This is a genomic window from Actinoplanes sp. NPDC021490, from assembly GCF_055562135.1.
In genome coordinates this window covers 111,574-169,244 of the sequence record NZ_JBVHFW010000023.1, presented here as the reverse complement: position 1 = coordinate 169,244, position 57,671 = coordinate 111,574, and the positions used below count along the sequence as shown (strand labels likewise).

Sequence of the window (57,671 nt, the reverse complement as noted above, 5' to 3'; positions counted from 1 at the left end):
CCAGCACGCCCAGGCGGTCGGTGCCGTTGACGATCGGAACCCACCACCGGTCATCGGCGCGAAGCATCTCGACCTGGACGAACGCGCGGCCCGCGGGCGAGGCGTCCATCGGCAGGGGATCCGGGGCCGGCCGATCCGCCCGGGGCGTCGGACGCAGGACGAGCTGCTCGTAGTCGACCAGCCAGATCGTGGCCCGCAGACCCAGGCGGGTCAGTGCGGCGTCGACTCCGGCACCGAGATCGCGCGGCTGCCACAGGTGCGCACCACCCAGCACCTCCCGCAGCGCCGCGAACCACCCCAGCTCAGCCGATTGATCCATAAGCTCAGCCTAGGCCCGCCCGCTCAGGGTTGCCCCTTTGATCGGGGCTCAGCGCACCTGCTTGGCGCTGAACTGCATGCGCGGGGTGGCGTAGAACTCCTGGGCCTGCACCAGCTGGAGCTCGCGCTGACCGGACCGATAGGTGGTCTCGATCAGGTCGAAGACGCTGGACGCCGTACGCTCCAGGGCCACCGACGCGTCCCCGGTGGCCACGTAATGGGCGGTGAACAGGGCCGCCGTGACGTCGCCGGACCCGTTCGCCTTGAACGGCAGGTGCGGGGTGGTCACGAGCCAGGCGCCGGCGTTGGCCACGGCCAGCATCTCGATCGTGCCCTCCGGGCGATCCGGGCGTTCCACGCTCGTGACCAGCACGGTCGACGGCCCCATGGCCCGGGCGAGGTCGGCCGACTCGAGGGTCGACTCGATGCTCGCCGGCTCGGTGCCGGTCAGGAACCCCAGCTCGAACTGGTTGGGCGTGATGATGTCGGCCACCGGCACCACCCTGTCCCGCAGCAGCTCGGGGATCTCGGGGGCCACGAAGCACCCGGACCGGGCGTTGCCCATGACCGGATCGCACGCGTAGACCGCCGCCGGGTTCGCGGCCTTGACCCGGCGTACGGCGTCGATGATGACATCGCCGATGCCCACGCCGCCCTGATAGCCGGAGAGCACCGCGTCGATCTGCGGGAAGACGCCGCGCTCCTCCACCCCGAGGAGAACGTCGGCCACGTCAGCCGGCGGGATGAGCGGCCCCCGCCAGGCGCCGTAGCCCGTGTGGTTGGAGAAGTTGACCGTGAGAACCGGGACGACCTCGACACCGATGCGCTGCAGCGGGAACACGGCGGCCGAGTTGCCGACGTGGCCGTGCGCGACCGCCGACTGGATGGACAAAACCTTCATGAGCCCAGCTTAGGGCCTGTTCTGCCGATCATGAGGGGCTGCGGCGTTGCCGGACTGCATGGCCCTAACGATCCTCTTCTGTGGACCGATCCGCTCCGGCCATCGGCTTACCGGCGGTTCAGCCGGGGCCCCGGGTGCGTCATCGTGTGACCATGGCTGACTTCATCGGTCGTGCCGCCGAGATGACGATGCTGACCCGGTGCCTCACCGAGGTGCGGCAGGGCACGGCCAGAACGGTACTGGTCGGCGGGGACGCCGGCATCGGCAAGAGCCGGCTGCTGAGCCGGTTCGCCGCCGCGGCCCGCGAGTCGGGGGCGCGCGTGCTGGCCGGCGCGTGCGAGGAGCATTTCGGCGACCCGATGCCGTACGGTCCGCTGCTGGAAATCCTGGAGGTCTTCGGTCAGGAGTTCGGGGCCGAGAACGAGTCCTACCGGCGCCTGAACGACTTCTTCGAGCGCCGCGGCGACCACATCAGCGGCCCGCAACAGGTGTTCGTCCACGTCCGGCGGATGCTGCAGCAGGTCGAGGCCCCGCTCGTGCTGATCGTCGAGGATCTGCACTGGGCCGACCCGTCCACCCTCGATCTCGTACGGCATCTCGCCCAGGCCCGGGCCGAGGGGCGCCGCCTGCTGCTGGTGTGCAGCTACCGGTCACACGGTCTCGGCCGCACCGACCCGCTGTGGCAGCTGCTGGCCAGCGCCCACTTCACCCGCCGGGCCGAGCGGGCCGAGCTGGCCCCGTTCACCCGGGCCGAGCTGGAGGAACTGCTCGACGGCGGGCCCGGCGAGCTCGAGCCGGCCCTGGTCGAGCGGTGTCTCGCCTGGTCGGAGGGCAACCCCTTCTATGCCGAGCAGTTGATGGCGGCGGGCGCGCTGGACAGCCCGGAGAACGTGCGGTTGTCGGCCGACCTGGAGTCGGTGCTGCTGGCCCGGCTCAGCGGGCTCGGCGACGACGCGCTCAAGGTGCTGCGGGCAGCCGCGGTGGCCGGACGGGCGGTCAGCCGGCGCCTGCTGCGCCTGGTCAGCGGTCTGCCGCCGGACGGCCTGGGCGCGTCCGTGCAGGAGTGTTTCGACCGGCAGATGCTGGTCAGCGGGCGCGACGAGGACACCTACCGGTTCCGGCACGCGCTCGTGCGGGAGGCGGTGTACCACGCGACCGTCCGGGACACCCGGGTCGACCTGCACAGCGCGATGGCCCGCGCGCTGTCGGCCGACCCGAGCCTGAGCCTGGCCGAGGGTTCCGCGACGGCCGAGCTGGCCAGCCACTGGTATCAGGCGGGCAGCTGGCCGGAGGCGTTCGCGTCGGCCGTGCGGGCCGGTGAGCAGGCGATGCGCACGTTCGCGTTCAAGTCGGCCGAGGTCCAGTTCGGCCGGGCGCTCAAGCTGTGGCCGCGGGTCGCCGGCCCGGAGCAGCTGGCCGGTCTCTCCCGGGTGCGGCTGCGGGTCGAGGCGGCCGAGGCCGCGCGCTGGTCGGGCAACGCCGAGCGGGCCCTGGACCACCTCACCACGGCCATCGCCGAGGCCGGGCCGGACCGTCCCGACCTCAAGGAACGGCACGCCAACTATCTGTGGGAGACGGGCCATCGGAACGAGGCGGGCCAGGTCTACCGCGAGGCGGCCGAGATGCTCGACGGGCAGCCGTCGTCGGCCGTGAAGGCCCGGGTCCTCGCGGCCATCGCGCTCGCCCGCCTGCATGCCGGACGGTACGCCGAGGGCAAAGACGTGGCCGACGCTGCCCTGCAGGTGGCGACCGAGGCAGGGGCGCGGGCCGAACAGGGGCGGGCGCTCAACGTCTCCGGGCTCGCCCGCGGAATGCTCGGGGATGTCGAGGGTGGCGCCGAGCGTCTGCGCCGGGCCATCGCGATCGCCGAGTCGGAGAACCACATCGAGGACCTGCTGCGGGCGTACGCGAACCTGGGTCTGATCCTGGAGAACGCCGGGGAGCTGCGCCAGGCCGCCGACGCGTCGATGACCGGTCTGGCCGAGGCCCGCAAGCTCGACCTCGGGACCACCACCCAGGCCATGATCCTGGCCAACAACGCCAGCGTGGCCCTGGTCATGCTGGGCGAGTGGGACGACGCCGAGCAGATCATCACCGAGGTGCTGCTGGACCGTCCCCCGGCCGAGAGCATCTATCCGCGGCTGACCCTGGCCGAGGTCAGGACCGCCCGCGGCGACTTCGGCCAGGCCCGTGAGCTGCTCGGCTCGATCGACGGGGTGGAGCTGAACGGCGATCCCCGGTTCCTCGGACCGCTGCACACGATCCGGGCCCGGCTGGCGCTCGGCGCCGGCGATCTGCCCGAGGCGGGACGGGAGGTCGCGCGCGGGGTGGCCGCCCTGCGCGACGGGGAGAACAGCCTGGAACGGTTGCGGCTGTGCGCGGTCGGTCTGCGCTGTGCGGCCGATCTGGCCGCCACCGACCGCGCGCTCGCCATGACCATCGGAGATGAGCTGGCCCGGGCCGGATTCGAGGCCCGGCCGGCCGAGTCCACCGACGAGACCGACCAGCTCGTCCGGCTGTGCCAGGCCGAACGGCAACGGCTGCAGGGAGCCGGCACCGCGATGATGTGGGGCCGGGTCGCCGAGGGCTGGAACCGGCTCGGGCGGCCCTACGAGGCGGCCTACGCGCGATGGCGGCAGGCCGAGGCCGGCCGGGATCGCGAGCCGCTGCTGGAGGCGCACCGGGAGGCCCAGCGGCTCGGAGCCGGGCCGCTGCTGGCCGACGTGACCCGGCTGGCCCGGCGGGTCGGGCTCGATCTGGCCGACCGGCCGTACGGGCTGACCGAAGCCGAGTTCGAGACGTTACGGCTGCTGTGCCAGGGCCTGGACGCCTCCCGGATCGCCGCCACCCGGCAGGTGGTGCCCCGCACCGCGCAGACGCAGATCCACCGGGTCTATCAGAAAATGGGCGTACACACCCAGGCGGAGGCGATGGCCAAGGCGCGGGCGGACGACGTTTTCCCGTAGCCGTCCGTCAGAGGCAGGCATGACGCGAAAAGCCCTCCTGATCGGTTCTCAGACGAACGGCCTGATCGGTGTGCTCAACGACGTCGAGGCGATGGCGGCCGCCCTGGAACCGCGGGGGTTCCAGGTCGTACGCCTCGTCACGCCGTCCGCCACTCGCGAGGCCGTCCTCGACGCGTACGAGAAGCTCATCGTGGACGCGCGGCCGGACGACGCGTTCGTCCTCTACTACAGCGGGCACGGCGGACGGGCCCAGGCCGCGGACGGGCCCGATCTGCAGTTCATCGTGCCCGACGACTACAACGACTCACGCCCGGACGACTTCCGCGGCATCACCGGCGTCGAGTTGTCCGTCCGTCTCGCCCGGCTGACCGGCGTCGCCCTCAACACCACGGTCATCATCGACTGCTGCCATGCCGCGCACATGTCCCGTCAGACCGGGATGCGGGTCAAGGCGCTGCTGCGACCCCCGGGCGTGGAGCTGACCTACGACACGATCCGGCGGCACAACGCCCGGATGGTCGAGGGCGGCCTGCCGATCGACCAGCGCTCGCTGATCAGCAACCCGCACGCCGTCCGGGTGGTGGCCTGCTCCCCGTCCGAGTCGGCCTGGGAGGGGACCAACCGCGACGGAGTGGAAATGGGGCTGCTCACCGACGCGCTGTCCCGGGCGCTGCGGGACAACCAGGGTCTGCGGGTCAACTGGTCGACCCTGATCGACGCCGTACGCCGGGACGTGCAGGACTTGCAGCCGGTGCAGCGGCCCGAGGCGGAGGGCCCGTCGGCCCGGGCGCCGTTCGAGACGACCGACCTCGACCCGCTGAGCTCGTTGCCGGTGGTGGCGGTCGGCCCGGATCAGATCCAGCTGCTCGGCGCGCCGCTGCTCGGGGTCGAGCCGGGCGACGAGTTCACCATCATGCCCGCCACCGCCGCGGGACCACAGGACGGGCCACCGATCGGCACCGCGGTCGTCAGCCGTCTCCAGCCGAGTTCGGCGACAGCGCGACTGCAGCTCGCCGCGCCCGAGCCGGGCGTTCCGGCCGACGCCCGCGCGTATCGCACCCGGGCGGCCGCCTCCGCCCTGCCCGTACGGCTTCCGCCCGGCCATCCGGCGGCGGCCGAGCTCACCAGGGCCATCGGACTGCGACCGCTCCTGCGACCCGACCCGGACGCCACCGTCGCGGTGGTCGCCGACGAGCAGGGCCGCCTGGTGGTGCACGACGACACCGGCCCGCTGCACCAGCCCTATCCGGCCACCTCGCTCGGCATCGGCTCGATCATGGCCAACCTGCAGAGGATCGCCCAGGCCACCGCCCTGCGAAGACTCACCGGTGACCCGCAACGGCCGTTGACGCACGACGTCAAGGTCGCATGGGGGCGGGTGCGGGACGGCCGGGAGGAGCCGTTGCCGCTCGGCGGGGCGCTGCTCTTCGCGGACGACGACGAGCGCATCTACATCCGGGTCCGCAACGAGGGCGACCGGGCCATGTTCGTCTCGCTGATCGACATCGGCATCGCGTCGCGGCTCGAACCGCTGACCGCGGCCGATCCCGGTGGCATCCGACTCGCTCCGGGCGCGGCCTATACGTACGGCTGGAACGAGGATCGGCAGCGGCTCACCGGCGTCACCGTGACCTGGCCCGAGGGCATCGGGACCGCGGCGGCCCGGCTCGAGACGGTGCTCGCGCTGATCAGCGACGGGCCGGTCGACGTCGGTGTGCTGCGCCAGCAGGGGGTGCGCTCGGCCACCGAGCACGAGTCACCACTGGAACGCCTCCTCGGCCAGATCGCGACCGGGGCGAGCCGGGAGGTCGGCGACGCGCCGCCGTCGAGCGTCCGCTACGACGTCGTCCCGATCGACTTCGTGGTCAGCCCGACCGCGCCGCCGGAGGCCGAGACGGCGTCGTTCCTCGTCGACGACCGGCCCGAGCAGCCGGTACGCCTGCTGTCGGCGCGCGGCGCCACCCCGGGCCGGGTCGCCGTCCGCATCGCCGAGCTGATCGTCCATCGCAACCGGGCCCTGGGCAGCGCCGACATCCGGGTCGACGCGATGGTCCTGACCAACGGCTCGGGCGGGGTGCCGGCCTACCACGCCGAGACGATGCGGTTCAGCAACGTCCACGACGACGAGCGGCTCCCCCTCGATAACGCGCTGATCTATCACGGTCCGGCGGTCGACTTCCTCGACATCGCCGTGTGGGTCTCGCGTGACACGACCGGCAGCCTCGCCCTCGGTGCGCTGCTGGAGCAGAAGCTCAACAGCCCCGAGATCCAGGCGGCCGGTGCGCAGATCGCCGTGGCCGCCCCGCAGGTCGCGGTGGCGGTCGCGCTCGCCGGGGCCGCGGCGACGCTGGTCAACACCGCGTACGAACTGCTGACCGGGGTCGTGGGCCACAGCGTCGGCCTCTATCGCACCTCGATGCTGGCCCAGGAGCAGTTCGGTCTCGGGCGCCACCAGCGGCACCCCCAGGATTTCTCGTTCACGTTCTCGATCGAAGGAGTAGAAGCATGACCAAGAAGCTCATCATCGGCGCGCAGGAGTGGGGCATCGCCGACGCGGACGCCGAGGGCGTCGCCCGGCTGGTCCGGGACGCGATGACCAACGGCACGCCGGTCGAGTTGACGCTCTACGACGCCGACGAGAACGCGGTCACCGTGTTCCTCAACGGCGCGGTCACGCCGACCGTGGTGCTCGACCTCAATTCGGGGCCCCGGCCCAGCCAGATGTCCTGAGCCGGGCCCTCGTACGTATGCGGCGGGCGCCCTGTCCGCCGCATACGTATTCCGGCGTACGGACTCCCCGATGTCCCCGTTTGATCTCTGCCGATCTCCAGGATCAGGGCAAACGCCGACATCGAAGGAGTTGCCGTGGCCGTTTCGAGGCCGTCCGCCGCGGCGGACGAGGTGCGCAGCCTGGCCCGCGAGGGCCTTCTCGCGGAGGACTTCCGGACCGCCGGCCCCGACCGGCGGCAGCACCTGTGGGAGGGCGCCGTCGCGATTGCCGGTCCGCTGCTCTTCCGGCGGATGACCCGGCCGCTCGAGCGGCGGCGGGGCCACCACCGGTGCGCCGCCGGGCTGAACGGGCTGGACGCCGAATGCCTGGACCGCTATCACGACGACCTGGAGGCGGTGGTCGATCACTTCCTCAAGCGGGCCGGCACCCCCATCGGCAACCTCGAAGGGTGGCTAACCGTGCGCCTGCACCCGGCCACGGTGGACGGCCACCGCAAGCGCCGCAGCGAGCGTGGCGCCCCGCAGCGTCCGCGCGTGCCCACCTGGCTGGCCGCGGAGCTGGCCCACGACAGCTGGCACCTGAGGCTGGCCGTCGCGATCGTCGAATGGTCGGGCAACGACGCCACGGCCGGGTCGTCGCTGTGGCCGCTCACCGCCTGGGCCGAGCGGCGCGACGCGCACCTCGGCGGCCGGCCGGCGACCGGCGCCGTGATCGCGCGGGACGTCGAGATCGTGCTGAGCGCCATGCGCCGCCGGCCCACCTGGTACGAGAAGAACGTGGAGCGCCCGCTCGGCCGCAAGCAGGCGCCGGTCTGGAGCCCGTCCCGCCGGGCCGACGGAACGCACGCCGAACCGGAACCGGTGGTCGCCGCACCGCACGAGCGCGCCGACGCCCTGCTCCGCGAGCTCGCCGCGCGCGCCGTCGAGCTCATCGGCCTCCGGATCGGACGGGGCGAGGAACCGCGTGTGGTCGTTTCCGAGGTGCTGCACGCCGTGTTCGGCGGGGTGCCCGCCTCCGACGGCCTGGACCAGACGCCGGGTTCGGGTGAGACCGGTCCGGAACAGGTGCTCCATCTGATCAGGGATCGCGCGCGGCTGGACCGCGTCGTCGCCGCCGTACTGGCCCCGCCCGAGCCCGGTCGCCACCTGAAGATGAGGAGCGCGGCCTGAGCTGTCCGTCAGAGAGAGAGGGACGAATCTCAGGAGGCGGGCGCGGGGTGCTGTTCGAGCAGATCTTCGGCGACGACGAGGAGCCGGACGAGATCGACTTCGTCATCGACACCCATCGGCGCCGGTTCGTGGGCCTGCTGATCGACACGTCGCGGTCGATGGCGCTCGCCCAGACCGGGGGGATGCCGGCGATCGACGCGCTCAACCATCACCTGGCCCAGTGGCTGCCCAAGGTGCGCGCCGAGGGCCGGGGGCAGCTGCGCGACGTCGAGTTCGTCGTGATCACCTTTGGCGCGGGCGGTGTGACGGTCGCGTCCGGCAACCGGCAGCCCTCGGCCCAGGACGACGGCGCGTTCGTGCCCGCCGCCCGGCTGCAGCTCGGGCCGCTCGAGGCCGGCGGGGCCACTCCGATGGTCGAGGCCGTCGACCTGGCCCTCGACCTGGTCGAGCAGCGCCGCCGGCACGTGCAGGAGGTGCACGGCCAGCAGTGCGGCGGGCCCCGGCTGATCCTGATCACCGACGGCGAGCCCACCGACTTCGAGGGCAACCCGACCGACGAGTGGCGGCGGCTGGCGGTCCGGCTGCAGCAGTCCCGCGAGACCGGCCGGCTGATGCTGTTCGCGTTCGGGGTGCCCGGCGTGAACGACGACGTCATGCGCGGGCTGGCCACCGAGGAGGGCTACTTCCGGCTGCAGGACCTGGATCTCAAACGGGTGCTCGATCTGGCGCTGGTCGCGACCGCGGAACACGTCGGCTATCAGCGCGTGGCCGACAAGTTCGAGGACGGTTTCGGATGATGTCCGACTGGTCGGTGCTGGCCGGCAGCGCGGCGGGCGGGGCCCACGCGCGGGCCGCGGCGGGCACTCAGGACGCCTACGCGGTGCGGGAGCTGAACGGCACGCTGGTGGTGGCGGTGGCCGACGGCGCGAGCAGCGCGGGTTGCGGGGCGGTCGGCGCGACGCTCGTCGCCGCGCTGGCCGTGCGCACCTTCGGCGCCCTGCTCGGCCACGGGCCGCCGGGTCACGCCGACGGGTGGACGACGCTGATCTCGACCGGCGCCGACCGGTTGATCCGCCACTTCGCGCGCGCGGCGGCCGCCCTGACCCGGGCCGAGCGGGACCTGCGATCGGCCGATCTGGCCACGACGGTCACCGTGGTGCTGGCGACCGGCCCGTGGGTGGCGGTCTTCGCGGTGGGCGACGGGTTCGTGGTGTCCCGTGACCGCAGCGGCGAGCTGGACCTGGTGCTGCCCCCGCCGGACGCCACCGGGCGCGAGCCCGGACGCACCGACCTGCTGCCGGCCGCCCGCGGTGGCGGCCGTCGCCTGGTGGCCAACCTGCCCGGCCTGACCGGGCTGGCGGTCGGCACGGACGGCTTGGACAGCATGCTGATCGAATACGTGCGGTCCCGGCCCGTACGCGCGGGCGCGGCCGCGTTCGACCGGCTGTTCGCCATGACCGGCGGCGACGACGCGCTCGCGCTCGACCGGCTGCTGGCCGGCCGTCAGGTCGCCGGGCTGACCGACGACGACCGGACGCTCGTTTTGGCGGTTCCCCGGTGAACCGCGACGTCTGGCTGGTCGGCGCGGACGGCACTCGTGCCCCGGACCGCCTCGGCGAGCCCGTCGGGTCGGTCGGTTCGCAGGGCGAGGTGCGGGAGCTCGACGGCGATCCGCGGCGGATCGCCAAGATCGTCCATCACACCGGGGACCTGCCCAACCGCGTACGCCTGATGCTGCGGACCCGCCCCGGCTGGGTCCACCGGGACGGCCGCCCGGTGGTCGCCTGGCCCGACGCGGCGGTGCACCGGCGTGACGACGGCCGGCTGATCGGCTACGCCGCGCCCAAGCTCGCCCCGCCCCGCTTCGTTCCGCTGCCGCTGCTGTTCAACCCGGCCGTCCGGGCCCGGTTGCTGCCCGGCGCGACCTGGACGTGGTGGCTGAGCGTGGCCGAGGATCTGGCCCGGACAGTGCACGCCGCGCATCAGCGCGACCACGTGATCGGCGACCTGGCCCCGGCCAACATCTTCGTGTCGGCCGACGGCACGGCCTGCCTGATCGACGTGGACGGCTGGCAGCTGCGCGACGAGGCGACCGGCGCCGATCTGCTCTGCGCCTTCTCCCGTCCCGAATACACCGCGCCCGAGGAGCTCGGCCGGCCCGCCCGCCCGCGCGACCCGGCCAGTGACCGCTGGGCGCTGGCGGTGCTGATCGCCCAGCTGCTGTCGCTGGGGTTCCATCCGTACGGCGGGGTGCCGCGCGACGCCGGCGGCCCGGTCGAGGAGGCCGACAACGTGCGCGCGCGCCGGTGCCGCCTGCTCGGCGCCGACGTCCGGGTGCCCCGCGGCGCCGTGCCGGCCGACGTCCTGCCGCCGGTGCTGCGGCGCCGCCTGGCCGAGGCGCTGGACGACGGGTACGACCGTCCCGGGGCGCGTCCCGACGCGATGGCGTGGGCGGCCGCCCTGGCCTACTCGCGCCGCCGCCTGACCACCTGCGACCGGTCGGCCCGGCACGTCCATCCCGTCGAACGGGCGCGCTGCCCGTGGTGCTCGATGGTGGCGGCCGGCGGCCGTGACCCCTTCTGAGAGGACCCTTGATGTCCGGTAGCCCCAAATACACGACCGTCGTCTTCGAACACGAGCGCCAGGCCCAGTTCGAGGCGGCCCGCCAGGCCCGCGAGGCGCAGCGGCGCCACCAGGAGGAGCTGGCCCGGCGGCAACGGTTCGAAGCCGGCCTGCGCGCCGCCCGCGACCGGGCCGCGACGATGACCGCGCGGTCCGGCGACGTGGCGCGGGTCGCGGCCGGTCTTCCCCAGCAGGCCGACGCCGAACGGCAGCGGGTCGCGGTCGACGGCGTCGCCGCCGGGCTGGCCGGGATCACCGACGAGGCGGGGCTGGCCGCGTGGAACGACCGGGCGGCAGAGGCCGAACGGCGGTCGGATCGCCTGCACGGCGCGGTCGCGGCCGAGCTGACCACCCGGGAGCACGACGCGGCGCTGGGCATGACGGTGGCCCAGCTCGACGGCGAACCCGATCGGGCCCGCCTCGATCCGCCCGGCGCCGAGCGGGTGACCGGCCTGACCGCCGAGGCCCGCGCCCAGCTGGGCGGGCCCGGGTTTCCGCCGGCGCACGCCCGGCTCGGGGCGGCGGCCGCCGACCACCTGGACCGGGTCGCCGACCAGCGGGCGCTGCTGCGACGACTCGCCGGCGAGTCGGCCGAGGCGGAGTCGCGGCTGACCGCCGCGCTGGCCGAGGCGGGCGAGGCCGCCGTCGAGCTGCTGGACGCCGAGGCCGCGCACCGGGTGCTGGCCGACCTGAAGGCCGAGCACGGCGAGGTGCGGCCGCGCCGGTGGGAGCACCTGCTCGACGAGGCCCGGCGGCGGACCATCGGCGTGACCGCGGCCGTCGAGGCCCGTCTGGATCAGCTGGAACGCATGGCGATCATCGTGGAGGCGGCCGGGGCGGCGCTCCCGCAGGCCGGCCTGCGGGTCGTCGCGGACAGCCTGGTCGAACGGGACGACGCGATGATCTTCCGGGCCCAGCGCAGCGACGGCACCGACATCGAGCTGACCGTGCACGCCGGCGACGGCCGGGGCAGCCGTCTGGAATACCGCAGCGAAGGCGCCGACATGATCGTGGAACAGTCGGCCGACGGACCGGTCGCGCGCTGCGACCTGACCGAGGAGATCCTCGAACGGCTGCACACCGAGCTCGGGCGGCAGGGCGTACGGGCCGACGGGCTGCACTGGGAGGGCAAACCGGAACGGCCCGAGCAGGACACCGCCGTGGAGCTGGAGCGGCCCGCCTCGGGCGCCCGGAGCGAGGGATGAGCGCGCCCGAGGAACCCCGGCCCACCGCCCGGCCCGCGGCCGCCTGGCTCGAGCGGCTGACCGCCGAGATCGCCCGGGGCCGGCACGTCATCCTGCACGGCAACGTCCGCGACCTGGTGCGCTGGGACCGCTCGTTCCGGCCGGTGCGGATGGCGGTGACCGAGCTGTTCTCGACGTTCGGCTATCAGATCGTCGGCTACTACGACCTGGTCGACGGTTTGAGCTTCGCCGCGCCCGAGCAGGAGCGCGAGTTCCATCGGCTGACCGCCGGGGCGCCGCCCGAGACCGCGCCCGGAGCCCCCGCGGCGGGGCGGGCCGGGGCCGCGCGGGACCGGATGGCGACGGCCCTGAACAACTCGGCGCCGCCGGTGCTGACCACCCCGTACGACGCCATGGCGGCGATGCGCACGGTCCTGCGGCAGGGCTCGATCCCGGCCGCCTTCCTGGTCGACCTGGCCGATCTCGCCCTGCCCGCGCCGGAACGGGCCGGCGACAACGACAAGCGGCTGCTGGGCACGGTGGCCAAGACCATGATCGAGGCGGCCCAGACCGCCGGACTGCGCAACCTGCTGGTCCTGATCGCCGACGATCTGGGCACGTTGCCGGCCTGGCTCTACCGGGACCGGTCGTACGTGCAACTGGTCGAGGCGGCCAAGCCCACCTTCGACGAGCGGCTGGTGTATCTCGAGCGGCAGGCCGGCACCTTCTACGGCACCCCGGGGCGGCCCGCCGGGCTGGGCGATCTGCGGGTGCTGGCCAACCTGAGCTCCGGGATGGCGGTCACCGAGCTCGACGGCCTGGCCCGGATGAGCAAGCTGCACCGGATTCCGCTGTCCCAGCCCCGTACGCTGATCAAACGCACCCTGTTCGGTCCGCGGCAGGACCCGTGGCAGCAGATCCGCGGGCGGATGGACGACTACGACAAGCTGCTCGACCGGCGTCTCATCGGCCAGCCGGTCGCGGTCGGCAAGGTCCGCCAGGCCCTGCGCGCGGCCACCGTCGGCATCGACTTCGTGGCCGACCCCGACAGCGCCGAGTCCCGGCCCAAGGGCATCTTCCTGTTCGTCGGCCCGACCGGCGTCGGCAAGACGGAACTGGCCCGCAGCCTCAGCGAGTTCGTCTTCGACGACGCGACCGCGATGGCCCGCTTCGACATGTCGACCTTCGCCGAGGCGCACGCCGCGGAACGGCTCACCGGCGCGCCACCCGGTTACGTCGGCCACGAACGCGGCGGCGAGCTGACCAACCGGGTCACCCAGCGCCCGTTCAGCGTGCTGCTCTTCGACGAGATCGAGAAGGCCCATCCGTCCGTGTTCGACAAGTTTTTGCAGGTGCTCGACGACGGCCGGTTGACCGACGCGCTCGGCAACACCGCCTACTTCTCCGAGACGATCATCATCTTCACGTCCAACCTGGGCGCCGCCGAGACGTACGGCTGGCTGTCCGGCGACGAGCTGCCGGACTACGCCAAGGTCGCCGCGCATTTCGAATCGGCGGTGCGGGACCACTTCACCAAGACCCTGGGCCGCCCGGAACTGCTGGGCCGGCTGGGCGGCGGGATCACCGTCTTCGACATCCTCCGGCCCGAGCATGTAGGCCGGATCGCCCGCAAGATGCTGGCGCAGCTGGTGGCCAGCGCCGCGCGCCGGGGGCTGCGCCTGACCGTCGACGAGCCGTCGGTGACCGACCGGGTGCGGTCCCTGATGCGCCGTCCGGAGGAACTGCGATTGGGCGTACGGGGAATCCACGCCATCCTCGAGCAGATCGTCCGCGAGCCGCTGGTCGACTTCGTGTTCGCCCACGAGAACGCGACCACCGCCCACGTGCGGATCACCGCGGGCGGCACCGAGGTGCGCGCCTGACCTCAGGGTTTCCTGGTGGCGCTCTTGTGCGGCTTCGGCTTGGGCTTGGCCTTCTTCTTCGGCTTGGGCTTGACCGACGGCGACGGGCTCGGGGCCGGCTGCAGAGGTTCGGCCCAGCCACCGCCGTGCAGCAGAGGCTTCCACAGGTACGAGGTGACCTGTCCGACGCCGTCGCCGGCCCATCGCACCGCGGCGGCCGCGCCCGACGAGAACCCGGCGAACAGCGTCACCGCGACGACGACCACGAGCACCAGGCCGCGGAAGGCCCGGTGGGCGGGCGGCATGCGGTGGTCCGGATCAGTCAAGGCTCATCCACTCCTTCGACAGCACCCAGCGCAGCGGCGCGGGCGCGGCATCCGGTCCGGGGTCGCGCCCGCAGACCAGGAAGAACTCGACCTCGCCGAAGTCGCGCTCGACGGCCATCAGCAGGTTGCCCAGGCCGATCGAGCCGAGCCAGTCCCGCAGGTCGCCGCCGTGCGGGCCGGCCCCGAGCTTGTCCAGCAGGTCGGCCTTGGTCACGACGAACGCCAGGCGCTGCCGGTCCGTCCGCACGCCGAAGTCGCGCAGCCGGGTCACGGTGGCGTTGTACGAGCGCTCCGGGTCGTGCCGGGCCGGATTGGCCGCGGCGAAGACATCGGGGGCCAGACCACCGAACTCGTCGGCGATCCGCCGGACCGAGAACGGGTCCATGACGAAGATCAGCGAGCGGGCGTAGTCGAGGTACGACAGCCGGGAGTTCTGCTCGGGATCGAGAAGGCTCTCGCCGGCGGCGTCGAACACGTGCAGCAGGGCTGGACGTGACCCCTTGTCCAGGCGCACCGTGAGAGCGACCGGCGGGCCCGAGGCGTCGGTCTGCGCCGGGTCCGCGCCCCGGCGCACCAGGTCGGCGTACTGGCCGAAGGTTCGCCGGCTCCGCTCGTCGGGCAGCCGCCACCCGGCGCCCCCGGCCGCCGCCGTCCGTTCCAGGCCGACCAGCGCGGCCATGATCAGTTGGGTCTTGCCGGCCGAGGCCGCGCCGAACACCGGGATGCGTACGTCGGTGACGACACCGGCCCCCCTGAACAGCGCCTCGCCGCAGCTGGGACAGCAGGGTTGCAACCGGCGGCTGAAGGCGGCCCGGAGCACCATCGTGGGCAGCCGGCTGCCGCACGCGCAGCGCCGCCACAGGACGCCCAGACGCCCCGGACGGATGTCGCGGTGCAGGTCGTCGCCGGACAGCCGGTCGCCGTGCTCGTGCGGGCCGCGGCACCGGTAGGCCGGGACGGCGGTCAGCTCGAAGCACTTCGGGCAGCTGGCCCGGGCGCTGCGAACGCGCTGCCAGGCCACGTCGACGCCGCGCAGCAGATAGACCACGGGCACACCGACCAGCCAGGCCGCCCCGGTCACCACGGCCAGCAGGGCCGCCGTGGCCAGCACCGCCAGCGCGCCGCCGGCCGTGACGGCCCCCTGCCCACCGGCCAGCGGGACGATGAGCGGCCACCACGCCAGCAGTTGCTTGTCGCGCAACCAGGGCAGCGGGCCGGCCCACATCCGGTCGTGCAACCGCCGCGCCCGTCGCACGATCGCCTCGTAGTCGAGCCGGAACTGCACCGCGAAATACTGCGGCCAGGCCCGGTCACGGCGTACGAAAGCCGCCTCGATCCGGCCGGGCAGCTGACCCGCACGGACCAGCTCGGGCGTGCGCAGCACCGCCGTGCCCTCGCCGCCGGCCAGCACCGTGCCCGCCAGCACCACCACGGCCAGCGCCCCGGCGACCAGGCCGACACCCAGGCTGAGCAGCAGCAGCGGGAACGAGACGAAGATCAGGCAGGCCAGGCAGACGACCGCGTAGATCGCCGTCCCGATCCACCAGCCGGGCCCGCGCCCGCTCATCGCCCACCGCCGAAGGGGTGCGCGAGCCGATACCGCCGCCGTCGCCCGGACACCGAGCCGACCCGGTCCTTCCAGAACTCCTGCCACTTCTTGCCCGACTTGCCGACGTCCTGACCGGCCAGATCGATGTTGCGCTCGGGGGCGCGGATCAGCCACTCGTCCCAGGCCTCGAGGATCGGAGTCTGCCGGTCGGGATCCTCGGCCAGCATGACCCCGCCGAGGAAGCAGGCGGCCACCGCGCAGCGGATCCCGACGCCGGCCCGCAACCGCTCGGCCAGCCGTCGCAGGTACGGGTCGAGCAGGTCGGGATGCCGCTTGAGCAGGCGCTCGACGTCGTCGACATCCTCCACCCACAACAGAGCGGAGGCGACCGCCGCGGCGCGCATGGCGATCAGCCGGGCCGGTGTGCGCTTCAGGCAGGCCAGCAGCGCGGCGGCCTCCTCCCCCGACGGCGCCGTGGGACCGCCCACCTTCGCCAGCGCCCCGGTGAGCGACTCGTCGGCCGCCAGCAACGCCTCCACGCGGGCGTTCAGCGGCATCAGCCGGCGGGTCAGCAGGAGCAGGCACAGTTTCAGCTCGTTGGTCGCCAGCGGGCCGGTGCCGGTGACGTTCGCGACCAGCGGCTGCCAGAGCCGGGGCGGCAAGGTGACGCCGTCCGGCGCGATGGTGGCCACCAGTTCGAGTTCCGCCTGCGTCGGGCGGCTCTGGCTCCACAGGGCGGCGGCCGTCGTCGCGAACCCGGATGGGTCGCTCTTGGCCTCGTACAGGTGCCGCTCGACCAGATCCCACCGGCCGTCGCCGTGGCGGACGCTCGCCCCGAGCACGGCGGTCCGCAGGTCGGCCTCCAGTCCGTCCAGCCGGGGCAGCAACCACTTGCGCCACCCGTCTCCCACGATCGCCGCCTGCTCCGCGCCCTGCCGCACCCGCCGGGTCAGCTCATCGGTGAGCCGGGACAGTTGAACCTCGAACTGGGGCCAGGCCGCGGCCTTGTAGACGCCCGGGTGGTCGGCCCAGTGCCGGACGAAGGCCGCGCCCTGTTCGCCCACATGATCCGGGTGGATCGGCACCTCGAACCGCTTGGCCACCCGCAGCAGCGCCTCGAACGACTTTGGCGGCACCTCCGCGGTGAGCTCCTCGACGAGCAGGCGGAACAGGTGGTTGGCGTGGTGCTCGGTCCATTCGCCGTCCGGCAGACGCCCGACCGGCTCGGAGAACACTTCACCGTGATCGCGCGCGGCGATGATCTCGCTGATCGCGAGCGCGGTGCGGACGTCGGCGGCCTTGCCGGGCAGCAACCCGTCGCAGCCCACCGCGTCGAGCCGCACCAGCACCGGCCGGGACCAGCGTTCGGGCAGGTCGGCGAAGAGGTCGGCGACGTCGAAGGCGTACGCGTCGCGCAGCTGGGCAGGCCCGGTGCGCAGCCAGTCCACGATCTCCTGGGCGAAGTGGTTGTCCGGCTCCCGGCGCATGATCGCGGCGGTGCCGAGCGCCATGGCCAGTTTCTGCCGCCGCTTCCGGGCTTCCTCGTCGTCCCCGTCCTTCTCCTGGGCCAGGCCGGACTCCGCGGCCACGTCCAGGGCGTCGACCACGTCGCGGGGGTCCTCGGCCAAAAACAGGTCGACCCAGTGCTCCGCGGCCCAGGTGAGCGGCACCGGCGTGCAGTCGTGCCGGGTGAGGTCGAAGACGGCGTACCCGAGCTGGTTGTTGATCTGCCCGGCGGCGCCGGCGAAATCCGGGTGCACGGCCAGCACCGGCAGGGTCGAGCGCGCCGGGTCGACCGAGAAGATCTTGAAACCGAGCTCGAACGCCCGCTTGCGCGGCAGCAGCAACGATCCGGCCACCAGCCACTCCACGATGACCGGCACGTCCGGGCCGACGAACAGCACGCGCGGCTGCCGGGGCTGGTCGGCTCGCTCGAGCGCGGCCACCAGCGTACGCAGAAGATGTTCGCCGTTCGGTTGGGCGAGAACGAAGTCGCGGGCGTGGGCCGGGCTGTGCACCGCCGTCGTGTGTCCCAGCTCGACCGGCTCGGACGTGGTCGTCGGGGCCGGGCGGCCGGTCCAGAAGCCGGCGCCGAACAGCTGGGCCGGGCGCAGTCCCCGGTACGCGTCCGTGTCCGCGGTGACGATCGCGTGGGTGAGCTGGTTGCCCTGCCGCGTGCCGTTCGCCTCCTGGCCCAGGTAACAGCCCGCGCCGGTGGCGAAGTAACCGGCCTCGGCGACGTGCCCGAACGACGGCGGGTAGTCCTCGACCGGCCGCAGCTCCGACATCCACGCCGAGTACGGCTGATAGAGCAGGTGGTCCTGCACGATCCGCTTCGCGGACAGCACACCCTCCGAGGACCGGGCCTGGAACTGCAGCCCGGGGCTTCCGTCGAGTCCCTGACCGGGCCGGCAGTCGGTGTAGATCAGCGTCTCGAAGTGCGCGGTCATCGCGCCGCCCGGCTACGCGGCACCACGTTGAACCGGCTGAGCAGCCAGAGCAGCGGCTCGTCGACGCGGAACGGGTGGACACCCCGGTCGTCGACCCGGTTGGCCCGGTAGTCGGGCTCCGCCCCGAGCGCGGAGATCGCGAAATACCGGAACGTCGTGTAGTTGTGCTTCAGGTGCGTGTCGATGTCGGAGGCGCCCCAGTCGTGCAGCAGCGCCTTCACGTGCTCGTGGGTGGTCCGGCCGGCCTCGTCGTCGTAGTACGGGCCCGGTTGCGGGCGCCGGACCAGCGGGTGGTCCTCGCCGAGGACGTCGAAGAACGCGTCGATCTTGGCGAAGGCCACCGCGACCGGGATCGGGATGTTCCGGCGCCCGCCGATCCGGTGGCTGGTGCGCAGGTTCTCGGTCACCCGGTTGACCACGTCGAGCGTGGAGGTCCCCTTGATCAGCGCCTCGTCCGGCAGCGACAGGCGGTCGCGGGCCTGCGGAATCATGAACGGGTCGAGCACCAGAATCAGCGCGTCGGCCGCCGCCAGATAGCCCAGGTTGTCGACCGTGTCCTGCTTGTTCAGATCCTCGCCCGCGGTGTCGAAGAAGGACAGGAACGTGGTGTCGTAGCCGGTCCGGCGTTTCTGCCGCCAGGCGAAGACCATCGGCTCACGCCGTCCCCCTTGGGCCCCGGCCGTCTGGGTGAGCAGCTTGCCCGCCGGAAAGAGGTCGGCCGACGGGTCGCCGAAGCCGTGACCGCCCTGATCCTCGGTCTTGAACGACACGTCGCCGGTCAGGCGCACGTCGGCGCCGAAGCGCTCGCCCATGCCCTGTCGCAGCTGGTTGGCCAGCACCCGCAGGAAGACGGTCTTGCCGGTGTGCTTGGCGCCGGCCATGGCGATCAGCGGGCTCTTGCCCTCGCCGAACGTGGCCGGAAGGCGGCTGTGGCAGTTCGAGCAGACCTTCACCCCGGAGACCATCCCGCAGTTCGGGCAGTTCGCCTCGTTGACTGTGCGAAAGCCGCGGGGCTGCGCCTCGAACGACGGCAGAACGTGCTCCGGGTTGCCGAGCTCCCGCTTCTGCGCCTCGTCCTCGCCCCGCTGGCACGCCTCCCGGCCCGGTGGTTTGCGTCCGGTGCAGCGGAACCACGGTTCGCGCAGGTTGATCTGCACATAGCAGTACGGACAGGCGAGAGTTGCCATCTCAGGACACCTTCATCTCGTCGATCGGGGGATCGTTGACGCGGACGCCGGCCGGCCGCACGACGAAGCAGCGCAGCCACCGCACTTTCGAGGGCAGGCTGAACGGAACCGGGTACGGCACCTCCGGATCGAGGTCCAGACCGGACACGTGAGCGACGGTTGTGCCCTGCTCCGGACGCGCCGGCAGGACGTCGCCGATTCCCGCGACCAGTCGCACCTCCACGCCCTCGCAGAGCTGGTCGGCGGTCAGGCGCAGCTCACGACGACGGCTGAGGAAATTGCCGGTCCGGATGACCTGCCAGTCCACGGTGGCCACGGTCCCGTCCACCGCGACCGTCACGGCCGACGCCTTGGACTCGCCGCCCATGCCCCGGACCACGCTCTGCACGGCGACCCGTCCACCGGAGTGCCCGATCGGCAGGTGGCATCCCTTGGCGGTGAACTGGCCCCGGCTGATCAGCTCGCGGCTGGTGGGCGCGGCCGCCCCGGCCGGGGTGAAGGTGACCTCGGCCAGATTGACCGACGGCGGCCAGACCCACGAGACGGTCACCTCGCCACCGTTGCGGCGCACGAGCAGCCGGGTGACCGGTTCGATCACGGCCACCGCGACCGGTTCGCCGACGATCGCGGTGCCGGCCGAGGGGTGCAGCGTGAAGGCGGTGTAGAAGTGCCGGCCACTCGGCACGGTCGCCTCGAGCTGCACCTCCGGTCCCTGCACCAGGCGGTCGCCGATCAGCGGTTCCCCGTACGCCTCGACGTCGGCCCGGGTGACGGTGGCGCCGGCCGGCCAGGTCGGCGCCGCGTCGGACCGGCGCACCGAGACCGTGCCGGCGGCCGGGGCGGCCCAGGTCACGTTCGCGGTGGCGGTGCGGGCGTCGACCGCGACGGCGTGCACGCGGATCCGCCCCACGAACGGCGGGGCCGCCTGACCGGTGGTGGCCCGGGCCACCACCATCCGGGAGAACGCCTCGCCCCCGGCGGCGTCGCGATAGACGGCGACGATTCCGTAGAAGACGTCGGCCTCGCTCGCCCCGTCGGTCAGGCCGCCCCGCGTGCAGGCGATCTCGGCGCCGTCGTCCGGCGAGGCGGGCGGGCGCCCGGTGGTGCGCCGCACCCGGACCGTCTCGGCGTCGGAGTGCACCCGCCAGGAGCAGACGATCTCGTCCTGCTGGGTGCGGACCTGCACCGCGGTGACCGGCGGCAGCACCCGCTCGACCGTGACGGCCGCCCGCGACCAGTCGCCTCCGGTGCTGGCGAACACGCCGTAGTGCAGGTCGCGGGCGGGCGCGGGATCCTTGTCGACGGCTTCGGGGACGCTCGGGTCGCCGGCCACGACGTCACCGTCGGACGCCGTGCGCGGCGGGCGGTCGGATCGCACGACCCGGTACCGCAACAGTTCGGGCGACGCGGTGTACGGCGGCGACCAGCCGAGCCGCACACCCTGCTCGGTCACCCGGGCGACCAGATCCCGTACTGGTGGCGGCGGCAACCCCTCGGACCGGCGGCGCAGGTCCTCGTCGTCGTCGGCGATCCGCAGCGCGTCCCGCAGGTCCTTGGCCGCGTCCTCCTCGCGCCCGTCCCGGATCGCCCGCTCGGCCTCACGGCGCAGCTCGCCGACCTGATCGACCAGGTTGCCGACCGTCTGCCGCAACTCCGCGCAGGCCGGATCCGACTCGGGCACCTGGGCCACGGCCTGGGCCGCGGCGCGCAACTGCCCGTCCGCGAGCAGTTCCCGCACCCGGTCGGCCGGTCCGGTGACGATGAGCGCGGGCAGGTTGCTGACCACGGTCTGCGCGTCGCCCAGGATCAGTCCGGCGCTGGTGGCCGACTCGATCAGCAGGGCGTCGGCGAGATTCTGGGCCCGCAGGTCCTGCAGCCGGTCGACGATCTGGAACAACGCGACCGTACGCAGGTCGACGCCGTTGCGGGCCGCCGTGTCGAGCAGGCCGAGGGCCTCCTTGCCGGCGCGCAGCTCGTGCGAGTCGGCCACCCGTTCCATCTCCTGCCGGCGCCGGCCCAGAACCGCGGCGCCGAGATCGACCGGGTCCCGGCCGAGCAGCGCGAAGGTGCCGCCGGTCAGCTCGGGCCGGATCAGCTGCACCACGGTGGGCACGTCAAGCTGCCGCTGCAGGTCGAGGAGCCGTTTGTACGCGCTGCCGGGCAGCCCGCTGGCCGTGGGCAGCTCAACCGGCTCGACCAGCCGCAGGCCCGCGAGCCGGACCGCCTCGTCCGCGCCCGGCCGGCTGAGCGACGGCCACTGCCGGGCGATGGTGGCCAGTTGCTCGGCGGTGATCCGGCCGACCGACCCGTACGCGTTGCGCAGCACCTCGGCGAAGCGCCGCGACTCGGCGTTGACCGCGTGCTCGTGCTCCTCGGCCTGGCGCTTCCACCACCGGGGGTCGTACATGTCGTCGCCGTGCTCGGCCCGCAGACGCTCGTCCCGGCCGATCAGCTGCGCGCAGACGTTCGCGGCCGCGCCGACCCCGCCCTGCCGGCGTTGCCAGAGGCTGCGCACATCCTTGAGCCGGGCCCGGAGCTCGCTCTCCGACATGTCCGGCGTGACCGCGTACTGCCCGGCCAGGTCGTTCGCGGGCACGCCGCCCGGGTGGTCGCGGAGCGGGTTGATGACCTGGCTCATGTAGGCGCCGGGATCGAAGGCCATCGGGTCAGGCCCTCACCGTGATGCCCGCGACGAGTTCGGTGGCCTCCCGCACTTCCTCCTCGCTGAGCACGCTGACCCGTACGTTGATCTTCAGCTTCTGGCCCGACTTCGGCTCGACCGCCGTCAGCTCCAGGTCACCCTGCTCGTCGATCGCCATGTCGATCTCGATGGGCGAGCGGAGGGGCAGCGGCGGCAGCCCGGTGATCGTGCCCTCGCCGCGGTCGACCGCCTTGTTGGCGGACAGCTCCGGCCCCTCGGTCGACCCGGCCTGCTCGTAGATCTCGATGTGGACGGCGGTCTGGCCCTGCTCCACGGTCTGCGCGTCGAGGCGGCGGGCCCCGCTGGGCAGCTGCTCGTCCGCGTGCACCATGTGCTCGATGTAGTACCGCTCGGGCTGCGAGCGCCAGTCCGGGTCGGAGGTGTCGCGCAGCTTCACGCCGAACGCCTTGGGCAGCACGTTGACGATCTGCTTCTCGGCCATCGCGGCCAGCGCTTCCTCGTCGACCTCGCTCAGCCGGGCCAGCGTCTTGATGCGCCCCTGCTTCTGTTCCTCGGTCGGCGGCTCCTCGCCGGCCCGGTCCCAGTCCCAGAGGGCGCGGCTGACCGCGAAGCGCGCGGCGCCCTTGGCGACGGCCAGGTCGGGGTCGTGCAGGCGCGGCGACCAGCCCCACTTCTCGATGAGCCGGCGGGCCACCGCGGGCATCTTGCTCGACCCGCCGACCAGCAGCACGTCGTCGAGGGCGGCCGCCGGGTCGTCCACGCCGAGCTTCTCGCCCAGCTTCTCCAGGGTCCGCCCGGTGTATTCGATCGTCCGGTCGAGCAGGTCGCGGGTGATGTCCTCGAGGATCTCCTGGGTCACCTCGATCTGCGCCACCGCGCCCGCGAACCGCAGCGGCACCTTGCGGCTCTTCACGTTGGACAGCTGCCGCTTGACGTCCTCGGCGGTCAGCGCCAGGTCCTGCATGAACTGCTCGTCGAGGGTCGGGTCCTCGGCCGGCTCGGCCCGGGCCATGAACTCGTCGATCAGATAGCGGACCAGGCGGGCGTCCCAGTCGAGGCCGCCCAGCTGCTGGTCGCCGTCGGTGCAGAGCACCTCGATCTTGTCGTCGGAGATGCGGATGGCCGTGGTGTCGAACGTGCCGCCGCCGAGGTCGTAGACCAGCACGGTGCGGGTGCCGCCGGTCGCGACCTCGTACTGCAGAGCGGCGGCGACCGGCTCCGGCACGATCCCGGTGACGTCGAGACCGGCGATCCGGCCGGCGTTGCGGGTCGCGTCGCGCTCCAGCATGCCGAAGTAGGCGGGCACGGTGATCACGGCCTGGCGTACGTCGGCCTGGGTGTGGTCGCGGGCGTCCTGGGCCAGCTGCTTGAGGATCAGCGCGGAGATCGCCTCGGCGCTGTAGGAGCGGCCGTCGAACTCCCAGTTGACCTCCTTGCCCATGCTGCGCTTGACGCGTTCGACGACCCGCGCCGGATATAGCCGGGACACGTTCTTGGCCGCCTCGCCGACCAGCACGTCGCCGGACTCCTCCTCGAAGTAGACGACCGAGGGGGTGGTCTCCTGGTTGGTGACGACGTTGCGGATCACGGCGGGCCGTCCGGTGTCGTCGATGTATGACACGACCGAGTACGTCGTACCCAGGTCGATTCCGAGGAAGGTCAGGTTCTCGTCCGACATCGCGGTGTCGTCCTTTTCTGTCACGGGGTGGATGGGTGGGGAGTCATCGAGTAGTCGGCCTGCTCGGGCACGATCACCGGCGCCGCGGCCTCGGGTGGCGTCCAGCGGTGGACCCGGACGGCCGACGGCGCGGCCGGGCGGCCGGTCTGCACGTCCAGGTAGCCGTCGGTGATCACCTCGGCGACCGTGCCGTCCTGTTCCGGGGTGGCGGCCGGCACGGTGCCCATCGCGCGCTGGACGGCCGGGTCGAAGGCGCTGCCGGGCTCCGGGGCGACGACCACGATGCTGCCGCGTTCCAGGGTCAGCTCGAGGCTGTAGGCGAACGACTGCAGCAGCTCCGCGGTCTGCCCGGCGCTGAACTGCTCGGGCAGGCCGGCCACCGTACGCAGGATGTCGTGCCGCAGGCGCTGCAGATCGGTCAGCAGCGGGCGCAGCACCAGCTGCCGCTCGCCGGCCCGCAGCCGCTGGTTCTCGTCGTGCAGCCGCTCGATGATCTGCTCGCGGGCCGCCGCCCGTTCGTGGGCGCGGACGATCTGCCCTCGAAGCTCGGGCAGTTCCCGGCCCAGCACCTCGGTCAGCTCGGCCAGGCCGGCCACGACCGGGTCCGGCTCCGGGTGGCTGTCGGACTCGACCGTTTCCTCGTCCACCGCTTCTCCCTCCACTGCGCCGTCACGTCCACCGTTCTCTGACGGACAGAACTCCCCGCCCTCTGTCCGTCAGAGAACGGTGGGACCAAAGGACCGGCGGAGGAGTGGCTGTGGACAGGATTCGGCGGGCCGTCACGGGGACGATGCTGTCCCTCGTGCTGCTGGCGGCGGCGGTCCCGGCGGGGGCCGCACCGGCCACCGAGGACGAGATCTACGCCGCGCTGGGCGTCGACCGCGTCGCCGCCGACTACGTCGTGATGGTCGACGTCTCCAGCTCGATGCGCGAGAAGAACCGGTACGCGCAGGTCCGGAGCAGCCTGCGGTCGTTCATCGCGGCCCTGGCCCCGGAGGACCGGGTGAGCCTGGTGACGTTCGCCGACGGGGCCAAGGTGGTCCGACGGGCCGGGCCGGCCGGGCGGTCACCGGACGCCGTGCTGGCCAACCTGCCCAAGCAGGCCGACGGCGCGCACACCGACATCGGCGCCGCCATCGAGGAGAGCACCAAGCTGCTGGCCCGGGCGGGCGCCCCGCCGACCGCGACGGTGCTGATGCTGACCGACGGGCGGCACGACCCCGGTCCGGGCAGCGCCTATCCGTACGCCGAGGGCTACTCGTGGAATCAGCTGCGGGCGACGGCCGGGAAGCTCAAGAAGACGTCGCTCAACGTCTACGCCGTCCCGCTCTCGGGATCGACCGGGGCCGCGCAACTCGCCAAGGTCTTCCCCGGCGCCAAGGTCCTGGCGCCGGTCTCGATCGACCGTCTCAGCTCCCAGCTGGAGCAGCCGAAGGCCGCGGCCCGGGCGGCCAAGGCGCGGGTCGCTCTCGGCGACGACGCGAGCCGCGGCGTGACGGTGGCCTGGCCCGGCGAGGTCCGGGACGTCGGCGCCGGCCACACCGACCTGCGGGTGACGCTGCGCTCCGAGACCGCCCACGTGCCGCTGGTCGTCGACGGTCTGACCGTGAACAGCAGCGACCCGGGCGTACGGGTCACCGTTCGGCAATCTCCGGTGACCCTGTCTCCAGGTGGTACGGCCGAAGTCACCATCCGCATCGACTGGGATGCCGGGCCCCGGCGGGCCGCCCCGATACACAAGGTGACCGGCGCGACGTCCCTGACCCTGACCGGAACGGTCGACTCCCCCTGGTATCCGACGATGCGCGGCAGCCTGGGCATGTCCCCCACCGCGGCCATGTCCGGCGGCGAGACGCCGGTGGACCTCGAAGCGCAGCGGGGCAGCCTGCCGTACTGGATCGGCGGCGCGATCCTGCTGGTGGCGGTGGTGATCGCGCTGGTCGTGCTGCGCCGCCGCCGGCTGCGTCCCGAGCTCTGGGGGCGGCTCGACGTCCGCCCGCCCGGCGGCGAGGAACGCAAGGTGCCGCTCAGCGGGCGGGTCTTCGCCCTCAACGCCGGCACCACGGGCCTGCCCGGACAGGGCGAGGTCAGCGCCGTCCGCTCCTCGGTGGGCGCCGCCGACGTGGCCCTGTCCATCACCTACTCCCGCAACGGTTCGGCGCAGGCCCGCGAGTCCGGCCTGTGCGGTCCGGGCGAGAGCGTGACCCTGAGCGGCGCGGTCTTCACCTGGCAGGCGACCGCGGCGGTGCCGCGCGGCCGGACACCGGACCGGTCGCGGTCGCTGCGATGAACGCCGCCGCCGAGGAGGGCCTGGCGGCGCTGGACCGCTACGACGAGTCGGACGACCCGGCCGATCTGATCGCCGGGGCCGCCGCGCTGGAACGGGCCCTGGCCGAGGCGCCCGACGAGCCCGGCAGCCTCGGCTGGGCCTACGCGGCCGGCAGCGCGTACGGGGAACTGGCCGAGCGCACCGGCGAGGCCGCCCACTACGACGACGCGATCCGATGGCGGGCGGTGCTGGCCGACTGCCTCGAGCCCGGCGACCCGGACCGCGACGAGATCGTCGTGCACCTCGCCGACCTGTGGTGGGACCGTTCGTGGCAGCGGCGATATCGACCCGAGCCGGTCGACGACCTCGACGACCTGGTGGCCGGTCTCGCGACGGTGAGCGGGGACGGCACCCGCCCCACCGTCCGGCTCTATCTGCGGCTGCTGCACGGCCTGGCGCTGGGCGAGCGGGCCGGCTCCGATCACGACATCGACGCGGTGGCGGCCGGCTGGATGTCGCTGTGCGCGGCCACCGACGTCGGCGAGTGGGTCACCACCGGCCGGCTCGCCTTCGCCGCGCGGCTGATCTCCGAGACGGCGCGGCAGGCCGGGCGGTTGGAGCAGGCCGAGACCGTGCTGCAGACCGCGCTGGCGTTGACCGAGCTCGACCCGGCGCTCGCCGCCGAGCTGCGGCTGTGCCTGTTCTGGGTGTCCGAGGACCGATGGGCGGCCACCGACAAGGACGACGACCTGGACACGGCGATCAGCAGCGGCGACCGGGCCGCCCCGCTGGAGGGCTGGGACCTCGCGATCCTCGGCGAGATGCTGCGGTGCCGCGCCGACCGGCAGCGGAGCCGGCCCGACGCCGAACGGGCCGCGGAGTCGCTCCGGACGGCGGCGGCCCGGACCGGCGACAGTCCCGGCGGCTGGATGATGTGGCAGTCCGCGGCGGCCGCGGAACGACTGGCCTGGGAGCTGGGCGGCGACCGGGATCGGCTGGAGGACGCGGCCGGCGCCTTGGACCGCGCGCTCGCAGGCGAGCTCGAGGACGGCGACCGGCTGAGCGTCTTTCAGGACCGGCTGAGCGTGGAGGTGAGTCTGCTCGACGAGGGGCTGATCCGGGGTGACGCCGGATCACCTCTGATCCGGCGACTCGTCGAGGACGCGCACCGGGTGCTCGACCGGGCCGTGCGCGCGGACCCGGACGACCGGGCCGTCTTCGCCGGACTGCTGGCCTTCGCGGAGTTCGGTGCCGTGGCGGCCGACCTCGGCCGTTTCGACCTTCCCCGCGTACGGGGCCTGATCGGCCTCGCCGCCACCGCTCGCCGCGACCTTCCCGAATGGGCCGCGATCATCGACTGGGCGACCGGCATGGTCGAACACTACGAGGACGGGCTGAACCCGGGACAGAGCTCCGACGGCGGCCTGGCCAGCCTCGCCCGGGCCGAGGCGGCCGGGGTGACGGATCCCGAGTTCCGGCAGCGCCTGACCATGGTCCTCACCCTGGCCGGTTACGGACGTTCGAGTGTCACCGGCGACTCGCGCGGCGGTGGCGCCGCCGGACAGAACGCGCGCATCCCGGTGGCGTCCGCGGGGGTCAAGCCCTTCGATCTGCAGACGCTCGATCTCTATTCACGCCTGACCGAGGCGCTGAGATCGAGTGACGCGGCCGCGGCGGTCGCCCTGGCCCAGGAGGGCCAGGAACTGCTGCGCGGCCGCGACCTGTCCCCCACCGACCAGCAACTGGGCGTCCTGTTCGACTCGCTGGCGCTGCTGGCCGACCCGACGTCGGCGCCGGTGCCCGCGGTCCCGGTGATCACACCGGGCGGCATGGGCGAGATCGGCCAGGTCGGCGGCGCCGTCATGGCCATCAGCGCGGCGATCATGCAGGCCGCGGCGCGCGGCGACACGGCGGGAATGCGTGCCGCGGTCGGGCGGATCGAGGACGTCCTGCGTCAGGTCTCGCCCGCGAACGCGCACCTGCGACGCATCGTCGCCGGGGCGGCCGCGATGCTGGGCGGCGCGGTGGCTCGCCTGCTGCCGGGCGATCTCGCCGCCGCCGGGCACGCGGTGATGCTGCACGAGCGGGCGATCGAGCTGGTCGGCGGCCTCCAGTTCCCGATGTGGGCCGACCTGACGGCGGGACTGGCCGAGATGCTGCGGCTCAGCGGTGAGACCGATCTCGCGCGCATCCGCCGGATCGGCATGTCCGCCCTGCAGGGCCACGCGTGGCAGGTCTTCGGGCAGTCCGGCACCGAGCACGCGCTGACGGCGGCCCGGGCCGCCGCCGCGCACACCGAACGTGTCGCCGGGTGGTGCCTGGCCGACCGCGAGACCGATCCGGCCGCGGACGAGGACCTGATCGCCGTGCTCGACGCCGGTCGCGGCCTGGTGCTGCGCGCCACCACCACGTCCCGGCGGGTGCCCGACCAGCTCGTCCGCCGCGGCCGGTCCGACCTGGCCGCGGAGTGGCGGGCCACCGCCGGGCAGGGCCGCGACCTGGTCAGCGGCCTGATCATGAGCGTCGTGCCGGGGATGTCGGCCGAGAACGCCCCGCAGGTGCCGGACGAGCTGCGTTTCCAGGTGCTGCGGGCACTGGGCGGCGACGAGGTGCTCGGCTACGAGCCGATCACCTCCGCCGAGGTCCGATCGGTGCTGGGCCGGCTCGGCGCGGACGCCCTGGTCTATCTGCTGCCGGGGCTGGCCGGCCGGCCGGGCCGGGCAGTGATCGTGCCGGCGACCGGCCGGATCGACGTCCTGACTCTGCCCGGGCTGCAGACCGGCGGTCATTCCCCGGTGCGGCGGTTCGCCGGGGCGAACGCGGATCCGCGGAACCTGGGACCGGCCGGGACGGAGGCCGAGCCGGACGTCGACGACATCTGCGAGTGGGCGTGGAACGCGGCGGTCGGCGACCTGCTGGCGTACGCGTCGCGGTGGCGCCGGGGCCGGCCCGCCCGGCTCGTGCTGGTGCCGATGGGGATCCTGGGCGTCGTGCCGTGGCACGGCGCGTTCACCGAGTCGGGCGTCGAGCGCCGTTACGCCGTACGGGAAGCGGTGTTTTCCTACAGCCCCTCGGCGCGTCTTCTCGTGGCGGCGGCGGAGAGCCTGCCGTCCGCCGAGCCCGCCGCCCTGGTCGTCGGCGATCCGACCGGGGACCTCCGGTACGCCGGCATCGAGGCGCGCGCCGTGCACCAGGCGTTCTATGGCACCGGCAGCTACTTCGGCCATCCGGTCGCCGAGGCGGCGCGACCGGGTTCGCCGCAGGACGTGCTGGACTGGCTGGGATCGGTGCCGGACTCCACACCGGCCGTGCTCCACCTGGCCTGCCACGGCGCGATCGATCCGGCCCGGCCGGCCGACGCGCATCTGATGCTGGCGGGCCGGGAACGTCTCACGCTCGGCGCGCTCCTCGACCGGGCCGCGGCCTCGGCGACCGACCTGTCCCAGGTGTTTCTGGCCGCGTGCACCACCAGCGTCAGCGGCGACGACCACGACGAGGCTCTCAGCCTGTCCACGGCGTTCCTGGCGGCCGGCGCGCGCACGGTGTTCGGGTCGCTGTGGCCGGTGCCGGACGGCGGCACCGCGCTGCTGATGTTCATGGTGCACCACTTCCTGCGGGCTGACGGCCTCAGCCCGGCCGATGCGCTGCACCAGGCCCAGCTATGGATGCTCGACCCGGACCGGGTGGCGCCGGCCGACATGCCCCGGCAGCTGCGGGTCCGCTGCCGCCCCGGATCCGCCTTCGACCTCGCCTCCTGGGCCGGGTTCGTGCACCTGGGACGCTGAGCCTCGGGCCGATCAGAGGCCGCGCAGCATCAGGCAGTCCCACTGGGCCGTGTCCCGGCCGGGAGGCGTGCCCGGCCGGCCCGGCACCGGCGTGCGGCCGGGGTCACGCATCCACCGGCGGACCTGACGGACCGCGGTGGCCGGGTCGAGACCGTCGACGATCAGCCGGTGGTGCAGCACGAACAGGGCCGGGCCGGCGATCGGCGGGGGCACGTCCCGGGTCCAGCCGATCACCCCGGTGAACCCGGCGTCGAGCAGCGCGTCGGACAACGCCACGAACCCCGGGCCGTACCGCTCGACGACGGCCAGGCCGCCCCGCCGCGTTCCGTCCCGCGCCACACGACCGGCGTCCGGCGGTTCGCCCCCGAGGTACAGCAGCGAGGCGTCCCAGCCGCTCGAGGCGGAATCCGGATAGAACGCTTTCCGCAGCCCGTACGGGTCGTCGCCCACGAAGACCGGCGCCTCGGCGAACTCGGCCCGGGACCGGCCGGCCAGCGTCACGAGCTGGGCGCCCGACGACACGTAGGAGACGATGCCGTCGCCGACCGGCAGCGCACGGTTCCCGGCGACCACGATCCGGTGCGGCAGGGGTGTGCCGTGGGCGGCCGGGACGAAGCGGCCCGTCGGCACGTCCAGGAGCGTCACCCCGGCGGGGCGCGGAAGCACGAACGCCTGCGCACCGGCTTCGCGGGCCGCCATGCGTACGGCCGCGAACCGCTCGGCCAGGACGGTCAGCAGGTGCCCGGCCGGATGGCGCTCGTCGAGCCGGCCCGCGAGGGTGACGGCGACCGAGGCCAGGGCGGCGGGCTGCGCGAACAGGCCGTCCGCGATCGCGAGCAGATGCTCCCCGGCCACTCGGGGGTCGTCGTCCTCCCAGCCGCCGCCGTCGTCGAGCAGGCTGCGCTGATAGAGGGCGAAGGCGGCCAGCAGCCGGTCGCCGGCCCGTTCACCCCCGCCGTGCACGATCGAGCTGGTCAGCGCGACCAGTTCGTCGACCGTGGCGGTGTCCAGTGGCGTCGCGTCGGGCAGCAGCCGGGTGGCAAGCGCGGCATGCAGGTCGGCGCCCCGCACGAGCCGGTCCCGTACGAGGCGGCGCAGCGAGTCGAGGTCCGTTGCCGCCTCGGGTCGTGGCCGGGGGACGACCGGGGTGACCACGACGGGTTCCGGTCCGGGCACCACGGCGACGGGATAGTCGATGGCGTCGCCCGCGGCGATCCGGTCGGCGTCCAGGTAGGCCGGCATCGGCGGCGTGTTCCCGCCCGGCGCGGCGTCGTGGCGCAGCTTCTCCTGCAGTTGCTGCAGACCCTGCATGGCCGTCATCAGGGGCTGGAAGTCGGCGCCGCCCGGGCCGGTCATCCGGCCCAGCATGCTGCGCATCGATTCCACCGTGGAGGACAGGGTCTGTGCCATGTGACCGAGCTCGGCGTTGGCGGCCGGGCCCTCGTGGACCCGCCGGAAACACTCGGCGGCCAGGTCGAGGTTGTCCGCGCCGGGCAGCTCCGATCCCGTACGGGCGGCCGTGAGGATCGCGTCCTGCGCCTGCAGCGAACGGGTCGCCCGGGTCATGTAGAGCTGACCGAGGATCATCCGGCAGGTGTCGCGCTGCAGCGGCGCCAGCCCGCCGGTGTCCAGCGCCTCGCGGATCAGGTCGATGGCCTCCTCGCGCCGGTCGGGTTCGCCGCCGTACGCGACGACCCGCCCGCCGATCAGCGTGCCGAGGTGAGCCACGGCCTGGGTCCGCATCACGTCGCCCGGATCCAGGTAGCCCACGGCCTCGGTCATCACCGTGATCGCCTCGTCGACGTCGGGCAGACCGGCGGTCGTGCCGGGGCCGATCTGCCAGTAGCGCATCGCGAGCAGCTGACCCAAGTCGAGCAGCGGGCGCCGCCGCGCCGGGCCGGTCATCCGGGCCAGCGCGGCCCGCGCCTTGGCGATGTCGTCGTCGTACATCGGTGACTCCTACTGTCCCCAGTGCATGAAGCCGGCCCAGGCCACCACGTCGGCCGAGTCGGCGCCGGCCAGCTGACCGCGCAGCGGTGCGGGCAGCAGGCCGAGGTCGTGGCCGGGGTCCAGCATCCACAGCTGGGCCTCGCGCAGCGCCTGCCACGGCGGCCGCCGGTCGATCATCCGATGCCGGTGGAACATGAACATCAGCACCGAGGTGGCCCGGTCCGGGATCCCCCACTGGGTGGTCAGCACCGACCGGGCGCCCCCGGCCAGCAGGGCGGTTCCCAGGCTGTAGGCCTCGTCGTAGCCGTGGATGGACAGGCCCGTCCGGCAGGCGGCCAGCACGACCAGGCCGATCTCGCGGTCGGGGGCCCGGCTCATCAGCTCGACCAGTTCGTCGGCGGCGAGCGCGTCACCGCCCGCCAGCAGCAGGTGCGACGTGGTCACGGCGCCGCTCGACTCGATGACGCCGTGGCAGGCCAGGTGCAGCGTGGAACCGGCATCCGGGGTGGTGGCGGTGAGCCAGGCCCGCACCTCGTCGGCGGCGCCGGTGCCGGAGGGGCTGGGCGTGCCGTCCAGGCGCCGGCCGACATAGCGGGCCGCGCGATAGAAGGTGCGCTGCACGGCGTAGGCCTCGAGCCGCGCCGCCGGCAGATCGGGGGCCGCCCCGGCGGTGTCGGGGTCGCCGACGACCAGCCCGAGCGGGTCGGCCGGCACCGGCGCCATCGCGGCCGAGTGGCACAGCATCCGGGCCGACGCCGCCTGCGAGATGGCGATCCGCTGTACGGCGTACCGCCCGTCGGGCCCGCGCGCCGCCTGCCACGGGATCCGGGCCAGCTCCCCCATCGGCACCAGCACCACCCGCGGGACGCGGTCGGGGTGCGGGCTGGTCAGCCGGGGCAGCGCCCGTTCGATCAGGGGGCCGATCGCCGCCCGCCAGGCCCAGTCGCACATGGCCGCCAGCGCGCGGCCGAACTCGTCGTCGGACGCCCGGAGGTCGCGCTGCGCCGAGTCGCGGCGGGACAGGGCGGTGAGGAACCGCTCGACGTCCACGTCCTGCTCGACCCGCATGAACGGCAGCGCCAGAAAGGCCGGCGGACCGCCGACCGACGCGATGACCGCGAGGCCGGGCTGCACCCCGTCGGCGGGCACGAGATAGACCAGCGCGTCGGCGTCGAGGGCGGCCAGCGCGCCCCGAATCTCGCCCAGCGTCGGAGCGTCCAGCAGGTCGGTGTCGCCGCCGGCCTCGGTCAGGGCCGACCACACCTCGGCGCGCAGATCGGCCGGGACGGCGTCCGCGTCGCCGCCGGCGCTGGCCGCCCGCCACCGCGCCGCGAGCCGGGTCCGCCCGGCCCGTTCCAGCCGCTCGGCCAGGCCCCGGGTCTGGGTCGCCGCGAACAGCGTCAGCCCCCGGCCGGCGTCGAGCGCGCGCAGGGCGTCGGCCGGGCCGCCCTCGCCCAGGCATTGACGCGCGATGTCGATGGCGTCGCGGGCCGCGTCCCGCACCGCCGCCTTCGCCGCCGTCCGGTTGGGCTGCACCAGGGCCCGCCAGGCGTAGCCGCGCAGGCCCTCCAGGGCGGACAGTCCGGGCCGGACGGCGTCCGGCAGACGCCGCCGCAGCGTGGTCAGCATCTCGTTGATCATCGACCAGTGCGGGTGGTGCGGGCCGCCGGCCAGCGTACGGGCCTCGTCGAGAACCTTCGCGGCCTCGCGCACGCTGTCGAGCGGGCCGCCCAGCTCGTTGCGGCGCAGCAGCCCGAGCGCGAGCATGCCCAGATAGAAGGGCCGCTGCGGATGCGTGGCCGCGGTCGAGTCCAGCGCGTCCCGCACCTGGCCGATCGCCGCTTCGACCCGGGCCGGATCGGTCTCGTGGATCAGCGAGGTGAGGCCGGTGGCGGCGAGATAGAGCGCCCGGTCGTGGGCGGCGAGCCCGGGCTGGGCGGCCAGCTCCCGCAGGGCGGCCAGGTCGTGCTCGCTGACCGGGACGTCGGGGTCGGCCAGCACCCGGGCCATCGGCTCCATGGCCGCCGCCGCGTTGTCGGCCGAGACCCGCATCGGGTGGCCGGCCGGCAGCTGCGAGGTCGCCTCCCGGAGCCGGGCCAGCGCGGCCGCCGGGTCCTCGCCGCGGTCGTGAGCGGCCATCACCTCGTGCGCCCGCCCGACCATGTCGAGGGTGGACTGCATCGCCGGCACCCCGGCGAACCGGTCCCGGACGAGCGCGAAGTCGTCGGCCAGCCGGGCGACGGCGGATTCGTCGCCCTGATGCACGGCCTGCATGTACCGCACCACCATGCGGCTCAGGTCCGTCATCGTCGCGCCGCCGGGGCCGTCGGCCAGGGTGTCCAGCTCGGCCAGGGCCGCCCGCGAGTCACCGATCCGGCCCTCGGCCGCGGCCAGCATCAGCGCGATGGAACGGGCGCCCGGACGCCGGCGTTCCCAGTCCGGGTCGGCCGGCGGGTTCTGGTCGGCCAGGGCGAGCAGCGCGTCCAGATGCTTCAGGCGCGCGGGCTCGGGCACCGTCCCCGGCCGCAGCATCCGGTCGATCAGGCCGGCCGCGAGCGGGCCGCGTACGGGCAGACCGGCCGGAAGCGCCAGCAGCTCGGCCACCGCCTCGTCGAGGTCACCCTCACCGCGTACCGCCCGGCTGATGGCGGCACAGCGGGCGGTGATGTCCGCGTCGGCCATCGATGTCTCCTCCGGTTCGTCCCCTCGGTAATGACTGACGGACGGGACCGGAATGACTCACTGACGGACGGGACGGGGCCGCCGCGCTGTCCGCCAGAGCTGTCCGTCAGGACGAGGCGTAACGACGTACGAGAGGAAATGAGCGGGCGATGGACCAGGAAGCGATGTTCGTCAGCATGGTCTGCAGCACCCACCGCCAGCCCACCGTCCTCCGTTTCCGGCGGAACGGGGCGACCTACACGGCGGTGGGCTCATCGAAGCAGCGTCCGGGCAGTGTCATCCCGCCGGGGGACGGCGCGCCGGCCAACGGATCGTTCGGCACCACCTCCGACTATCCCGGGTGCGCCCACTGCGGCTCGGACGGGTTCGTCCGCTGCGGGCAGTGCCACGAGCTCAGCTGCCACGACACCTCGTGGGAGCTGTTCAACTGCCCGCGGTGCGGCAACTCGGGCCCGGTGCGGGGCCACATCGAGAGCATCTCGGGGATGGGCGCGTCATGACCACCACCTCGGCCCGGCGGCACGTCCGCGGCACGTACGGCGACTACGAGGTCGTCGGCGACGCGATCAGCAAGGGCGGCGTCGGCGGCATCTATCGCACCACCGACCCGAAGTGGGTTTACAAGGAATATCACTCGCCGGACAAGGCCCCCGCCGACGAACACCTGCGGCGGCTCGTCGGCGTCGGCCGCGACGTGCTGATCCGGCAGGGGCAGGCGATCGGCTCGCAGCCCGAGTCGTCGATCAACTGGCCGGTCGACATCGTCCGGCGGCCGGACGGGAAGATCATCGGCTGCGTCCTGCCGGCCATCCCGGACCGCTATTTCCACCCGGAGCACAAGGGCGTCAACACGCTCGACTTCCTGGTGATGCGGCGGGCGTCCCCGCCCGCAGCCCGGTATCGCATGGTGGTCCTGCTGCGCATGGCCGAGATTCTCAACTTCGTGCACAGCAAGGGCCTGGTGCACGGCGACGTGAACGCCAAGAACGTCGCGTGGACGCTGAGCCCGGAGCCGGCCGCGTATCTGATCGACTGCGACGGCATGGTGCCGCAGGACCCGCCGCCGCAGACGGGCGTCCAGGCGGTCTACTGGACCGACCCGCGGGTGATCGACCGCGTGGTGCCGGCCCACGACCACTACAGCGACTGGTACTGCCTGGCGCTGGCCCTCTATCGCGGGTTGCTGCTGCTGGTCGGCGGGAAGCTGGGCAAGGTCGGCGGGAAGTGGGCCGCACCCGAGCAGATCCCGCCCGATCTCGACCCGCGGATCGCCACGCTGATGCGGCGTGGGCTCACCGATCCCCTCGATCCCAGCCGGCGCCCGCAACCCGCCGAGTGGGTGCAGACCCTCATTCAGGTGTACGTCGTGGGCGGCCGGTACGACGACGCGGCGCTCGCCAAGCTGGACCGCGCGCTGCACGCCCCGAAGCCGAACCCGGTGATGCCGCAGCCGACCCAGCCGATCCACTTCCAGCCGCTGCCCAAGACGTCGCCGCCACCGCAGGCCCCGCCGCAGACCTGGTTTCCCGCGCAACCGCAGCCGCCAAGGCAGCCACCACCGCCGCCACAACCCCAGACCCCCTGGCAGTTCCCTCAGCAACCGCCGCGACAGCCCGCGCCGCCACCTCCGCCGCCGCGGGTCCAGTGGCGACCCACCGCCCCACCGCCCTATCAGCCGGTCACCGGTTACCGCCCGCCCGGCGCCATAGCCCGATGGGCGCTCGAAGGCGGGGTCCGCTGGTATCTGCCTCTGGCATTGCTGACGCTGTTCTGCTTCCCGGGCGGTGGCGTCATCGCGATCCTCACCCTGCTCCAGCTCTCAAAGGTGGACTCCGACCATCCCGGGCGAAAGGCGGCGACGGTCAGCAGCGTCATCGCCCTCACTGTCGCCGGGCTACTTCTGATCCGTTCCCTCGCCGCCACCACCAGCTAAGGAGAACCCCTGTGTCCTCGTCCGAGCTCTTCACCGTCTTTCCGGTCTTCCTCTGCGTCGACGTGAGCGCGTCGATGGCCGGCGGACCCATCGAGGCCGTCAACAAGGCCCTGCCCGACATCCAGAACGAGATGCGCTCCAACCCGATGGTCGGCGAGATCGCCCGGGTCGGCCTGACCACGTTCTCCGACGAGTCGCGGGTCGTCATCCCGTTGTGCGACCTGGCCGACGCGCACCTGCCCGAGCTGATGGTCGAGGGCGGCACCAACTTCGCGGCGGCCTTCCGCGGCATGCGCCAGGCCATCGAGTCCGGCATGACCTCGCTGCCCAAGGGCACGCCCGTCTATCGGCCGGTGGTGTTCTTCATGAGCGACGGCGCGCACCAGGCCCGCGAGGACTGGACCGACGCCCTGCGCCAGCTGACCGACAAGAGCTGGAAGTTCGCGCCCGAGGTGGTGACCTTCGGGTTCGCCGACGCGAAGCAGGAATCGATGCAGAAGATCGCCACCCGGTTCGCGTTCATCGCCAAGAACGCCGACCCGGTAACCCAGGTACGGGAGATCATGAGCGCGATCATCGGCAGCATCCGGACCACCTCGACCAGCCTGGCCGACCCGTCCAAGCAGGAAGGGCTCTATCTGGACGCGCCGACCGAGCACTTCACGCCGCTGCCCGCGATCACGATCTGAGCCGGCCGCCATGATGGAGAGATTCCGCCGGGCCTGGCCGGGAGGACGCGACGATCCGCCGGAGACCCCCGCGACCACGCCGGTGGCGGTGGACGACCCGCCGCCCGCCACCGACCCGTGGGCGAGCCCGCCGCCCGGCCACGACCCGGCACCCCCGCCCGCACCCGAACCGGCGCCCGCACCCCCCGTCCCGGCCGAGCCCGTCGCGGCCGTGACGGCCCCAGTTGAGCCGGAGCCGGAGCCCGAGACGGCCGGACCGGCCGAACCGGTCGATCTGCCTAGCAACGCGCCCACGATCGGCCGGGCCGCACCCCCGCATCTCGGCCAGGTCAACCCGGCGACGGCCCTGCGGCCACCGGCGGTGGCGCTCGACGGCACCACCGCGGGCGGGTTCCAGGTCTCCGCGGCCTCGCTGATCGGCGCCGGTCATCTGGTGTCCGGTCATCCCCGCCAGGACTCGTACAACTTCATGGCCGGCGAATCCGGGCGCCTCTACGTGGCGATCGCCGACGGCCTCGGGTCGAAGCCCGCCTCGCAGCTCGGCGCGAACCTGTTCACCGAGTCGGTGCTGATCGCGGCGGCCCAGGCCGAGAAGGCGGATGCGGACGCCGAGCCGGACCCGGCGGAACTGCTCGTCCAGGCCAGCGCTCGCACCGCGCGGGTGGTCGAGGAGGCGTACCGGCTGGATCTGCGCACGATCGGCTTCGTCGGCGCCGTGGCCGTTCTGTCCGGGAACGGCGGCCGGATGGCCCGGATCGGCGACGTGTCCGCGTTCACGATGACCGCGGACGGGTTCGACGAGGCGTTCGCGGCCGACGAGGGCCCGCTCAACGTGGTGTCGGCGAGCATGCCCGGCGAGAAGCCCGGGGAGATCGAGACCGTCGACGTGCCGCCGGCCACCGTGGTCGTGTTCGGCACCGACGGGTTCGCCAACGACATCCGCAACTCCAGCACGCTACGCGAATGGCTCGCCGGACAGTGGCGCGTCCCGCATCTGCCGTTCGCCATCGGTGACACGCTGCGCTACCGGCGGCAGGGATCCCACGACGACCGTACGGCCGTGGTGGTCTGGCGCACGGGCCGCGACGATGAGACGTGACGTCCTCCCGGCCGCTCTGACCCGGCAGCTCAGCGTCCGGCACCGGGCCCGTCTGGCCGTCGCCGCGCGGACCGTCCTGCCCGCCCTCGTGATCGGCGTGCTGCTGGTCGTGCTCGGGGTGAACGGCCCGCTCGCGGTGATCATCGCGGCGGTCGCCGGTGGTGTCGCGACGACCGTCTACGCCCGGCGACGACGGTCCGCGGGGCCGCCGCCCGCACCGCTTCGCCGGACCGCGCCGGTCCCGCGTCCGCCCGCCTTCCCCGCACCGCCGACCCGTCCGCTGCCCCGGGATCCGAACCTCGCGGTGGAGCACGCCCGTTCGGTCATGGCGACGAGCGGTCCCGGGCCGGCCCTCGAGCTGTTGAGGGAGGCGGTCACCGACCCGGCGATCGATCCCGGTCCGGCCCTCGAAGTCGTCGACGAGCTGATCGACGCGCAGAGCCGGCAGGCCGAGAAGAGCCGCGACGACCGGGCGTACGCGGAAGGAATTGTTCTTCTGACCGATCTGGTCCAGCGGCATCCGAGCGCGCCCGAGGGCAGAAGTCTGCTGCACAGCCACCGGGCGCAGTACCTCATGTTCCAGGCCGCCCGTCTCACCGCCCGCGGCCAGGCGCCGGACGCGGCGACCCGCGCGTCGCTGCACGACCTCTACCGCAAGACCGAGGACGAACTGCGCGAGGCCATGTCGGCGGCCACCGCGTTCGGCCCGGTGTGGGCCCGGGAGAGCGCCGCCCTCGGCATGCTGCTCTGCCACGGCCCCGCACAGGGCGCGCCGGACCGCACGGACGAGGGCATCGGCCTGATCCGGCAGTCGATGGACGGCCGGGTCACGCTTCCGGCCCGGCAACGCGCCCGGATCGGCCTCGACCTGGCCACCGCGCTGACCCTGCGGCTGAGCCGGCACGACAGTGCCGAGGACCGCACCGAGATCCGTCGCGTCCTGGCCCAGGCGGTCCGGATCGACCCGTCGTCCCGGCCCGACGCCGACGCGTTGCTGGCCCGGCTCGAGACGCCGCGTTAGGCGGCAACACACCCATCACCGGAAAGGCCCGACCATGGACAAGATCCAGCTCACCTTCATCCACCCGACCGAGTCGGACCGGCGCATCACCGCGGCCGTGCCCAACGACGCGACGGCCAAGACGCTGATCGCCGAGATGATCCGGGCGAACTTCATCCCCTCGCCGGGCAACACCACGCAGTACCGGCTGCGGGACGCCAACTCCAACAAGCAGCTGCTGGACGACACCACGCTGGTGGCGGCCGGCATCACCGGCGGCGAGACGCTGATGGTCGACCACACCACGACCGGCGCGCGGGAGGCCTGACCGATGGCCAAGCCCGCCGAGATGCTGCAACGCCGGCGATTCGACTACGAGGTCCTCGCCGACATGCAATGCGCGACCTTCGCCTCCGAGGGCTACGCGTCCACCGCCGACCTCAACGCCCGCCGCTCGCCGATCCGGTCGGCCGCGGCCGCCGACAAGTGCAGCAAATATCGTCTCGTCTTCCGGATCCCGACGCTGATCGGGCCGGGCCAGTTCGCCCAGCAGACCGAGATCGGCCTGGACACCGACGTGTCCGACTATCCGCGCAACCCGCCGAACTCCTGGATCATCACGGAGGCGCCCTGGTCGCCGCACTTCCTCAAGAACGCCCCGGTCTGCATCGGCGACGAGTTGTGGAAGAACCAGCGCGGCTACGTCACCCTGGGCCACCTGGTCATGCACATCGCCCGGATGCTCAACTGGGACGAGAAGGGCCGCGGCCGCGGTTACGTGGGCTGGAACGGCAAGGCGATCGAGTACCACCGTAAGCACTACGGCGACCGGCCGCTGGACCCGGCCATCGTCTATCCCAAGCTGCCGCTGTGGCTCACCGCCGCGGACGCCCCGGCGGCCTCCGGATTCGAGATCATCAGCCAGTCCGGCTCGCCGGCCGACAGCGGCATCGAGTTCTTCCGGTGAGCGGGCTCGACTTCGAGATCCTCAGCGAGGAGCAGGGACCGCCGTTCCGCCGGCGGGCCCTGTTCCCCGACCATTGGGTGTTCAGCGTGCCTGGTCATACCGTGCTGATCGGGCCCGAGGTGCTGGGGGTGCTGCGCGGGCGGGCCCACGCCGAATATCCGCGCGAGACCGGCGGCATGCTGGTCGGCCGGATCCTCGAGGACGGCGAGGGCCCGTACACGCTCGTGCAGGCCGCCGTGGCCGCCCCGCCGGCCTCGGGCGGTCACGGCGAGCTGCGGTTGTCGGCCGACCTGACTCAGCGGCTCAAGGAGGAAGGCGCTCGCGCCCATCCCACCTGCGATCCGGTGGGCTGGTGGCACAGCCATCCGGGTCCGAGCGACTACAGCGGCACCGACCGCCAGAACCAGTCGACGTGGAGCGATCCCCGGCACGTCGGCATCCTCGTGTTCGCCCGGACCGATCGGGAGTGGGGCCGGGTCTACGTCGGACCGGATTCGACGCCGGCGCAGCAGATGTCCCGCGGCGCCACGCCCCCGGCCCGGGTGCAGGCTCCCCGGAAGCCGCCCGGTCCGCCACCACCGCCGCGGGCCGGGAAGCAACGGACCTTGCCGCGCCCGCGGATCAGCCGGTTCGCGGCGGCCGTGCTGCTCGTGCTGCTCGTGCTGCTCGCCGTGCTGCTCGCGATCCTGTTCGGCTTCCTGCGGCTGGCCGGCATGATCGACGATCGGAGCCCCGCGGACTCACGGCCCCGGCTGACGTTCACCTGCCCGCTGTCGGCCGACTCCACCACGTACCGGTGCAGTGCCCGCACCGACTCCCGGGATGCAGTGCTGTGGCACGTCAACGGCCAATTCGTTTCCGGTACGTCGGTGACCGTCCCCCGGCCCGCGGCGGGCTCGGCCACGTCGGTCGAGTTGTGGCTCGACGGCGAGGGAGAGCGCTACCGGGTGGAGTCGTTCAGCCTCGACGGACCGGAACCCGAGGCCACCCCGCGGGAGGACCCGAGACCGCGCAAGCCGGGGCAGTGACACGTGGGCGCCTTCCTCGTCATCGTCCTGGTCATCGTGCTCGTGGTGGCCGTCGGTTCGGCCCTCTTCCGGCCTCGTCCCCCGGCGAAGCCCCTGAACACCTCGACCTTCGACATCATCAGCCGCACCGACAAGCCGGCCGTCCGACCGGCCTCGACTCCCCCGTATCCGCCGTCCGGTCCGGGCAGCGGAACGGTGGACTTCTTCTCCGAGACAGCCAATCCCAACGCCCGGTGCTACCTGACCGGGATGGAGGTGGGTTCGTGCACGTGCAAGAAGCACCGCCAGTGACCGCGACCGGACTGCACAGCCGCTCGCAGCTCGCGGGGTACGACCCCGAGGTCCTTCAGCGCAGCCGCGTGGCCGTGATCGGTCTGGGCGCCCTGGGCCAGAACGTCGTGCAGAACCTGGCCCTCAGCGGCGTCGGCCACCTGGTGCTGGTCGACTACGACGAGTTCGAGGGCCACAACGCCACCCGCTCCCCGTACTTCCCCACGCCGGCCGAGGTGGGCCGGCTCGGCACCGGCAAGGCCCCCGTGGTCGCCGACCGGGCCGCGGCCAGCGCCACCGCCGCCGATCCGGTCGTGCGCTACGTCGAGGCGCTGGTGCAGTCGGCGGGCGACGCGGTGATCCGCTGGGCCGACGTGGTGGTGTCGGCCGTGGACAGCGTGTCGGCGCGGGCCTGGCTGGCCGAACGCTGCCGGATCCACGGGCGGCCGATGATCGAAGGGGGCTTCGCCGCCGCTGAGTACAACCTGTCGGTGTTCGCCGGCACGACCGGGGCGGTCTGCTACCGCTGCCTCAATCCCGGCCGCACGTCGTTCGGCTCCTGCCGCGCGTACGCCCGCGCCGCCGAAGCCGCCTCGATCATCCCGGCCATTCAGACCACGGCGGCGACCCTGGGCGCGCTCATGGCCGAGCAGGTGATCCAGGTCGCGCTGGGCGACGAGGAGTGGACCGGGCTGCGGGCCTACGGCAACGTCCGGCGCCCGGTGCTGAGCACGGCGGTGCTCCCGGTCGACCCGGAGTGCCCCGGCCAGCACGCCGTCCTGCCGGTGCTGGGCGAGCTTCCCGAGCTGCCGGAACGGCTGGCCGACCTGGTGGCCCGGCTGCGGGACAAACTCGGCACGGGCTGGCTGATGCTGTCCGAGCCGGCCGTGGTCACCATGTCGTGCGTGCGCTGCACCGAGATGTGCCAGGTGCGGGCGACCGAGTCGGTGTGGCTGGCCGGCCCGCGGTGCCTCGACTGCGGGGGCACCTGGCCGCGCTCGGCCGACGAGACCACCCCTCAAGCCGTACGGCTGCTGCCGGTGGAGGACGAACTGACCGGCCCGGCGGCCGAGATCCGCTCGGCCGACCTGGGCATCCGGCCGGGCTGCGCCGTCGTGGTGCAGGACGGCGAGGGCCGGCACGGGCTGATGCTGATGCCCGGAGCGCCGGACACCGGCTGGACCACGGCCGCACCGGCCGGCAACGTCAAGACCGCCATCCCGGCGGTCAGCTGACCGTCCATACGATCTTGACGGCCGGCTCGTCCTCCGGCTCGTCCACGGGCTCGTCCGGCTCGGCGCGGTTGATCACCTGCTCGACCCGGACCAGCACGTCGAGCAGGACCTCGAGCGCGCCGAGCTGCACCTTGGCCCAGTTGGCGGCGTCCTCCGGGTCGAGGGCGTACCGCTGGGTGTACTTGGCGTAGAAACGGCCGGCCCAGGTGCGCGTCTGCTGCCCCGGCCGGTCGTGCACCTCGTCGTTGCGCAGCGAGAACAGCCGGTCGAATTCGCTCTCCGGGCCGAGCAGGGCGACGATGTCGGCGATCGGGTAGGGCGCCGGCGAGCCGTGCCGCAGCCGCTCGTCCAGGTTCTCGTGGAAGACCTTGTAGACCGATGTGATCCAGCCGACGAAGTCGGACCGGCGGGACACCGTGCGGCCCAGGTCGGACAGGTCGGTCCAGCGGTTCGAGGGCCGGAACAGCTTGCCCACGTTGCGGCGCTGGCTCGCCTCGGCGCACAGGCTGTAGACGGCACGGATCCGGTCGGCCAGCCGCTCGATGCTCTCCCGGGTACGGGGATCGACCTGCCCGACCCGCCGCAGGGCCTCGCGCAGCTCGGGCTGCGGATCCGGTAGCCGTGGCTTCGCGGGCCGCGCGACCCACCGGCTCACCGCCGTGCCGAGATCGCCGAAGTATTCCTCGATCACGCCCGGGTCGCCGACCCGGGCGGATTCGCCGCCACCCACTTTGATCAGTTCGTCGAGCAGCTCGTGATTCGGGATGATGCTGGCTTCCTGCGGCCGGTTGCCGTAGCGGCGCTTCCACCAGTCATCGAATTCCTTCCGGTCACCGATCCCGATCGCGTGCAGCCGGATGCCGGATGTCTTGTGCAGCTCCTCCATCAGCAGCACCGGCTCGTCGGTTCCGGACACCACCTCACCGGTCTTGTCGTCGCCCTTCGGCGTCAGATGCGCCCCGTCGCTGACCAGCACGATCAGGCGGTCGTTGCCCGGCACCCCGTACCGGTAGAGCAGTTCCGAGGCAGTGTGCAACGCCTGGCCGATGTCCGTACCCGATCTTTCCCGCGGGATCAGCTGGTTGATCGCCTCCTCGAACTCGGCGACGACCTCCGGTGGGGAGTCGGCCCCCATCTCGGCCATGCCGCCGGTGCGGGGGAACACGCACACGCTCTGGTGGGTGAACTTGACCAGGGCGATGCGCGAGACCCGGCTGGCGACCAGCTTGCGGGCGCCGAGCATCTGCTGAAGGGACCGGCGCAACAACTCACTGCGCTTCATCGTGCTGCCGGCCGGGCTGCCGATCCGGTTCTTCCGGACGACCACGTCGTCGGCCACCATCGAGCCGCTGCAGTCGGCCAGGACGACGATGTCGACGCCGGTGCGGTTGCCGGGGGTGAACAGCATCAGGTCGGTCTGCTCGGTGATCTCGACCAGGCCGCTCAACGCCCGGCCGCCGGAATCGGTGGCCTCGCGGACACGCATGGCCGAGCCGTCCACGTCCAGCCAGGACGCCTCGCCCGGGTCGATCCGCAGCACCCGGCCGGCCACGTCGGTGGCCCGGGCCAGTTCGCCGGCCACCGACTTGAGGGTGCCATCGGTCATCGGCTCGATCGTGGCCGACGCGGCCGGGGTGGCCGGCGCCGGAGTCAGCTGCCACGGCTGTGCGCCCGTCTCGGTCAGCCGGAGCCGGTCGGCGAGCGCCTCCCCGACCGCGACCATCCCCTCGGGCAGCTCGCCCAGCGGCATGACCCGCACCGGCGCGACCTCCGCCGCGCGCAGCAGCGCCGGTATGCCACCGCTGGCCGCCGCACCGGCCGCGACACCGACCCGGAACCCGTCGAGCAGGCCGGTCCCGCCGACGATCAGCAGCCGGTCGCGCGCCGAGGACCAGGACGCCGTCATGACCCCTCCAACTTCACCTTGAGGGCTAGGAACCCGCTCATCTTGCGGGCGTTGCCGTTGAACTGGGCCTCGAAGCCGGCCGGAACGCGGACGAACAGGATGTCCGAGCGTGACGTGAAGTACCCGTACGTCATCTGCTCCGCGAGCTTCGTGCGGCCCGCGCCCCGCAGGTACTGCTGGAGCCGCGCGAAATGCTTCAGGCCGGCTTCACGATCCTTGGCGGCGGTCTCGATCGCCACCTGCACGGCGCGTCGGTACGACTCGTCGAACACCACAGCGTGCGGCGTGGCGGCCAGGTCCCGGCGCACCTCGTCGACGATCCGGGCCACCGTGGGGATGTCGGCCCTCCGGTCGAGCACGTTGATCAGCATGTGCCGGAAGGCGGGCAGCGTCGGGAGCCGGAAACCGCTCCCGTGAGCCCGGCGCAGGGCCGTGCCCACGACCACCTGCCGGATCAGCTGTTCCGGGCTGAGCCGCGCGAGCCCGGCCCGATGCTCCTGGCACATGGCCAGACCCGTACGCCGGGGTCCGTACACCTGCCAGCGGAAGCCGTGCCGGAGACACTGCCGCCGCGCGCAGGACCGGCCGCCCGGATCGGTGTGCTCGCAGCTCATCGACCCGGTCGCGGCGCAGCTCTCCGACGCGCAGGCCGGGAAACGACGCTGGTAGCAGTCCGGGCAGTAGGCCCGGCCGGGATCGCCGGGAAGGGCCGTCCGGTGCCGGTCACACCAGGCCTTCCCGCCCTTGCAGCGCGGCCCGCCGCACCAGAACGACGCGGCCTCGCCGCACGTGCAGCGCGGTCGGTGCCGACGGCAGGTGACCCGGCCGAACTTGAGGTCGACGATCACCGCGTGGTCGTCGCAGAGCCGGTCCGGCACGTTCTCCGCCCGGCACTGCGAGCACAGGAACGGGCCGTACCGGGTGAGCTTGGCGGCCGCGCAGCCGGCGCAGCGGTACCGGATCCGGGGCGGCTCCACGACACCGCGTACGGCGAACCGGGTCATCCGGTCCAGCCGGGCGGGGGCCGAGGCCGGATCGAGGAACCGCAGCGTCAACCGCCCCTGCGGGCCGTCGAGCCGCCAGGTGTCCTTGACGTGCGGCTGCAGACTCTGCACGAACGGCTCGATCTCACGCCACAGCTCCAGATAGCCGTCGGGGCCGTCCGGCACGGCCGCGAGCTCGCGCAGGTCGAGCTGGACCGGGACCACTGCCTCGGCCGGGCGCCGTACGCCGGTCATCACGCGCCTCCCCGGCGAACGGCCAGAACTTCGATATTGACCTTGGCCGTCCCGCTGTCCTGGAACGACGCATCGTTGATCACCAGAAGCCGTACGCCCTCCGGCGGGTCGGCCAGCACCGGAGCGAGCGCCTTCGTCACGGTGTCCCGCTCGGCCTGGGGCACACGCAGGCTCACCAGGGCGCGCCCGGAGGTGCGGGCCAGCCGGACGGCCGCGGCGGCCGGGCCCTGGGTCCAGTCGTCGGGAACGCGGCTCAGCGTGCGCCGCCCGTCGGCCGCGGGACGCAGGTTCCGGCGCAGCTGCTTGGCATCGGCGCCGGTCCGGCGGAGCTCGTCGTGCAGCCGCGACGGACCGCCGGCGGCCAGGTAGCGGTCGATCGCGGCCAGCACCTCGGCCTCCGCCGGTTCGCCGCCCAGCGCCTCGAAGAGGGCCTTCGCGGCCGTTCCGACGGAGGACCGCCCCGACCGGCGACGAGGCATCGTCTGTGCGGCGAGGCGGTCCTCCCAGAACCGGGTGGCCATTGCCGTGGCCCCCGGAGCCAGCTGCTGGTTCACCGCGGCGAGATGATCGGTGGCCAGCCATCGCGGGTCGGTCAGCCGCCGCCCGAGCTGGTTGCCGATCGGCTCGGCCCGCCACAGGTCGTTCTCGCCGCAGACCGCCCGCGGGTGGGCCTCGAGAATGGAGAGGCCCCCGGTCAGCGTGGCCAGCTCGGCCGGTTCCACCTGCATCGCGGCCAGCTCGGGGACCAGCGTGTCGAGCAGTTCGACGAGCCGGTGGGTGGCGGGCTCGGCGGCGCCGCGGCCCTGCGGACGGGACTTGCGGTCGGCGCCGCCCGGGTCGTTCTCCAGGCGCGCGCCGGTGCCCGCGGCGATCGCCCGCGAGCGGTCCCGGTCGAGCAAGCGGTCCGGAGTGGGCGGCACCCGGCGGCCCTCCTGCTCGAGCCGCCGGGCGGCCATGGCGATCGCCTGAACCAGAACGGCGTGGGCCACCGCCGTACGGGGAAGAAGTTGGCCGTCGATGCAGCGGAGCTCGACCGCCGGGAACGGATACGCCGGCCCGCCCAGCGGGTTGACGTCCATCAGCTCGAGCTTGGCGATGCCGTGATCGCGGCGCAGGCTCTCGCGCACCCGGCCCATGTGGGCCTGACCGGCCGAGTCGAGATAGCGGGCCGGCACATGATCGGTGGCCTCGGCCAGCCGCCGCGACCCGCTGGCCTCGACCTGCGACGGCCCGAACGCGGCCCGCCCGGTCAGCGCGATCAGCTCGGGCACGTAGCGGCGGAACTGGTTGGCGCACAGCTCCCGCTGGGTGTCGTTGGCGACCTCGACGGCGTGCAGGTCGGCGCAGAGCCACCCGGTTCCCCCCGCCGCGGGCAGCCAGGCGTTGGGCACCAGCTCACCGAGCCGCCGCGCCACCGCGTCGGCCAGCAGCGTGGTCGCCTCGGCCAGGTTGCGGGTCAGCCGCTGCCGCATGGCCGGGTCGAGCAGCCACACCGGCCCGGTGTCGATCCACACCGTCGCCCTTTCCGGGCTGCCCCGCAGCGACATCCCGCGCGGCAGCGCCGGCGGCCGCTCGACCAGCTTGGCCACCAGCTCGGGCGCGCGGCCTCCCCGCACCACGTAGCCCTTGGCGAGCACGTGCCGCAGCGGTCCGGAGCGGTAGAGCCCGACAAGCATCCAGTCTCCGATCAGCAGAGGTTTTCCACCCTGTTACTGACGGACAGCCGGCCGGGGCAGGCCGGCTACGCGGAGACGGCGAAGAACTCGTCCACGAGCTGGGCGGCGTGCACGTCCTGGTTGGTGCGGCCCATGACGGCGGGCATCCGGACCGGCCCCGGAATGGTGTGGCCGCCGCCGTGAATCGTGTAGAGCGCCACCGGCGGGTGCCCCGGACTGCGGTATTCGGTGCGCTTGACCGACGTCGTACGGGTCGAGGCCGGCAATGTGGTGCGGACCGGCGGCGCGGTGATGCCGTTGCGCGCGGCGAAATAGGCCGCCGTTTCGGGCGCGGACCGGTTGCGGCCGCCGACTTTGAACAATGCGCGCACCCACCAGCTCATTTCCCCGCCCCCGTACGCGATGATCGGGTCCTTCGTGCCATTGATGAGCAGGACCGGCATCGGCGCGGGCGGAGCGTCGTTCAGAAGGAAATTGTCGGGCGCCGGCATGGTCGCCCCGATGACGGCGGCCCCCGCGATCAGTTCCGGGGTTTCGTGGACCAGGCGCATCACCATCTGACCGCCGTTGGAGAATCCGGCCGCGTACACCCGCCCGGGATCGATGTCGTGGCTCTCCACCAGCTGCCCGATCAGCGCGCGGGTGAAGCCGACGTCGTCGATGTCGCCGGTGCGGGCCGGGAAGGAATCAGCGCGCCGGGCGTCGTTCCAGTTGCCCTTGTGCCCGTCCGGATAGACCAGCACCGCCGCCCCGCCCGCGGCCATGGCGTCATAGGCGCGGCCAGTGAATTCGCGATGCTTGGCGCCGGTCTGTTTCGACCCGTGAAAGACCAGGACCAGGCTGCGACCCGGTTTGCCGTCTTGCGGTCCGACAATCTCGTACGTCCGCCGGATGCCGTTCACCGTGATGCTGTAGCGCATGCCTGCTCCCCAGAAGCGGATGGGTCATCCGTTTCAACGTAACAGAAGTGGATGGCTTATCCGGTACGCTTGTGGGCATGCCCACGGCCCCGCTGCGCAAGGACGCCGCCCGCAATTGGCAACGCATCGTGGACGTGGGCCGCCGCCTGGTCGACGACGAGGTCCCGATCCAGCTCAACGACGTCGCCCGCACGGCCTCCCTCGGCGTCGCCACCGTCTACCGGCACTTTCCGACCCCGGAAGCGCTGCTGGAAACCCTGGCCGCACCCGGCCTGGAAGCACTGGCCCGCACGGCCACCACCACCGGCGACCCCTGGTCGGCGCTGCGCGATTTCCTCCGCGCGGCCATCGACGCCCAGATGACCGACGCCGCACTCGCCCCGGTGTTCGCCGCGTCCAGCCACGCCCTGCCGCACACCACCGAGCTCATGCAGCGGCTACACCAGCTCTTCACCGACCTGCTGGGCCGGGCCCGGTCCGCCGGCGTGATCGACCCGCACGTCACCCCGGCCGACATCGCCCCCCTGATGTGCGGCGTCACCTACGCGGCCCGCATCCACGCCGCCACCAGCGGCGAATCCCGGGCCGCCACCGCCCGCCGCTACCTCGACGTCTTCCTCGAGGGCCTCCGCCGGGGCCGGGCCCCCTCAGAAGGCGAAATGCTCGGCGTCCCCGGTGAGGGCGGCCAGCCGCTCCGCACCGACTGACGGAACCGTGTAACGCCGTTCCCTGATCGCGGCAAGCAGCTCGGGCGGCAGCGTGACGTGGTGGCGGCGTACGTAATAGGAAAGGTCCTGACGCCAGAGCCACTCACCGTCCGTCATGATCGACGAACCGCTGAGAATCTCTTGCCGCGGATCCAGGACGTCGCGCTCGACATCCATCATGTCGATCAGCAGATAGCCGTTGTCGAGATACTGAGTCACCAGCTCGACATCTTCGAGCGGCTCCGGCCCGACATGGTCGGCAATGCTCTGCGGCGGCTCGGGGTGACGGGTCTGACCGAGCTCCACAAACATTCCAGCGGTCCGCACGGTCAACTCCCTGCCCGGGGCCAGAAGGTGACCCATTTACCTTCGGGGAGTCCCGGTTTGTTGGCGATCCTGGGCACGTACTGACCATCACCGTATAGGGGCACCCCGACCGCCTGGGTCGGGGCCTTCACGGGCACGCCGAGCGAGTCGGCCACCTGCTGGCCGGCCGGCACCAGATCGGGGAAAGCGGGATCGGCATCCACCCGGCCGGTGTGGCAGGAGACCAGCCGGACCGGCTGCCCGGGCACGTAGTTCGGGTTGTCCCGCACGGCCTGCGCGATCTGTTCCGGATTCGTGTAATTGTGCGGATACTTGCCGCCGTCCTCACCGACCACGCCGGGCCGGAAAGTGCCGTTCGGTTCGCCGTGCACAACCACATCGTGCACGCCGGGCTCCGGCTGGACGTGATCGAAGTTACGCATTGTGCTGCTGTCGTATCCGACCGCCGTGGAGTTCGGCCCGTGATAGACGGGGTCGCCGGTGGGCAGGTGGCCGTCCGGCGGACGGGCCGGCGCCTGCGGACGGTCGCCCGGGTTCGTCCAGTCCGACCGCTTACCCATGTCGGAGAGGTCGTCCGCACGTTTGCCGCCTTTGCCCAGCGCCCGGACGGCGTCGCCGAGCTCCCTCATCGCCTGCGACAGCTTCCGCATGCTGGAGACGAGCTGCTTGAGCCAGCGGCTGATCTTGGCGGCCCACGACGCACATAGCGTGGCCACCTGTTCGACGACGAGCGGGCTGGCCACGCCGAGGCTGGCGATCACCTCGATGGCGTACGAGATCAGGCGCGACACCACCGTGGCGATCGCATCGCGCACCATCACGCGCACCGTGCCGACGAGCATGCCGGCGCCCTCGGTGATCAGGGCCATCGTCTCGGAAGCGCGACTGAGTGACTGCAGATCCGAGACACGTTTTGCGGCGTACGCCCGGTACGCGTCCGCCGCGGCGCCTTGCCACTCGGAGGTATCCCAGCTGACCGATCGCGACAGGGCGTCCGCCTCGCCGGCCAGCCGGCCCGCGATGTTGGTCCAGGTCTGCGCCTGCGCCGTGATCTGGTTGGGGTCACCGGCCAGCCAGTCCAGTGCTTCGGACAGGGGCTTGACGTGCTCGATGATCCACGCGATGCCGTACTGCAGCAGGCCACCGATCGGATCGGACATGAACGCCAGCGCGTCGAGGGCGCCGCCGGCCACGCCCAGTGCCCCGTCCACCCAGGATCCGCTCTGCACCGCCTGGTAGATCTGCTGGATGTCCTCGACCGGGGCGATGCCCGTGAACGTTCCCGGTCCCGCGCCGGACGGAGTCGCCACCAGCGGGTTCGTCATGGCAGCCGGCCGCTGCGGTGGATGACGTCGGCGCTGCCCGCATCGGTGGACTCGTAGTGCTCCGCGGTCGCGCGCAGTTTCTGCGCGGTGTCGCGCAAATTCTCAGCGCTGTCCGTAATCCCTTGAATCAAGACGTCCTGCAGTACGCCCATCAAGGGCGGCAGGAAATTACAGACCTTCCCGTACGCGTCCCCGCCGGCCCGCACGGACCGGCCCGCATCACCGGCCTCCTGCACACTGTCCCCGATCGCGCCGACAGCGCCCGAGTGCGCGGCCAGATCCTGCGTGAACACGGAGAACTGGTCACTCACGCGTGATCGTCCTCGGCCCGGTAGCCCTTCAGAACGGCCTGCCCTGTTTCCGACTCCGCGCCGATCGTTCCGGCCACCGCTTCCTGCACCTTTCCGGCCAGCGCGACCCGTGCGGCCACGACCGCGGCCAGGATTTCCCGCGCGGTCCTCGCCGCCGGCTGTTGCCGAGTCTCTTCGTCGAGCCAGAGATCGGTGAGCTCCCCCGATCGCCCCACGGTCACCTCGACGAGCCGGTCCTGGCTGTGCGCCGAAGCCGTCAGGCCTTCCGTCCGCCCGGCCAGTTCCCGGGCCTGGGCCGCGCGGCGTTCGAAGCCGGCCTGCCATTCGTCGATGGTCCGGTCTGCTTCGTCCCAGCTGATCCCGTCGAACACATGACCTCCCGGCATCGACGATCGAGCATAGTTAGCCGGTTCCAGGCCGGGGTTCCGGGCGGGGTGAAGGACGCGCCCATCCACGAGGGGATACGGTTTTGCAGGTTGTCGTCCATGCAGGTGGTCATGAGGAGCGGAACGTGAGTCAGGTGCTGGCGCCGGCGGCGGGGGTTGCTGCTCAAGCGGGCCGGAGGCGTACGTTCGCGGTAATTTCGCACCCGGATGCCGGTAAGTCGACGATGACGGAGGCGCTGGCGCTGCACGCGCGGGTGATCGGGCAGGCCGGCGCGGTGCACGGCAAGGGTGACCGCCGCGGCGTGGTGTCCGACTGGATGGCGATGGAGCAGCAGCGCGGCATTTCGGTCACGTCGGCGGCGCTGCAGTTCTCCTACCGCGGCACGGTGATCAACCTGCTCGATACGCCGGGGCACGCCGACTTCTCGGAGGACACCTATCGGGTGCTGACCGCGGTGGACAGCGCGGTCATGCTGCTCGACGCGGCCAAGGGCCTGGAACCGCAGACGCTGAAGCTGTTCGAGGTGTGCCGGCAGCGCAGCATCCCGGTCATGACGTTCATCAACAAATGGGACCGGCCCGGCCACGACGCCCTGGCCCTGCTCGACGAGATCGAACAGCGGATCGGGCTGCGGCCGACCCCGCTGACCTGGCCGGTCGGCATCGCCGGGCACTTCCACGGCGTCATCGATCGGCGCACCGGTGTCTTCACCCGCATGGAGCGCTCCCCCGGCGGCGCCGGCCTCGCCATCGAGGAGGAGATGACTGCGGCCGAGGCGGCGGAGCGGTACGGCGCGGAGTGGGACGCCGCGATCGAGGAGCTGGACCTGCTGGAGATGACCGGCGCCGGCCACGATCAGGCCACCTTCCTGGCCGCGACCAGCACGCCGGTGCTCTTCGGCGCGGCCGTCGCGAACCTCGGCGTACGGCAATTGCTCGATCTTCTGGTGGAGCTGGCGCCGCCGCCCTCGGCCCGGCCCACCGCCGCCGGCGCGGATCAGCCGGTCGACGGCGCCTTCTCCGGTTTCGTCTTCAAGGTCCAGGCCAACATGAACCGGGCCCATCGCGATCAGGTCGCGTTCATGCGGATCTGCTCGGGCCGGTTCGAGCGGGGCATGGTCGTGACCCACGCCGGCACCGGCCGCCCGTTCGCCACCAAGTACGCCCAGCAGATTTTCGGCCAGGGCCGCGACACCATCGACGAGGCCTTCCCCGGCGACGTGGTCGGCCTGGTCAACGCGACCGCGCTCGGCATCGGCGACACGCTCTACTCCGGCGACCCGGTGCAGTATCCGCAGCTGCCCTCGTTTCCGCCGGAGCATTTCGCCGTCGTGCGGTCCTCCGACACCTCCGCCTCGAAACGTTTCCGGCGCGGCATCGAGCAGCTGGACGCCGAGGGCGTGGTCCAGGTGCTGCGGTCCGACCAGCGCGGCGACCAGGCGCCGGTGCTGGCCGCCGTGGGGCCGATGCAGTTCGAGGTGGCCACCTTCCGGCTCGAGGCCGAGTTCGGGGTGAAGGTGCAGTTGGAACATCTGCCGTACGAGGTGGCCGCCCGCACCGACGCCACCGCCCGCGACATCCTGCGCACCGAGTCGAACGTCGAGGTCATGACCCGCGTACGCGATGACGCCGTGCTCGCCGTCTTCCCGCATCGCTGGCGCATGCAGTCGATCGCCAACCGGCACACCGACCTGCGCCTCGAGGTGTGACGGCCGGATCAGGCCGTCCGGACCGGGACGTGGATGGTCAGGACGGCGGTGTCGTCGGCGGCGTGACCGCCGGTGAACGCGAGGACGGCGTCGTCGACAGCAGCGGCGAGCTGATCGGCCGAGACCGCTGACGCCTTGGCGATGACCTGCTGCAGCCGCTCGGGGCCGAACAGGATGTGGTCGCCGGCCCGGTGACCCTCGGTGACCCCGTCGGTGAACATGACCAGACTGTCGCCGGGCCGTAGGACGGCGCGCTGATCATGAAGGATGGGCTCGGGGCGCCAGCCGAGGAGCAGGCCGTGCCGGCCGAGGGACTCGACGCTTCCGTCGGCCCGGCGGATCAGGGCCGGGTCGTGGCCGCCGCAGCTGACCCGGACGCTGATCCCGTCGGGGTGCGGGCGGAGGGTGGCGTAGACGGCGGTGAGGAAGCGCCGGTCGTCGGTGTACCAGGCCAGCAGCGCCGCGTTGAGGGTGGTCAGGTTGACACTCGGCGTGGCGCAGCGGACCGCGGCGGCGCGGAGCGTGTACCGGGCGAGCGCGGTGACCTTGGCGGCCTGCGGGCCTTTGCCGGCCACGTCCCCGACGACGACGGCCCAGGCGTCGCGCACCGAGGGAAACACGTCGTAGAAGTCGCCGTAGACGTCGGCCTGGCCGGTTGCCGCCCGGCGGTAACGCACGGCCACCTCGGCCCCGGGCACCTGCGGCAGGTGTGGCGGCAGCAGGCTCTGCTGGAGCGTGTCGGCCAGTTGCTCGGCGCGGACCGTGGCCTCCTCGGCTTCGGCCGTCGCAGCTTCGGCCCGCGCGGTGGCGGCCTCGGCGTGCAAGGTGGCGGCCTCGGCGTGCAAGGTGGCGGCCTCGGCGCGCTGGGTGGCGGCTTCGGCTTCGCCGACGGCTTCGCGCAGGGCGATCTCTCCGGCGGCGGCCTGCGACAGCGTATGCAGAATGTCGATCTCGTGCGGCGTCCACTGCCGGGCGACGGTGTCGACCGCACAGAACGCGCCCAGCACATGCCCCTCCGGTGAGCGGACCGGGAATCCGGCCCAGGCGACGAAGCCCCTCGACTCGATGGACGGGTTGCCGCTGGTGCGCGGGTCGGCCCGGGCGTCCCCGACGATCAGTTCCGCGTTGATGCCGATGACGTACTGGCAGAACGACTCCCGCACGGTGCTCTGCCGGTCGGCCGGGTCTTCGCCGCCGGCACCGACACAGCTTTTCCAGTACGAGCGGGTGTCGTCGACGACGGTGATGAAGGCGTACGGCGTGCCCAGCAGAGTCGCGGCGAGGCGGGTCAACCGGTCGAACGCCTCCTCGGGGCCCGTGCCGAGCAGGCCGGTGCGACGGACCGCGGCCAGCCGGTCGGGGTCGGAGATCCGTACGGGGACTCCCGCGGACACGATCACCGGGCGGCGCTGCGCGGGGTCCGGCCGGCCCGCTCCGAGAAGCCTTTTCGCAACGGCATTGGCGATGCCGCGTTGACCGGCCCCGCATCGCTAGCTGTCATGCGGTCAGTGTGACCCTCATTTCGCGGTCGGCGACAGTGGCCGGGCGTCCGTTGCTCACCCGTGATCGGGGGGCGGCGCCGCCGCGTACGGGCACCGGCCGGATTTTCATGCTATTGTTCCGTCGTTGCAGTTTTGATTTCCTAAGACGTTTTCAACGCCTGACGGGCATCTTCGCCCATCAGGTGTTTTTTCGTTTACCGAATGACGGTTTCAAGGTTAATCGACACGGCGACCGAGGTCCGCAAGGTGCGGAGCTCAACAGTCGGCAAGGAGAACGTTTCGTGACTCAGGGAACAGTTAAGTGGTTCAACGGCGACAAGGGCTTCGGCTTCATCACCCCCGATGGTGGCGGCGCTGACGTGTTCGCGCACTTCTCGGCGATCGCGACCTCTGGTTACCGCTCCCTCGACGAGAACCAGCGCGTCGAGTTCGACGTGGCCCAGGGCGCCAAGGGCCCGCAGGCGGAGAACATCCGCCCGCTCTGATCCGAGCTGTCCGGCAACCCGTGCCTGGGTGGCCGGGCTTGGTGGCGGCCGGTCGTCCTGGTCGAGGTCCGCGGTTCGCGCGATCTCCCGGGACGGTCGGCCGTCGCTTTTTGCGCGGTGCCCGCGGTCGGCCGTGCATCCTCGCTGGGCGTCCTCGCCGGGCGCAAGCCGCTCGGCCGCGCGTCCTCGCCGGGCGCAAGCCGCTCGGCGAGGACGGACGATCAGCGGTGCTCGATGCCGGTGAGCAGGTCGGGCGTGCGGCGTTCGTTGGTGGCATCCGCGGCGGCCGCCGACGCCGCGTCAGCCGACGCCTGGGTGGCGTCCGGCGGCACGACGAGAAGGTCGAAACGGTCGTTCCCGAAGTCGGTGACGACGGTGATCAGCCCGGCCGGCTGGGAAGTGAACCAACCGAGCCGCACCACGTGGCCGCCGGCCGCGGCTCGCCGCGGGTGGGGCAGGTCCCACTCGGCGCTGTTCATCATCACGTGCGTGACCTGGCCCCGCAGTCCCGACAGGGCTTCCGCCAGCGCGGGAAGCTCGGCTACCGCGTTGGTCGACCGGGGCCACCAGGCCCCGTCGAGAACGGTCGTCCGGGAGGGATCCGGGTCCAGTTGAAGGCGTGCGGCGTCACCGGGCGCGGGCCGGTCCGCGGACAAGGTGGTCGGTGCCATGAGGGCTACCTCTCGATGGACGACCTCCGCACTGCCGAGGGCGCCGAATGCGCTCGTCGGAGGTCGTGCCGAGGTCGTTGACGAGGACGGTACGCCCTCCGCGGCCGGCGATGCGTACAGTAGGAATCGATGCACGCGGCTGTGCCACCCGGTTCGCGGTCCGCGCCGACATCCCCCCGGCTCTCTCGATTCGTCGCGACCGGCATCACCCCTCTCAGAGAGCAGACAATGACTATCTCCAAGGCAGCCGTGATCTCCGTTCTCCGCGAGCGCGGCCAGCACGCCCGGGCCGATTTCGTCGACCGGGAGCTACCCGAACGCATCGACATCACCCGGCACGGTGGCCTGCTCGCCACTCTCCGGCTCGACCCGGCCGATCTGGCCGAACCGGATGCTCAGGGCACCGGCTCTCCCGGTGAAACCGCGTGATGGAGCCCGACCGGCGGCGTGCCGGCTGACGGGGTCGGCGACCCGTCATCGCAGTCACGTCACCGCGGCCCAGACCACCTTGCCGTCCGGTGTCGCCACCGCGCCCCAGGCGGCGGCGGTCGCGTGCACCAGGCGCAGGCCCCGTCCCCGTTCGCCGAGGGGGCCGGGCGGGGCGGCGAGCCTCAGCTCGTTCACGGCCGGGAACTTGCTGACACAGTCGTGGATCGCCACATAGAGTCGCGCATCGCTGGACGACATCGTGACGATGAAGTCGGTGCGGGCGTGTTCCACCGCGTTGGCGGCCAGCTCCGAGGCGATCAGCCAGGCGTCCTCCAGCAGCTTGGGCCGGTCCCAGTCGCGGCAGGCCCGCGTGACGAGGGTCCGGGCGGCTTTGATCGAGGCCGGCCGGGGTTCCAGCCGGGCCTGCAGACGATCGGTACGCGATCTCCGCAAGGCGATGGCCGCGCGCGCGTCCGGCGCGGTGGTGTAGACGCGTGGCTGCGGGCCCTGGAGATACCGCAGGCGCCGGCTCAGCGCGGTCGCGGCCGGCAGGCTGAACGTCACGTGCACCGGCACGGTGCCGAAGCGGGCCTGTCGCCACAACGCCAGCCAGAAGGGCAGGCTCACCCCGTGGGGGTCGCCCAGATCGTGCAGGGCGACGATGACGGCCGTCGGTGGCCCGGCCAGACACATCCGCAGGGCGGCGGAGACCTGTTCGCCCAGTTGCGTCGACCACCGGCCGCGCACCGCCATCTCGACCACCGTCATGCCGGCGTCACCGGTCACGACCACTCGCGGACTGAGACCCCCGGCGGCGGTGGTGAACAGGTACGGAGGCCGGCCCGGCGGCTTGTCCGCCCCGGTCATAGTGCGACGGCGGCCCGGCCGCCGGGCCGCATCGTGGACAGTCTTTCCAGGTGCCGGTTGACGACGGCCACAGCTGCTCCCCAAACTTCGTTGCCGCACTTCGTGCGCTACCGGGGACTAGGGCAGCAGGCCGGGAACAAGTCTCCCGGTCCGGCAACGCTATCTCACCGGGTCCGATGCCCGGCATCGACGCTTGTGGTCCCGAGATGGATACAGTCAGACGGTGGCGGTTCTGCTGCGCGACCCATCGCACCGGCCGCGACGGCGGCTGCCGCCCGCCGCGACCGTCACTCCCACCGCCGGATGCTCGCGGCGCGGTAGGCTGCTGACGGATCTGCTGCCCTGCCCTCGGCGGCACCCCGGCGGAAGGGTGCCGCGATGCGATGCAGGCTCGACCGGGCCACTCCCGGCGGTGGACCCGATGGATGATCCGGCCCCGATCGTTCGTCGCCTGGTCGCCGCTTCCACCCGGCCCGGGATGGCCACCGGTGACTTCCTGAGCGACATGTGCCGTACGGCTGCCCAGGCGCTGTCGGCCTCGGGCGCAGGCATCAGCGTGATGACCGGCGACGGCACCCGCGGGGTCAGCGCCGCATCCGATGAGCTGAGCGAGCGCGTCGAGGAACTGCAGTTCGTCATGGGCGAGGGGCCCTGCATCGACGCGTTCAGCACACGCCGGCCGGTCCTGATCGCCGACCTC

48 protein-coding genes (2 of these 48 only partly in view) are annotated in these 57,671 nt (G+C 72.6%); 26 read left to right on the top strand and 22 right to left on the bottom strand.

All coding sequences use genetic code 11. From position 1 onward, the window contains the following. Both ACZ3I4_RS42680 and pdxY read right to left on the bottom strand, forming a co-directional pair. Nucleotides 1-319 carry the start of a PP2C family protein-serine/threonine phosphatase gene (locus ACZ3I4_RS42680; RefSeq protein ID WP_465387852.1) on the bottom strand. The gene continues 896 nt to the left of window position 1, outside the view, so only the first 319 of its 1,215 coding nucleotides appear in the window; its start codon is at nt 317-319; its stop codon lies off the left edge, out of view. Nucleotides 320-367: 48 nt separating this feature from the next. Then, nucleotides 368-1,219, bottom strand: a complete 852-nt coding sequence (pdxY, locus tag ACZ3I4_RS42675) for a pyridoxal kinase PdxY (protein ID WP_465387851.1) — start codon at nt 1,217-1,219, stop codon at nt 368-370. A 152-nt stretch (nt 1,220-1,371) separates the two neighbouring features. Here pdxY and ACZ3I4_RS42670 point away from each other — a divergent pair, with 152 nt between their 5' ends. From ACZ3I4_RS42670 to ACZ3I4_RS42630, 9 genes are all read left to right on the top strand, one after another. Beyond that, nucleotides 1,372-4,185: an ATP-binding protein gene (locus tag ACZ3I4_RS42670; RefSeq protein ID WP_465387850.1), complete on the top strand. Its 2,814-nt coding sequence runs from the start codon at nt 1,372-1,374 to the stop codon at nt 4,183-4,185. 19 nt (nt 4,186-4,204) lie between these two features. Then, complete coding sequence (locus ACZ3I4_RS42665; RefSeq protein WP_465387849.1) at nt 4,205-6,694, top strand: caspase family protein; 2,490 nt, start codon at nt 4,205-4,207, stop codon at nt 6,692-6,694. Beyond that, on the top strand, nt 6,691-6,915 hold the full coding sequence (locus ACZ3I4_RS42660) for a hypothetical protein (RefSeq protein WP_465387848.1): 225 nt from the start codon (nt 6,691-6,693) through the stop codon (nt 6,913-6,915). The genes ACZ3I4_RS42665 and ACZ3I4_RS42660 overlap by 4 nt, the downstream gene beginning before the upstream one ends. A gap of 135 nt (nt 6,916-7,050) precedes the next feature. Beyond that, nucleotides 7,051-8,085 (top strand): hypothetical protein, encoded by a 1,035-nt coding sequence (locus ACZ3I4_RS42655; protein ID WP_465387847.1) that lies wholly within the window; start codon nt 7,051-7,053, stop codon nt 8,083-8,085. Nucleotides 8,086-8,132: 47 nt separating this feature from the next. Next, nucleotides 8,133-8,882 carry a vWA domain-containing protein gene (locus ACZ3I4_RS42650; RefSeq protein ID WP_465387846.1) on the top strand — a complete coding sequence of 250 codons (750 nt, stop codon included), beginning with the start codon at nt 8,133-8,135 and terminating at the stop codon, nt 8,880-8,882. Continuing rightward, nucleotides 8,882-9,646, top strand: a complete 765-nt coding sequence (locus ACZ3I4_RS42645; RefSeq protein ID WP_465387845.1) for a protein phosphatase 2C domain-containing protein — start codon at nt 8,882-8,884, stop codon at nt 9,644-9,646. The genes ACZ3I4_RS42650 and ACZ3I4_RS42645 overlap by 1 nt, the downstream gene beginning before the upstream one ends. Next, nucleotides 9,643-10,668 (top strand): hypothetical protein, encoded by a 1,026-nt coding sequence (locus ACZ3I4_RS42640; protein WP_465387844.1) that lies wholly within the window; start codon nt 9,643-9,645, stop codon nt 10,666-10,668. The genes ACZ3I4_RS42645 and ACZ3I4_RS42640 overlap by 4 nt, the downstream gene beginning before the upstream one ends. Nucleotides 10,669-10,679: 11 nt before the next feature. Beyond that, complete coding sequence (locus ACZ3I4_RS42635) at nt 10,680-11,912, top strand: hypothetical protein (RefSeq protein ID WP_465387843.1); 1,233 nt, start codon at nt 10,680-10,682, stop codon at nt 11,910-11,912. After that, complete coding sequence (locus ACZ3I4_RS42630) at nt 11,909-13,774, top strand: AAA family ATPase (protein ID WP_465387842.1); 1,866 nt, start codon at nt 11,909-11,911, stop codon at nt 13,772-13,774. Before ACZ3I4_RS42635 ends, ACZ3I4_RS42630 begins: the two co-directional genes overlap by 4 nt. 2 nt (nt 13,775-13,776) lie before the next feature. Here ACZ3I4_RS42630 and ACZ3I4_RS42625 read toward each other — a convergent pair whose 3' ends face one another. From ACZ3I4_RS42625 to grpE, 7 genes are read right to left on the bottom strand one after another with little or no spacing between them, the layout of a single operon-like run. Then, on the bottom strand, nt 13,777-14,079 hold the full coding sequence (locus ACZ3I4_RS42625; RefSeq protein WP_465387841.1) for a hypothetical protein: 303 nt from the start codon (nt 14,077-14,079) through the stop codon (nt 13,777-13,779). Beyond that, nucleotides 14,072-15,646: a TRAFAC clade GTPase domain-containing protein gene (locus tag ACZ3I4_RS42620; protein ID WP_465387840.1), complete on the bottom strand. Its 1,575-nt coding sequence runs from the start codon at nt 15,644-15,646 to the stop codon at nt 14,072-14,074. Before ACZ3I4_RS42620 ends, ACZ3I4_RS42625 begins: the two co-directional genes overlap by 8 nt. Further along, nucleotides 15,643-18,078 carry a GTPase-associated protein 1-related protein gene (locus tag ACZ3I4_RS42615; RefSeq protein ID WP_465387839.1) on the bottom strand — a complete coding sequence of 812 codons (2,436 nt, stop codon included), beginning with the start codon at nt 18,076-18,078 and terminating at the stop codon, nt 15,643-15,645. The genes ACZ3I4_RS42620 and ACZ3I4_RS42615 overlap by 4 nt, the downstream gene beginning before the upstream one ends. After that, nucleotides 18,075-19,265 (bottom strand): hypothetical protein, encoded by a 1,191-nt coding sequence (locus ACZ3I4_RS42610; RefSeq protein ID WP_465387838.1) that lies wholly within the window; start codon nt 19,263-19,265, stop codon nt 18,075-18,077. Before ACZ3I4_RS42610 ends, ACZ3I4_RS42615 begins: the two co-directional genes overlap by 4 nt. 1 nt (nt 19,266) lies before the next feature. Further along, nucleotides 19,267-21,927 carry a hypothetical protein gene (locus ACZ3I4_RS42605; RefSeq protein ID WP_465387837.1) on the bottom strand — a complete coding sequence of 887 codons (2,661 nt, stop codon included), beginning with the start codon at nt 21,925-21,927 and terminating at the stop codon, nt 19,267-19,269. A gap of 4 nt (nt 21,928-21,931) precedes the next feature. Continuing rightward, nucleotides 21,932-23,629: an Hsp70 family protein gene (locus tag ACZ3I4_RS42600; RefSeq protein ID WP_465387836.1), complete on the bottom strand. Its 1,698-nt coding sequence runs from the start codon at nt 23,627-23,629 to the stop codon at nt 21,932-21,934. After that, nucleotides 23,626-24,252, bottom strand: a complete 627-nt coding sequence (gene grpE / locus ACZ3I4_RS42595; protein WP_465387835.1) for a nucleotide exchange factor GrpE — start codon at nt 24,250-24,252, stop codon at nt 23,626-23,628. The genes ACZ3I4_RS42600 and grpE overlap by 4 nt, the downstream gene beginning before the upstream one ends. 110 nt (nt 24,253-24,362) lie before the next feature. Here grpE and ACZ3I4_RS42590 point away from each other — a divergent pair, with 110 nt between their 5' ends. Further along, a complete protein-coding gene (locus ACZ3I4_RS42590) occupies nt 24,363-25,895 on the top strand; it encodes a vWA domain-containing protein (protein ID WP_465387834.1) in 1,533 nt (510 codons plus the stop codon). Next, nucleotides 25,892-29,659: a CHAT domain-containing protein gene (locus ACZ3I4_RS42585; RefSeq protein ID WP_465387833.1), complete on the top strand. Its 3,768-nt coding sequence runs from the start codon at nt 25,892-25,894 to the stop codon at nt 29,657-29,659. The genes ACZ3I4_RS42590 and ACZ3I4_RS42585 overlap by 4 nt, the downstream gene beginning before the upstream one ends. A gap of 12 nt (nt 29,660-29,671) precedes the next feature. Here the strand turns inward: ACZ3I4_RS42585 and ACZ3I4_RS42580 are convergent, their stop codons facing one another. Further along, nucleotides 29,672-31,609, bottom strand: coding sequence for a C15 family peptidase (locus ACZ3I4_RS42580; protein WP_465387832.1), 1,938 nt, complete (start codon nt 31,607-31,609; stop codon nt 29,672-29,674). A 9-nt stretch (nt 31,610-31,618) separates the two neighbouring features. Beyond that, nucleotides 31,619-34,291, bottom strand: a complete 2,673-nt coding sequence (locus tag ACZ3I4_RS42575; RefSeq protein ID WP_465387831.1) for a CHAT domain-containing protein — start codon at nt 34,289-34,291, stop codon at nt 31,619-31,621. A gap of 149 nt (nt 34,292-34,440) precedes the next feature. On the opposite strand from ACZ3I4_RS42575, the gene ACZ3I4_RS42570 reads away from it, so the two are divergent. From ACZ3I4_RS42570 to ACZ3I4_RS42525, 10 genes are read left to right on the top strand one after another with little or no spacing between them, the layout of a single operon-like run. Further along, on the top strand, nt 34,441-34,791 hold the full coding sequence (locus ACZ3I4_RS42570; RefSeq protein ID WP_465387830.1) for a Com family DNA-binding transcriptional regulator: 351 nt from the start codon (nt 34,441-34,443) through the stop codon (nt 34,789-34,791). Beyond that, entirely contained in the window at nt 34,788-36,224 is a 1,437-nt protein-coding gene (locus ACZ3I4_RS42565) for a hypothetical protein (protein ID WP_465387829.1), read from the top strand. The genes ACZ3I4_RS42570 and ACZ3I4_RS42565 overlap by 4 nt, the downstream gene beginning before the upstream one ends. Before the next feature lie 11 nt (nt 36,225-36,235). Beyond that, nucleotides 36,236-36,913 (top strand): vWA domain-containing protein, encoded by a 678-nt coding sequence (locus ACZ3I4_RS42560; RefSeq protein WP_465387828.1) that lies wholly within the window; start codon nt 36,236-36,238, stop codon nt 36,911-36,913. A 10-nt stretch (nt 36,914-36,923) separates the two neighbouring features. Continuing rightward, nucleotides 36,924-38,012, top strand: a complete 1,089-nt coding sequence (locus ACZ3I4_RS42555) for a protein phosphatase 2C domain-containing protein (RefSeq protein WP_465387827.1) — start codon at nt 36,924-36,926, stop codon at nt 38,010-38,012. Then, complete coding sequence (locus ACZ3I4_RS42550) at nt 38,002-39,033, top strand: hypothetical protein (RefSeq protein ID WP_465387826.1); 1,032 nt, start codon at nt 38,002-38,004, stop codon at nt 39,031-39,033. Before ACZ3I4_RS42555 ends, ACZ3I4_RS42550 begins: the two co-directional genes overlap by 11 nt. A 34-nt stretch (nt 39,034-39,067) precedes the next feature. Then, nucleotides 39,068-39,340 (top strand): EsaB/YukD family protein, encoded by a 273-nt coding sequence (locus ACZ3I4_RS42545; protein ID WP_465387825.1) that lies wholly within the window; start codon nt 39,068-39,070, stop codon nt 39,338-39,340. A 3-nt stretch (nt 39,341-39,343) separates the two neighbouring features. Next, nucleotides 39,344-39,979 (top strand): hypothetical protein, encoded by a 636-nt coding sequence (locus tag ACZ3I4_RS42540; RefSeq protein ID WP_465387824.1) that lies wholly within the window; start codon nt 39,344-39,346, stop codon nt 39,977-39,979. Then, on the top strand, nt 39,976-41,007 hold the full coding sequence (locus tag ACZ3I4_RS42535; protein ID WP_465387823.1) for a Mov34/MPN/PAD-1 family protein: 1,032 nt from the start codon (nt 39,976-39,978) through the stop codon (nt 41,005-41,007). The genes ACZ3I4_RS42540 and ACZ3I4_RS42535 overlap by 4 nt, the downstream gene beginning before the upstream one ends. A gap of 3 nt (nt 41,008-41,010) precedes the next feature. Then, on the top strand, nt 41,011-41,298 hold the full coding sequence (locus tag ACZ3I4_RS42530) for a hypothetical protein (RefSeq protein WP_465387822.1): 288 nt from the start codon (nt 41,011-41,013) through the stop codon (nt 41,296-41,298). Continuing rightward, nucleotides 41,295-42,512: a ThiF family adenylyltransferase gene (locus ACZ3I4_RS42525; RefSeq protein ID WP_465387821.1), complete on the top strand. Its 1,218-nt coding sequence runs from the start codon at nt 41,295-41,297 to the stop codon at nt 42,510-42,512. Before ACZ3I4_RS42530 ends, ACZ3I4_RS42525 begins: the two co-directional genes overlap by 4 nt. On the opposite strand, the gene ACZ3I4_RS42520 is transcribed toward ACZ3I4_RS42525, so the two are convergent. The 4 genes from ACZ3I4_RS42520 to ACZ3I4_RS42505 all read right to left on the bottom strand — a co-directional run bounded on the left by ACZ3I4_RS42520 (nt 42,505) and on the right by ACZ3I4_RS42505 (nt 48,252). Then, a complete protein-coding gene (locus ACZ3I4_RS42520) occupies nt 42,505-44,418 on the bottom strand; it encodes a vWA domain-containing protein (protein WP_465387820.1) in 1,914 nt (637 codons plus the stop codon). The genes ACZ3I4_RS42525 and ACZ3I4_RS42520 overlap by 8 nt on opposite strands. Further along, entirely contained in the window at nt 44,415-45,656 is a 1,242-nt protein-coding gene (locus ACZ3I4_RS42515; protein ID WP_465387819.1) for a hypothetical protein, read from the bottom strand. Before ACZ3I4_RS42515 ends, ACZ3I4_RS42520 begins: the two co-directional genes overlap by 4 nt. Next, nucleotides 45,656-47,332 (bottom strand): hypothetical protein, encoded by a 1,677-nt coding sequence (locus tag ACZ3I4_RS42510; protein WP_465387818.1) that lies wholly within the window; start codon nt 47,330-47,332, stop codon nt 45,656-45,658. The genes ACZ3I4_RS42515 and ACZ3I4_RS42510 overlap by 1 nt, the downstream gene beginning before the upstream one ends. Nucleotides 47,333-47,397: 65 nt before the next feature. Further along, a complete protein-coding gene (locus ACZ3I4_RS42505; RefSeq protein ID WP_465387817.1) occupies nt 47,398-48,252 on the bottom strand; it encodes a CE1 family esterase in 855 nt (284 codons plus the stop codon). Between the two features lie 77 nt (nt 48,253-48,329). On the opposite strand from ACZ3I4_RS42505, the gene ACZ3I4_RS42500 reads away from it, so the two are divergent. Further along, a complete protein-coding gene (locus tag ACZ3I4_RS42500; protein WP_465387816.1) occupies nt 48,330-48,959 on the top strand; it encodes a TetR/AcrR family transcriptional regulator in 630 nt (209 codons plus the stop codon). Here ACZ3I4_RS42500 and ACZ3I4_RS42495 read toward each other — a convergent pair. Genes ACZ3I4_RS42495 through ACZ3I4_RS42480 form a run of 4 tightly spaced genes read right to left on the bottom strand, consistent with a single transcriptional unit; the run spans nt 48,900 to nt 51,377 of the window. Continuing rightward, nucleotides 48,900-49,286, bottom strand: a complete 387-nt coding sequence (locus tag ACZ3I4_RS42495) for a hypothetical protein (RefSeq protein WP_465387815.1) — start codon at nt 49,284-49,286, stop codon at nt 48,900-48,902. The genes ACZ3I4_RS42500 and ACZ3I4_RS42495 overlap by 60 nt on opposite strands. A gap of 2 nt (nt 49,287-49,288) precedes the next feature. Beyond that, the gene (locus tag ACZ3I4_RS42490; RefSeq protein ID WP_465387814.1) at nt 49,289-50,596 is read right to left on the bottom strand and encodes a hypothetical protein; all 1,308 of its coding nucleotides are present in this window, start codon (nt 50,594-50,596) and stop codon (nt 49,289-49,291) included. Between the two features lie 11 nt (nt 50,597-50,607). Next, nucleotides 50,608-50,922, bottom strand: coding sequence for a type VII secretion target (locus ACZ3I4_RS42485; RefSeq protein WP_465387813.1), 315 nt, complete (start codon nt 50,920-50,922; stop codon nt 50,608-50,610). Next, on the bottom strand, nt 50,919-51,377 hold the full coding sequence (locus tag ACZ3I4_RS42480) for a YbaB/EbfC family nucleoid-associated protein (protein ID WP_465387812.1): 459 nt from the start codon (nt 51,375-51,377) through the stop codon (nt 50,919-50,921). Before ACZ3I4_RS42480 ends, ACZ3I4_RS42485 begins: the two co-directional genes overlap by 4 nt. Nucleotides 51,378-51,433: 56 nt before the next feature. On the opposite strand from ACZ3I4_RS42480, the gene ACZ3I4_RS42475 reads away from it, so the two are divergent. Next, a complete protein-coding gene (locus tag ACZ3I4_RS42475; RefSeq protein WP_465387811.1) occupies nt 51,434-53,017 on the top strand; it encodes a peptide chain release factor 3 in 1,584 nt (527 codons plus the stop codon). 8 nt (nt 53,018-53,025) lie between these two features. Here ACZ3I4_RS42475 and ACZ3I4_RS42470 read toward each other — a convergent pair whose 3' ends face one another. Beyond that, nucleotides 53,026-54,417 carry a PP2C family protein-serine/threonine phosphatase gene (locus ACZ3I4_RS42470; RefSeq protein WP_465387810.1) on the bottom strand — a complete coding sequence of 464 codons (1,392 nt, stop codon included), beginning with the start codon at nt 54,415-54,417 and terminating at the stop codon, nt 53,026-53,028. 383 nt (nt 54,418-54,800) lie between these two features. Between ACZ3I4_RS42470 and ACZ3I4_RS42465 the strand changes: the two genes are divergently transcribed. Further along, nucleotides 54,801-55,004 (top strand): cold-shock protein, encoded by a 204-nt coding sequence (locus ACZ3I4_RS42465; protein ID WP_465387872.1) that lies wholly within the window; start codon nt 54,801-54,803, stop codon nt 55,002-55,004. A 221-nt stretch (nt 55,005-55,225) separates the two neighbouring features. Here the strand turns inward: ACZ3I4_RS42465 and ACZ3I4_RS42460 are convergent, their stop codons facing one another. Beyond that, nucleotides 55,226-55,675, bottom strand: a complete 450-nt coding sequence (locus tag ACZ3I4_RS42460; protein ID WP_465387809.1) for a DUF5994 family protein — start codon at nt 55,673-55,675, stop codon at nt 55,226-55,228. A 228-nt stretch (nt 55,676-55,903) separates the two neighbouring features. On the opposite strand from ACZ3I4_RS42460, the gene ACZ3I4_RS42455 reads away from it, so the two are divergent. Then, entirely contained in the window at nt 55,904-56,104 is a 201-nt protein-coding gene (locus ACZ3I4_RS42455) for a hypothetical protein (protein WP_465387808.1), read from the top strand. 54 nt (nt 56,105-56,158) lie between these two features. On the opposite strand, the gene ACZ3I4_RS42450 is transcribed toward ACZ3I4_RS42455, so the two are convergent. After that, entirely contained in the window at nt 56,159-56,971 is an 813-nt protein-coding gene (locus tag ACZ3I4_RS42450; protein ID WP_465387807.1) for an ATP-binding protein, read from the bottom strand. 421 nt (nt 56,972-57,392) lie between these two features. Between ACZ3I4_RS42450 and ACZ3I4_RS42445 the strand changes: the two genes are divergently transcribed. Further along, nucleotides 57,393-57,671, top strand: the 5' portion of a protein-coding gene (locus tag ACZ3I4_RS42445; protein WP_465387806.1) for a GAF and ANTAR domain-containing protein. It continues 438 nt past the right edge of the window; the window shows 279 of its 717 coding nt (coding positions 1-279); its start codon is at nt 57,393-57,395; the stop codon falls past the right edge of the window.

Coding starts and splice junctions, on each gene's coding strand:
- ACZ3I4_RS42580 (WP_465387832.1), bottom strand. CDS start 31,609: ATGTACGACGACGACATCGCCAAGGCGCGGGCCGCGCTGGCCCGGATG.
- ACZ3I4_RS42635 (WP_465387843.1), top strand. CDS start 10,680: ATGTCCGGTAGCCCCAAATACACGACCGTCGTCTTCGAACACGAGCGC.
- ACZ3I4_RS42620 (WP_465387840.1), bottom strand. CDS start 15,646: ATGAGCGGGCGCGGGCCCGGCTGGTGGATCGGGACGGCGATCTACGCG.
- ACZ3I4_RS42565 (WP_465387829.1), top strand. CDS start 34,788: ATGACCACCACCTCGGCCCGGCGGCACGTCCGCGGCACGTACGGCGAC.
- ACZ3I4_RS42550 (WP_465387826.1), top strand. CDS start 38,002: ATGAGACGTGACGTCCTCCCGGCCGCTCTGACCCGGCAGCTCAGCGTC.
- ACZ3I4_RS42520 (WP_465387820.1), bottom strand. CDS start 44,418: ATGACGGCGTCCTGGTCCTCGGCGCGCGACCGGCTGCTGATCGTCGGC.
- ACZ3I4_RS42605 (WP_465387837.1), bottom strand. CDS start 21,927: ATGGCCTTCGATCCCGGCGCCTACATGAGCCAGGTCATCAACCCGCTC.
- ACZ3I4_RS42570 (WP_465387830.1), top strand. CDS start 34,441: ATGGACCAGGAAGCGATGTTCGTCAGCATGGTCTGCAGCACCCACCGC.
- ACZ3I4_RS42545 (WP_465387825.1), top strand. CDS start 39,068: ATGGACAAGATCCAGCTCACCTTCATCCACCCGACCGAGTCGGACCGG.
- ACZ3I4_RS42615 (WP_465387839.1), bottom strand. CDS start 18,078: ATGACCGCGCACTTCGAGACGCTGATCTACACCGACTGCCGGCCCGGT.
- ACZ3I4_RS42610 (WP_465387838.1), bottom strand. CDS start 19,265: ATGGCAACTCTCGCCTGTCCGTACTGCTATGTGCAGATCAACCTGCGC.
- ACZ3I4_RS42575 (WP_465387831.1), bottom strand. CDS start 34,291: ATGGCCGACGCGGACATCACCGCCCGCTGTGCCGCCATCAGCCGGGCG.
- ACZ3I4_RS42660 (WP_465387848.1), top strand. CDS start 6,691: ATGACCAAGAAGCTCATCATCGGCGCGCAGGAGTGGGGCATCGCCGAC.
- ACZ3I4_RS42510 (WP_465387818.1), bottom strand. CDS start 47,332: ATGCTTGTCGGGCTCTACCGCTCCGGACCGCTGCGGCACGTGCTCGCC.
- ACZ3I4_RS42500 (WP_465387816.1), top strand. CDS start 48,330: ATGCCCACGGCCCCGCTGCGCAAGGACGCCGCCCGCAATTGGCAACGC.
- ACZ3I4_RS42555 (WP_465387827.1), top strand. CDS start 36,924: ATGATGGAGAGATTCCGCCGGGCCTGGCCGGGAGGACGCGACGATCCG.
- ACZ3I4_RS42665 (WP_465387849.1), top strand. CDS start 4,205: ATGACGCGAAAAGCCCTCCTGATCGGTTCTCAGACGAACGGCCTGATC.
- ACZ3I4_RS42460 (WP_465387809.1), bottom strand. CDS start 55,675: ATGGCACCGACCACCTTGTCCGCGGACCGGCCCGCGCCCGGTGACGCC.
- ACZ3I4_RS42645 (WP_465387845.1), top strand. CDS start 8,882: ATGTCCGACTGGTCGGTGCTGGCCGGCAGCGCGGCGGGCGGGGCCCAC.
- ACZ3I4_RS42505 (WP_465387817.1), bottom strand. CDS start 48,252: ATGCGCTACAGCATCACGGTGAACGGCATCCGGCGGACGTACGAGATT.
- ACZ3I4_RS42450 (WP_465387807.1), bottom strand. CDS start 56,971: ATGACCGGGGCGGACAAGCCGCCGGGCCGGCCTCCGTACCTGTTCACC.
- ACZ3I4_RS42630 (WP_465387842.1), top strand. CDS start 11,909: ATGAGCGCGCCCGAGGAACCCCGGCCCACCGCCCGGCCCGCGGCCGCC.
- ACZ3I4_RS42455 (WP_465387808.1), top strand. CDS start 55,904: ATGACTATCTCCAAGGCAGCCGTGATCTCCGTTCTCCGCGAGCGCGGC.
- ACZ3I4_RS42540 (WP_465387824.1), top strand. CDS start 39,344: ATGGCCAAGCCCGCCGAGATGCTGCAACGCCGGCGATTCGACTACGAG.
- ACZ3I4_RS42585 (WP_465387833.1), top strand. CDS start 25,892: ATGAACGCCGCCGCCGAGGAGGGCCTGGCGGCGCTGGACCGCTACGAC.
- ACZ3I4_RS42670 (WP_465387850.1), top strand. CDS start 1,372: ATGGCTGACTTCATCGGTCGTGCCGCCGAGATGACGATGCTGACCCGG.
- pdxY (WP_465387851.1), bottom strand. CDS start 1,219: ATGAAGGTTTTGTCCATCCAGTCGGCGGTCGCGCACGGCCACGTCGGC.
- ACZ3I4_RS42515 (WP_465387819.1), bottom strand. CDS start 45,656: ATGACCGGCGTACGGCGCCCGGCCGAGGCAGTGGTCCCGGTCCAGCTC.